General features: G+C 70.1%; 53 protein-coding genes, 2 pseudogenes and 1 riboswitch (2 of these 56 cut by a window edge). Of the genes and pseudogenes, 28 read left to right on the top strand and 27 right to left on the bottom strand.

Annotated features, from left to right (window positions below):
- The 3 genes in view from AWQ68_RS20170 to AWQ68_RS20180 are tightly spaced (at most 3 nt apart) and all read left to right on the top strand, a layout consistent with a single transcriptional unit that may run on beyond the window.
- On the top strand, positions 1-29 hold the final stretch of the coding sequence (locus AWQ68_RS20170) for a COG4280 domain-containing protein (protein ID WP_066942447.1). Its footprint begins 763 nt before the window's first position; 29 of the gene's 792 nt are visible here — the last part of the coding sequence; its start codon lies off the left edge, out of view; its stop codon occupies positions 27-29.
- Positions 26-232, top strand: a complete 207-nt coding sequence (locus AWQ68_RS20175) for a hypothetical protein (protein ID WP_066942449.1) — start codon at positions 26-28, stop codon at positions 230-232. The genes AWQ68_RS20170 and AWQ68_RS20175 overlap by 4 nt, the downstream gene beginning before the upstream one ends.
- 3 nt (positions 233-235) lie before the next feature.
- Positions 236-943, top strand: a complete 708-nt coding sequence (locus AWQ68_RS20180) for a VIT1/CCC1 transporter family protein (RefSeq protein ID WP_066942451.1) — start codon at positions 236-238, stop codon at positions 941-943.
- 213 nt (positions 944-1156) lie between these two features.
- Here the strand turns inward: AWQ68_RS20180 and AWQ68_RS20185 are convergent, their stop codons facing one another.
- On the bottom strand, positions 1157-1507 hold the full coding sequence (locus tag AWQ68_RS20185) for a DUF1801 domain-containing protein (RefSeq protein WP_084464209.1): 351 nt from the start codon (positions 1505-1507) through the stop codon (positions 1157-1159).
- A 133-nt stretch (positions 1508-1640) separates the two neighbouring features.
- A complete protein-coding gene (locus tag AWQ68_RS20190; protein ID WP_084464210.1) occupies positions 1641-2453 on the bottom strand; it encodes an ArsR/SmtB family transcription factor in 813 nt (270 codons plus the stop codon).
- Positions 2454-2648: 195 nt separating this feature from the next.
- Positions 2649-2852, top strand: a riboswitch (cobalamin riboswitch).
- A 169-nt stretch (positions 2853-3021) separates the two neighbouring features.
- Here AWQ68_RS20190 and AWQ68_RS20195 point away from each other — a divergent pair.
- The 5 genes from AWQ68_RS20195 to AWQ68_RS20215 are packed head-to-tail and all read left to right on the top strand — an operon-like array spanning position 3022 to position 8120.
- Positions 3022-4233, top strand: coding sequence for an ABC transporter substrate-binding protein (locus tag AWQ68_RS20195; RefSeq protein WP_066942453.1), 1212 nt, complete (start codon positions 3022-3024; stop codon positions 4231-4233).
- On the top strand, positions 4230-5306 hold the full coding sequence (locus tag AWQ68_RS20200; RefSeq protein ID WP_245656006.1) for a FecCD family ABC transporter permease: 1077 nt from the start codon (positions 4230-4232) through the stop codon (positions 5304-5306). Before AWQ68_RS20195 ends, AWQ68_RS20200 begins: the two co-directional genes overlap by 4 nt.
- A 2-nt stretch (positions 5307-5308) precedes the next feature.
- Positions 5309-7219: an ATP-binding cassette domain-containing protein gene (locus AWQ68_RS41065; protein WP_157545511.1), complete on the top strand. Its 1911-nt coding sequence runs from the start codon at positions 5309-5311 to the stop codon at positions 7217-7219.
- The gene (locus AWQ68_RS20210; RefSeq protein ID WP_066942454.1) at positions 7216-7764 is read left to right on the top strand and encodes a DUF7676 family protein; all 549 of its coding nucleotides are present in this window, start codon (positions 7216-7218) and stop codon (positions 7762-7764) included. Before AWQ68_RS41065 ends, AWQ68_RS20210 begins: the two co-directional genes overlap by 4 nt.
- Positions 7761-8120: a hypothetical protein gene (locus tag AWQ68_RS20215; protein ID WP_066942457.1), complete on the top strand. Its 360-nt coding sequence runs from the start codon at positions 7761-7763 to the stop codon at positions 8118-8120. The genes AWQ68_RS20210 and AWQ68_RS20215 overlap by 4 nt, the downstream gene beginning before the upstream one ends.
- Positions 8121-8328: 208 nt before the next feature.
- Here AWQ68_RS20215 and AWQ68_RS20220 read toward each other — a convergent pair whose 3' ends face one another.
- The gene (locus AWQ68_RS20220) at positions 8329-8934 is read right to left on the bottom strand and encodes a TetR/AcrR family transcriptional regulator (RefSeq protein WP_066942458.1); all 606 of its coding nucleotides are present in this window, start codon (positions 8932-8934) and stop codon (positions 8329-8331) included.
- A 97-nt stretch (positions 8935-9031) separates the two neighbouring features.
- Between AWQ68_RS20220 and AWQ68_RS20225 the strand changes: the two genes are divergently transcribed.
- Positions 9032-10234, top strand: a complete 1203-nt coding sequence (locus tag AWQ68_RS20225; protein ID WP_066942459.1) for an MFS transporter — start codon at positions 9032-9034, stop codon at positions 10232-10234.
- A gap of 268 nt (positions 10235-10502) precedes the next feature.
- On the opposite strand, the gene AWQ68_RS20230 is transcribed toward AWQ68_RS20225, so the two are convergent.
- On the bottom strand, positions 10503-11495 hold the full coding sequence (locus tag AWQ68_RS20230) for a helix-turn-helix transcriptional regulator (protein ID WP_066942461.1): 993 nt from the start codon (positions 11493-11495) through the stop codon (positions 10503-10505).
- Positions 11496-11592: 97 nt separating this feature from the next.
- On the opposite strand from AWQ68_RS20230, the gene AWQ68_RS20235 reads away from it, so the two are divergent.
- Positions 11593-12726: an epoxide hydrolase family protein gene (locus AWQ68_RS20235; RefSeq protein WP_066942463.1), complete on the top strand. Its 1134-nt coding sequence runs from the start codon at positions 11593-11595 to the stop codon at positions 12724-12726.
- A 522-nt stretch (positions 12727-13248) separates the two neighbouring features.
- The gene (rox, locus tag AWQ68_RS20240; protein ID WP_218006953.1) at positions 13249-14673 is read left to right on the top strand and encodes a rifampin monooxygenase; all 1425 of its coding nucleotides are present in this window, start codon (positions 13249-13251) and stop codon (positions 14671-14673) included.
- Between the two features lie 272 nt (positions 14674-14945).
- Here the strand turns inward: rox and AWQ68_RS20245 are convergent, their stop codons facing one another.
- Positions 14946-15782, bottom strand: coding sequence for an MBL fold metallo-hydrolase (locus AWQ68_RS20245; RefSeq protein ID WP_066942697.1), 837 nt, complete (start codon positions 15780-15782; stop codon positions 14946-14948).
- Complete coding sequence (locus AWQ68_RS20250; protein WP_245656016.1) at positions 15776-16351, bottom strand: dihydrofolate reductase family protein; 576 nt, start codon at positions 16349-16351, stop codon at positions 15776-15778. The genes AWQ68_RS20245 and AWQ68_RS20250 overlap by 7 nt, the downstream gene beginning before the upstream one ends.
- Positions 16352-16447: 96 nt before the next feature.
- Between AWQ68_RS20250 and AWQ68_RS20255 the strand changes: the two genes are divergently transcribed.
- Complete coding sequence (locus AWQ68_RS20255; protein WP_066942466.1) at positions 16448-16951, top strand: winged helix-turn-helix transcriptional regulator; 504 nt, start codon at positions 16448-16450, stop codon at positions 16949-16951.
- A 225-nt stretch (positions 16952-17176) separates the two neighbouring features.
- Here the strand turns inward: AWQ68_RS20255 and AWQ68_RS20265 are convergent, their stop codons facing one another.
- Entirely contained in the window at positions 17177-17854 is a 678-nt protein-coding gene (locus AWQ68_RS20265; protein ID WP_066942700.1) for a TetR/AcrR family transcriptional regulator, read from the bottom strand.
- Between the two features lie 161 nt (positions 17855-18015).
- Between AWQ68_RS20265 and AWQ68_RS20270 the strand changes: the two are divergent.
- Positions 18016-18927, top strand: a pseudogene (locus AWQ68_RS20270) (haloalkane dehalogenase); the annotation flags it as partial.
- A gap of 107 nt (positions 18928-19034) precedes the next feature.
- On the opposite strand, the gene AWQ68_RS20275 reads toward AWQ68_RS20270, so the two are convergent.
- The gene (locus AWQ68_RS20275; RefSeq protein ID WP_157545513.1) at positions 19035-19763 is read right to left on the bottom strand and encodes a phosphotransferase family protein; all 729 of its coding nucleotides are present in this window, start codon (positions 19761-19763) and stop codon (positions 19035-19037) included.
- Between the two features lie 186 nt (positions 19764-19949).
- Between AWQ68_RS20275 and AWQ68_RS20280 the strand changes: the two genes are divergently transcribed.
- Complete coding sequence (locus AWQ68_RS20280) at positions 19950-21524, top strand: TIGR03086 family metal-binding protein (RefSeq protein WP_066942470.1); 1575 nt, start codon at positions 19950-19952, stop codon at positions 21522-21524.
- A gap of 117 nt (positions 21525-21641) precedes the next feature.
- Here the strand turns inward: AWQ68_RS20280 and AWQ68_RS20285 are convergent, their stop codons facing one another.
- Positions 21642-22190 (bottom strand): YceI family protein, encoded by a 549-nt coding sequence (locus AWQ68_RS20285; protein ID WP_066942471.1) that lies wholly within the window; start codon positions 22188-22190, stop codon positions 21642-21644.
- A gap of 74 nt (positions 22191-22264) precedes the next feature.
- Positions 22265-22525: a winged helix-turn-helix domain-containing protein gene (locus AWQ68_RS20290; protein ID WP_066942473.1), complete on the bottom strand. Its 261-nt coding sequence runs from the start codon at positions 22523-22525 to the stop codon at positions 22265-22267.
- 871 nt (positions 22526-23396) lie between these two features.
- Between AWQ68_RS20290 and AWQ68_RS44275 the strand changes: the two genes are divergently transcribed.
- Positions 23397-25094: a phosphatase PAP2 family protein gene (locus AWQ68_RS44275; protein ID WP_066942475.1), complete on the top strand. Its 1698-nt coding sequence runs from the start codon at positions 23397-23399 to the stop codon at positions 25092-25094.
- 122 nt (positions 25095-25216) lie between these two features.
- Here the strand turns inward: AWQ68_RS44275 and AWQ68_RS20300 are convergent, their stop codons facing one another.
- The 4 genes and pseudogenes from AWQ68_RS20300 to AWQ68_RS46455 all read right to left on the bottom strand — a co-directional run.
- Positions 25217-25645, bottom strand: coding sequence for an ester cyclase (locus tag AWQ68_RS20300; protein WP_066942477.1), 429 nt, complete (start codon positions 25643-25645; stop codon positions 25217-25219).
- A gap of 85 nt (positions 25646-25730) precedes the next feature.
- Positions 25731-26498 carry a hemerythrin domain-containing protein gene (locus tag AWQ68_RS20305; protein WP_066942480.1) on the bottom strand — a complete coding sequence of 256 codons (768 nt, stop codon included), beginning with the start codon at positions 26496-26498 and terminating at the stop codon, positions 25731-25733.
- 273 nt (positions 26499-26771) lie between these two features.
- Positions 26772-27266: an alpha/beta fold hydrolase gene (locus AWQ68_RS46450; protein ID WP_066942481.1), complete on the bottom strand. Its 495-nt coding sequence runs from the start codon at positions 27264-27266 to the stop codon at positions 26772-26774.
- 52 nt (positions 27267-27318) lie between these two features.
- Positions 27319-27648: pseudogene (locus AWQ68_RS46455) on the bottom strand (alpha/beta fold hydrolase); the annotation flags it as partial.
- Here AWQ68_RS46455 and AWQ68_RS45065 point away from each other — a divergent pair.
- Positions 27565-27966, top strand: a complete 402-nt coding sequence (locus AWQ68_RS45065; RefSeq protein WP_245656007.1) for a hypothetical protein — start codon at positions 27565-27567, stop codon at positions 27964-27966. The pseudogene AWQ68_RS46455 and the gene AWQ68_RS45065 sit on opposite strands and share 84 nt — an antisense overlap.
- A gap of 99 nt (positions 27967-28065) precedes the next feature.
- Here AWQ68_RS45065 and AWQ68_RS20315 read toward each other — a convergent pair whose 3' ends face one another.
- The 6 genes from AWQ68_RS20315 to AWQ68_RS20340 all read right to left on the bottom strand — a co-directional run bounded on the left by AWQ68_RS20315 (position 28066) and on the right by AWQ68_RS20340 (position 35218).
- Entirely contained in the window at positions 28066-28743 is a 678-nt protein-coding gene (locus tag AWQ68_RS20315; RefSeq protein WP_245656008.1) for a response regulator transcription factor, read from the bottom strand.
- Entirely contained in the window at positions 28716-30860 is a 2145-nt protein-coding gene (locus tag AWQ68_RS20320) for a sensor histidine kinase (RefSeq protein ID WP_066942483.1), read from the bottom strand. Before AWQ68_RS20320 ends, AWQ68_RS20315 begins: the two co-directional genes overlap by 28 nt.
- Positions 30861-30914: 54 nt before the next feature.
- Positions 30915-32069: an RtcB family protein gene (locus AWQ68_RS20325; RefSeq protein ID WP_066942485.1), complete on the bottom strand. Its 1155-nt coding sequence runs from the start codon at positions 32067-32069 to the stop codon at positions 30915-30917.
- 125 nt (positions 32070-32194) lie between these two features.
- The gene (locus tag AWQ68_RS20330; protein WP_066942487.1) at positions 32195-32899 is read right to left on the bottom strand and encodes a GNAT family N-acetyltransferase; all 705 of its coding nucleotides are present in this window, start codon (positions 32897-32899) and stop codon (positions 32195-32197) included.
- 556 nt (positions 32900-33455) lie between these two features.
- Complete coding sequence (locus tag AWQ68_RS20335) at positions 33456-34124, bottom strand: response regulator (RefSeq protein ID WP_066942488.1); 669 nt, start codon at positions 34122-34124, stop codon at positions 33456-33458.
- A 2-nt stretch (positions 34125-34126) separates the two neighbouring features.
- Entirely contained in the window at positions 34127-35218 is a 1092-nt protein-coding gene (locus AWQ68_RS20340; RefSeq protein WP_066942491.1) for a sensor histidine kinase, read from the bottom strand.
- A 447-nt stretch (positions 35219-35665) separates the two neighbouring features.
- Here AWQ68_RS20340 and AWQ68_RS20345 point away from each other — a divergent pair, with 447 nt between their 5' ends.
- The 4 genes from AWQ68_RS20345 to AWQ68_RS20360 all read left to right on the top strand — a co-directional run bounded on the left by AWQ68_RS20345 (position 35666) and on the right by AWQ68_RS20360 (position 41199).
- Complete coding sequence (locus AWQ68_RS20345) at positions 35666-36382, top strand: hypothetical protein (protein ID WP_218006940.1); 717 nt, start codon at positions 35666-35668, stop codon at positions 36380-36382.
- A 309-nt stretch (positions 36383-36691) separates the two neighbouring features.
- On the top strand, positions 36692-37768 hold the full coding sequence (locus AWQ68_RS20350) for a ParB/Srx family N-terminal domain-containing protein (protein WP_066942496.1): 1077 nt from the start codon (positions 36692-36694) through the stop codon (positions 37766-37768).
- A 249-nt stretch (positions 37769-38017) separates the two neighbouring features.
- Complete coding sequence (locus AWQ68_RS20355; protein WP_066942498.1) at positions 38018-38620, top strand: Chromate resistance protein ChrB; 603 nt, start codon at positions 38018-38020, stop codon at positions 38618-38620.
- On the top strand, positions 38617-41199 hold the full coding sequence (locus AWQ68_RS20360) for a cation-translocating P-type ATPase (protein ID WP_084464216.1): 2583 nt from the start codon (positions 38617-38619) through the stop codon (positions 41197-41199). Before AWQ68_RS20355 ends, AWQ68_RS20360 begins: the two co-directional genes overlap by 4 nt.
- Positions 41200-41356: 157 nt before the next feature.
- Here the strand turns inward: AWQ68_RS20360 and AWQ68_RS20365 are convergent, their stop codons facing one another.
- Positions 41357-41737, bottom strand: coding sequence for an ArsR/SmtB family transcription factor (locus AWQ68_RS20365; RefSeq protein ID WP_066942500.1), 381 nt, complete (start codon positions 41735-41737; stop codon positions 41357-41359).
- Positions 41738-41844: 107 nt separating this feature from the next.
- Between AWQ68_RS20365 and AWQ68_RS20370 the strand changes: the two genes are divergently transcribed.
- The gene (locus tag AWQ68_RS20370; RefSeq protein ID WP_066942502.1) at positions 41845-43818 is read left to right on the top strand and encodes a heavy metal translocating P-type ATPase; all 1974 of its coding nucleotides are present in this window, start codon (positions 41845-41847) and stop codon (positions 43816-43818) included.
- Positions 43819-44115: 297 nt separating this feature from the next.
- On the opposite strand, the gene AWQ68_RS20375 is transcribed toward AWQ68_RS20370, so the two are convergent.
- Positions 44116-44463 (bottom strand): DUF8832 domain-containing protein, encoded by a 348-nt coding sequence (locus AWQ68_RS20375; RefSeq protein ID WP_505781486.1) that lies wholly within the window; start codon positions 44461-44463, stop codon positions 44116-44118.
- Between the two features lie 254 nt (positions 44464-44717).
- Here AWQ68_RS20375 and AWQ68_RS20380 point away from each other — a divergent pair, with 254 nt between their 5' ends.
- The 5 genes from AWQ68_RS20380 to AWQ68_RS20400 all read left to right on the top strand — a co-directional run bounded on the left by AWQ68_RS20380 (position 44718) and on the right by AWQ68_RS20400 (position 48280).
- A complete protein-coding gene (locus AWQ68_RS20380) occupies positions 44718-45704 on the top strand; it encodes a DUF1259 domain-containing protein (protein ID WP_066942504.1) in 987 nt (328 codons plus the stop codon).
- A 29-nt stretch (positions 45705-45733) separates the two neighbouring features.
- Positions 45734-45934: a hypothetical protein gene (locus tag AWQ68_RS20385; RefSeq protein WP_066942506.1), complete on the top strand. Its 201-nt coding sequence runs from the start codon at positions 45734-45736 to the stop codon at positions 45932-45934.
- A 230-nt stretch (positions 45935-46164) separates the two neighbouring features.
- Complete coding sequence (locus AWQ68_RS20390) at positions 46165-46665, top strand: Chromate resistance protein ChrB (RefSeq protein ID WP_066942707.1); 501 nt, start codon at positions 46165-46167, stop codon at positions 46663-46665.
- Complete coding sequence (locus tag AWQ68_RS20395; RefSeq protein ID WP_066942508.1) at positions 46662-47093, top strand: chromate resistance protein ChrB domain-containing protein; 432 nt, start codon at positions 46662-46664, stop codon at positions 47091-47093. The genes AWQ68_RS20390 and AWQ68_RS20395 overlap by 4 nt, the downstream gene beginning before the upstream one ends.
- Positions 47090-48280, top strand: coding sequence for an MFS transporter (locus AWQ68_RS20400; RefSeq protein WP_066942510.1), 1191 nt, complete (start codon positions 47090-47092; stop codon positions 48278-48280). The genes AWQ68_RS20395 and AWQ68_RS20400 overlap by 4 nt, the downstream gene beginning before the upstream one ends.
- Before the next feature lie 662 nt (positions 48281-48942).
- Here AWQ68_RS20400 and AWQ68_RS45980 read toward each other — a convergent pair.
- The 5 genes from AWQ68_RS45980 to AWQ68_RS20425 all read right to left on the bottom strand — a co-directional run bounded on the left by AWQ68_RS45980 (position 48943) and on the right by AWQ68_RS20425 (position 53883).
- Positions 48943-49584, bottom strand: a complete 642-nt coding sequence (locus tag AWQ68_RS45980) for a helix-turn-helix transcriptional regulator (RefSeq protein ID WP_084464217.1) — start codon at positions 49582-49584, stop codon at positions 48943-48945.
- A gap of 482 nt (positions 49585-50066) precedes the next feature.
- Positions 50067-51260 carry an MFS transporter gene (locus tag AWQ68_RS20410; RefSeq protein ID WP_066942514.1) on the bottom strand — a complete coding sequence of 398 codons (1194 nt, stop codon included), beginning with the start codon at positions 51258-51260 and terminating at the stop codon, positions 50067-50069.
- Positions 51261-51356: 96 nt separating this feature from the next.
- Positions 51357-51803, bottom strand: coding sequence for a hypothetical protein (locus AWQ68_RS46205; RefSeq protein ID WP_066942516.1), 447 nt, complete (start codon positions 51801-51803; stop codon positions 51357-51359).
- On the bottom strand, positions 51800-52180 hold the full coding sequence (locus AWQ68_RS44285) for a hypothetical protein (protein ID WP_066942518.1): 381 nt from the start codon (positions 52178-52180) through the stop codon (positions 51800-51802). The genes AWQ68_RS46205 and AWQ68_RS44285 overlap by 4 nt, the downstream gene beginning before the upstream one ends.
- Positions 52181-52482: 302 nt before the next feature.
- The gene (locus tag AWQ68_RS20425) at positions 52483-53883 is read right to left on the bottom strand and encodes a YibE/F family protein (RefSeq protein ID WP_066942520.1); all 1401 of its coding nucleotides are present in this window, start codon (positions 53881-53883) and stop codon (positions 52483-52485) included.
- A gap of 786 nt (positions 53884-54669) precedes the next feature.
- Here AWQ68_RS20425 and AWQ68_RS20430 point away from each other — a divergent pair.
- Positions 54670-55725, top strand: coding sequence for a sodium:calcium antiporter (locus AWQ68_RS20430; protein ID WP_066942709.1), 1056 nt, complete (start codon positions 54670-54672; stop codon positions 55723-55725).
- A gap of 197 nt (positions 55726-55922) precedes the next feature.
- A protein-coding gene (locus AWQ68_RS20435; RefSeq protein WP_066942522.1) for an LCP family protein crosses the window boundary here: on the top strand, positions 55923-56420 show its start. 909 nt of this gene lie beyond the right edge of the window; 498 of the gene's 1407 nt are visible here — the first part of the coding sequence; it begins with the start codon at positions 55923-55925; the stop codon falls past the right edge of the window.

Here is a 56420-nt window from a genome sequence, read left to right on the forward strand (position 1 = left end):
CCCACCTCAAGCCGGAGACCGTCCGATGAAGCTCATCAAGGGATTCGCCCACTTCTGGTACGACTTCATCATCGGTGACGACTGGAAGATCGCCGCCGCCGTCGTCGCCGCCCTCGCCCTCACCCTCGGCGTCGTGCTCGCGGGCGCGACCGCCGCCACGGCCGCGATCGCCGGCGGCGTCCTGCTCCTGCTGTTCTTCGTCGTCAGCGTCGTCATCGACGTCAGGAGCTGACCGATGACCGCCCAAACCGTGGAACTCCACACCCACCACCGCGACGTCACCGGCGGCTGGCTGCGCCCCGCCGTCTTCGGCGTCATGGACGGACTCGTCTCCAACGCCGCACTCCTCGCCGGAGTCATCGGCGGAGGGGCCACCGGCACCGGCGTCGCCATCACCGGGCTCGCCGGGCTCGCCGCCGGCGCCTTCTCCATGGCCACCGGCGAATACACCTCGGTCGCCTCGCAGCGGGAGCTCACCCAGGCTGAGATCGCCATCGAACGCCGCGAGCTCACCCGCAACCCGGAGGCGGAGGAACGGGAACTCGCCCTGCTCTACCAGTCCCGGGGTCTGACCCCCGAACTCGCCGCGGAGGTCGCCCGGCAACTCCACCACAACGAGGAAGTGGCCTGGCGCGTCCACGCCCGGGAAGAACTCGGCGTCGACCCCGACGACCTCCCCTCCCCCTGGGTCGCCGCGGGGTCCTCTTTCCTGGCCTTCGCCATCGGCGCGCTGATCCCCGTGCTGCCGTTCCTCGTCGGCCTGTCCTCGACCCTGGCCGTGATCCTGCTCACCGCCACCGCGCTGTTCGCCACCGGCGCGATGGTCGCCCGGCTCACCGCCCGCTCTCCCCTCTACGGCGGCGCCCGCCAGCTCGCCCTCGGCGCCCTCGCCACCGCCGTGACGTACGGCGTGGGCAGCCTGGTCGGTACCTTCATCACCTGACGGACAGGCCCGCCATCCCCACCGGAAACCCGGCGAACGGCGGGCACGGCCCCTCCGGAAGGACCACCGGGCTCGGCTCCGCCCGCATCCGTGCGCCCGCGAAACCACCGGCCCCTCAACAGTCCGACGCTGTTGAGGGGCCGAGGCGCGCGACCGCCACCGGACCTCCCGCCGCCGGCACGCGCGGGCCGGCGGCTGGAGGTCCGGCGGCTCTCACCCCCGGTCCAGCTCGACGGCCTGGGTGATGTAGTCGCGCAGGGCGTCGGGGTCGATGTCCTCGAGCTTCTTGATCTTGACGTGCCGGGTCTTCTTTCCCACGCCCTCGAGCAGGCCGTGCGCGTCGGCGAACTCCGCGCCACGGTCGAAGGCGAGGGTGATGTGGGTCGTGCTCGCGCTGATGATCGCCAGATTCCTGTCGCCCCGCCAGGCCGGGGATCCGTAGGCGATGACCTCACGGGCCTCGGGCGCGTGCTGCTTCATCAGGTCGCGCAGGGCGGCGACGGTGGGCCGGTGGGCGGGCGCGACCCGGGTTCTCACATACTCGTCGACGGCTTCGTCACTCATGGTCTCTCCGTTCGTCGGATACGGCTCGTTTCGGGCGGCCGGCCTCCGCGCGGACGGCGGACGAGGCCGGCCGCCGGGCCGGTCGCTGCCGCGCGTACCGGCCCGGGCCCGGGGGGAAGAGGGGGCGCCGGAATCAGCGGTACAGGGGCTCGCCGGTTTCCAGCAGGGTCTTGAGATCGCTGAGGATCTGGTTCCAACCGCCGCCGTTTTCGGGGATCCGGCCGGCGGTCTGGGCCGCCGTCTGGGGCGCGCCGGTGACGTCGTGGGTGACGGTCAGCTTGCAGACCCCGTTGCCGTCTTCCTCGATCTCGTACGTGAGCCGGGTGAACCCTTCGCCGACGAACAGCGCGCGCCAGGTCTGCACGAGCCGGCGGGGCGGCTCGGCCTCGATGACCTCGCCGTCGACCATGACGTCCGGCGCGCCGAACTCCTTCATGGCCTCGCTGGCCATCCCGCGGAACGCGCCGCCGGGGCGGAGGTCGTAGTCGACGGGCACCTGGTAACCGAACTTCACCGTCCACTCCGGCTTGGTGATGGCGTCCCAGATCGCCTGCGGGGTGGCCTTGATGTACACCTGGTAGACCTGGATGACCGTGCTGCCCTCAGTGGTGTCGGTCGTCGACATCATGGCTGATAGCTCCAGTTCTCTCTTAAGATCGGCGAGCGCCGCCGCGGAGCGCTCGGAGTACTTGTCGATCCACCGGTCGTGGATCAACCGGATCGGCACGGGGTTGAGGAAGTGCAGCTTCTCCCGGCCCGACCGGCGGCTGAGCACCAGTCCCGCGTCCTCCAGCACCCGCAGATGCTTGGCGACGCCGAACCGGGTCATCTCCACCTCCGCCTCCAACTCGCCCAGCGTCCGTCCGTCCCGGGCGAACAGCATGTCGAGCAGGAAGCGACGGGTCGGGTCGGCGAGCGCTCTGAACACAAGGTCGTCATCGCTCACGACACCAAAATAGGTGACCAAAAGGTCACATGTCAACGGAGCGTCGATGCCCGCTTCGCGAGCGGTTACCACGACGCCGCGGACGTGCCTTTATGGAGCGGGAACACCCCGGCGACGACAAGGGCCGGCGATCACCACGCCACCGGCCGTCCCCGGCAGCGCGAGAAGGCCCGCCGCCGAAACCGGCCACAACCGTGGCTTTTGTGTGAGCTATGCGTCGTATGCGACCATGACCGCAAAGGCGACGGCGGAACGAGGAAGCCGGTGTGAATCCGGCGCGGTCCCGCCACTGTGATCGGCGAGCGAACCCCGACGACGCCACTGCCCGTACGCGGGCGGGAAGGCCGGGGCGAGCATCGACCCGAGAGCCAGGAGACTCACGCGGTCGCCTCCTCGAAGGAATTGGGGCGGATCTCCCCAAGAGAGGACGGTGGGCGCATGCCGTACGACCGGCGTGGCGTGCTTCGCGTTGCCCGCACAGGCGGGCCTCTCCTGGGCGATCCGACCCTCGGCCGCCGCGTACGCCGTCGAGGAACGGCGGGCGCGGCTTATCGCCAGGAGACCATCGATGGGTATCCCCCGCCCGATCGGCGGCGCGCTGCTCGCCGTCCTGCCCGCGGTCCTGCTCACCGCGTGCGCCGGAACCGAACCGTCCGCGTCCCCCGCGACGGCCGCCTCTGCGGCTGAGGGGCGCTGCGTCACCTCCTACGACCCGAACACGGACTACTTCCCGGTCAAGCAGACCCTGACGCACGCCACCAACTTCACCCTCACGTACGCCAAGAACTACCAGGTCGTCACGGTCAAGCAGCCCTCCCCCGGCGCCAAGCCCGAGACGTACGTGCTGGTGCGCTGCGGCACGCCCGCCCCCGAGCCGACCGGCGAACTCGCGGGCGCGGTCACCGTCGAGACGCCCATCGAGTCGCTGTACTCCGCCTCGACCACGCACCTGTCACTCATCACCGAACTGGGCGTGCTGGACCGGCTCGAAGGCGTGGCCTCCGCCGGACAGATCAACTCCTCCGAGGTTCTGGAGCGGGTGAAGTCCGGCACGGTCACCGAGTACGCCTCCGGAAAGGAGGTGGACACCGAGAAGGTCATCGGCGCCAAGCCCGACGTGCTGATGACCCAGGGCACCGAGGACAAGTCGTACGGTCCGCTGCGCCAGGCCGGGATCAAGGTGGTCGCCAACGCCGAGTGGCTGGAGTCCACCGCCCTCGGCCGGGCCGAGTGGATCAAGCTGATGGCCGCGCTCACCGGCACCGAGGCCAAGGCGAACGAGGTGTTCGGCAAGATCGAGTCCGACTACACGACACTGGCGGCCAAGGCGAAGGCGGCCACGCCGGTCACCGTCCTGCCCGGCCAGATGTACCAGGGCCAGTGGTACATGCCCAACGGCGGCAGCTACGTCGCCGGGCTGATCAAGGACGCGGGCGGGACCTACCCCTGGGCGGGCACCTCCGGCTCCGGCAGCTCCACGCTGGACCTGGAGGCGGTGCTGGCGAAGGCCAAGGACTCGAAGGTGTGGTTGGCCCAGGTCAACGAGTGGAAGACCCTCGGCGACGTGAGGAAGTCCGACGCCCGCTACGCCAAGTTCGCCGCGTACGAGACCGGTGAGGTGTGGTCGGCCAACAAGGTCATCGGCCCGGGCGGCGGCAACGACTACTGGGAGCGCGGTGTCGGCCGTCCGGACCTGATCCTCGGCGATCTGGTGGCGACCCTGCACCCCGACCTCGCCCCCGGTCACGAGTTCGCCTTCTACCAGAAGATGACCAAGTGACCGCAGTGGCGCTGACGACCGTTCCGGCGGCGGCCCGTCGCCGGACGGTGGCTCTCTCGATCACGGCGGTCGCGGTGCCGGTCGCGTTCGCGCTGGCGGTCACGCTCGGCTCGACCTCGATCCCCCTGTCCCGGGCGCTGCCCGCGCTGCTGGGCGACGGCTCGGCCGACCCCGCCGTCCGCGAGATCATCTGGACGGTACGGCTACCGCGCGCGATCACCGCCGCGCTGGCCGGAGCGGCCCTCGGCACGGCGGGCGTGCAGATGCAGACGCTGTTCCGCAACCCGCTGGCCGAGCCGTACATCCTCGGGGTGAGCTCCGGGGCGAGCCTGGGCGTGTCGCTGATCATCATCGGCTGGGGCGGGGCGGCGGGCGCGTTCACCGCGGGCGTGGCCGGGCTCGGCCGGGCCGGAGTCGTCGTCGCGGCCTCAGCGGGGGCGGCGGCGGTGCTCGCCCTCGTGCTCGCGCTGTCGCGGCGGGTGCGGTCCGTGATCACGCTGCTGATCGTCGGGGTGATGGTCGGCTCGGCCGCCACATCGATCATCACGGTGCTGCTGACGTACACCGACCCGCAGCGCGCCCAGCAGTTCATCAGCTGGGGCCTGGGCAGCTTCTCCGGCACCACGTGGGCAGATATCGCCCTGTTTGGCCCGGTCTGCCTGGTCGCGCTGGCGGCGGCGCTGGCCGGGGTCAAGCCGCTCAACGCTTTGCTCCTCGGCGAGAACTACGCCCGCACCATGGGGGTGCGGGTGCGGTTGACGCGCACGCTCACCCTGCTGGTGTCCTCGGTGCTCGCCGGAGCGGTGACCGCCTACTGCGGGCCGGTCGCCTTCCTCGGCCTGGCCGTCCCGCACGTGGCCCGGCTGGCGCTGGGCACCGCCGACCATCGTGTGCTCATGCCCGGCGTGGCGCTGCTCGGCGCCGCGGTCGCGCTGCTGTGCTGCGTGGCCGCCCAGGTGCCGGGTGGCGGGGTCGTGCTTCCGCTGAACGCGGTGACCACCATCCTCGGCGCGCCCGTGGTGATCGCCGTACTGCTGCGCAGCCGCGCGGCCAGAACCGGACTGGCGGTGTGACCGTGGACGAACGAGGTCTGCGCCTGGAGGGCGTGTGCGCCGGATACACGGCGCGACGCGGCCACCCTGAGCGCCGGGTGCTGGACGGCCTGGACGCGACCGCCCCGTCCGGCGCGCTCACCGCGTTGATCGGCCCGAACGGCGCCGGGAAGTCCACCCTGCTGCGGACGATGGCCGGCCTGCAGCCCGTCCTGGCCGGACGGGTCCGCATCGACGGCGTCGCCGTCGAGTCGGTGCCGGTGGCCGAGCTGGCCCGGCGACTCGCCGTCGTGCTGACCGAGCGGGACCTGCCCGCCCTGCTGACCGCCCGCGAGCTGGCCGGGCTGGGACGGCACCCGCACACCGGGTTCACCGGACGGCTGTCGGCCGCCGACGGGGAGATCGTCACCTGGGCGCTGGAGGCGGTCCACGCCGGTCACCTGGCCGACCGTCCGGTGACCGAGCTGTCCGACGGCGAGCGCCAGCGGGCGCTGGTCGCCCGCGCCCTGGTGCAGGAGCCCTCCGCGATCCTGCTGGACGAGCCGACCGCGTTCCTGGACGTCACCTCCCGGGTGGCGCTGATGGGCCTGCTGCGCCGCCTCGCCCGCGATCGGGATCTCACCGTCGTGGTCTCCACGCACGATCTGGAGCTGGCGCTGCGGGTCGCCGACCGGATCTGGCTGCTCGCCCCCGGCGGCGTCCTGCACGCCGGGACGCCGGAGGAGCTGACCGCCCAGGGCATGATCGGCGCCACGTTCGACGGGGACGAGCTGTCCTTCGACCCCGCCTCCGGAGTGTTCGTGCTGCAGGCGGGCAGCGGAGGAAGCGTGCGTGTGACCGCCGACGACGTTCACCGCCCGCTGCTGGAACGCGCGCTGGCCAGAGAGGGCTGGCGTCCGTCCCCGGTCCGCGGTGCCGACGCGGGCGAGCCGTCCGCTCCTGTGGAGGCGGTGGGCGAGCCGTCCGTACGGTCCGGTCCTGTGGAGGCCGCGGGCGACGGAGACTCCCCTCCGCCCGCCGGTCCCGAGCTGGCGGTGCGGCAGGCGGGCGACGGATACCTCGCCGCCTTCGACGGCGACGTCATGAGGTTCGCCGCGATCTCCGAACTGGCCGCGTGGAGCCGCCGGGCGGCGGACGCCCTGAGGGAGGCGCCTCCGGCACTGCTGCCCGCCACTCCCCTGGCCGTGTCCGGCGCGGTCGCCGACGTCTCCACCGTCAGCGGCTACTTCGCGCTCGACATCGGCCCGATCGTGGCCGGGTGGCGGCCGCTCGCCGACCTGTTCACCGATCCCGGGGTCCTGGAGACCAGGATCGGCGAGACAGCCGCGCGGCTGAAGACCACCGAGACGCGGGTGGCCGCCTCGATCCTCTTCCAGGGGATCGCCGCCCGGTTTTGGTCGCCTTTGCTCGGCGCGGCGATCGCCCACGGCCTGCTCGTCGACCTGGATCCCGGACGGGTTCACTGGCAAGCCGTGACCGGCGGCCCGCTGCCGCTGCGCGCCACCGACCTGGACGGATGGCGGGTCCGCGACCCGGCGCGGATCGCCGAACGGCTGCACCGCACTGTGGTGTCCGGCCTGCTGGAACCGCTCGCCGCCGCGTTCCAGAGGGTCGTGAAGATCGCGCCCGGCCTGCTGTGGGGCAATGCGGCCTCCGCGCTGGGCGGAAGCGTCCGCACCCTCGCCCGCGTACGCCCCGAACTCACCGAAGCGGCCGTCGCGCTGGGCCGCGAGCTGCTGGCCCTCGGCCCGCTGCGCGACACCGGAGAGCTGGCGGAGCCGGAGCCCGGCCATCCCTTCTTCGTCCGCCGCAGTTGCTGCCTGTACTACCGCCTGCCCGGCGGCGGCAAGTGCGGCGACTGCGCCCTGACCGACCCCGACACCCGCCACGCGCAGTGGGCGCGTGCCGTACGAGAAACTCAAGGAGCCCGATGAGCCACACCGTCGTCGAGGAACAGGGCAACGGCACCCTGCACGTGTGGGCGCTGCCCACCGACGAGCAGACCCTGCTGTCCCTGGTGAAGGACATCTTCGAGAAGTACTGGGACCACATCTGGTTCGGCGTGCTCGTCCAGGGCGCCGCCTGGGAGGTGGCCGCGCCCAACGCGCCCGAGCGGATCAGCATGTACGACGGTTACGTCACCGTCGACTTCGGCCGCTGGCACTTCCACCTGTGCATCGGCGAGCACACCGCGAGCGGCCCCGAACTCGGCCGGATCCGCCGCTGCTCCCGCGCCGAGATGTACCGCCGTATCGGTGCCGACGGCAGTCCGACCTCCTGGGGGGTGCGCCTGTTCAACGGCAGAGACGAGCAGATGATGACCGTGATGCTGCCCAACCCGTTCCTCACCGACCGCCAGCAGGTCCTCGATTCACCGGACTTCGGCCGACTGGCCGCGTGGGACGAGTTGCGCGCCACCTACCTCGGGCTGGAGCCGGACCCGCTGGACCGCACCGGCAAGGGGTTCGCCCACGGATGACCGGGATCGTCGTCTGCCGCGGCTGCTGCTGCGGCAGCAGCCGCAAGGTCCCGCGGCTCGACCACGACGAGCAGGTGCGCAGGCTGGCGCAGGTCGCCGACGTCCGCGTCACCGACTGCCTGGACGTGTGCGAGCAGGCCAACGTCGTCGTGGTGCGGCCCTCGCCCGCCGGGCGGGCGGCGGGTGGCCGCCCGGTCTGGCTCGCCCTGGTCAACCAGCCGGAGGCGGCCGACGACATCGCGGAGTGGATCCGCGCGGGCGGCCCGGGACTGGCCGAGCTGCCCGCGGTTCTCGGCCTTTACGTGTTCGAGGGGCCCCGGTCGGCACGCCGCCCGGGTCGTCCCCGTCAGCAGTAGGGAAGTGCTCGCCCTTCCCCGCTGAGCAGCGGCCGGGGGATGCGCCGCGTATCCGGGCGTGCATCCCCCGGCCAGCGAGCCGTAGCTGCCCGGCAGTCAGTTCGCGGCACCTTCATGCTTCCTTGATCGCACGGCCGCACTGGACGCTCCACCCGTTTCTGACCAGTTGAAGTGTTCCGATTGGGTGCGGGGCCCTTGGTGTCGGTGGTCAGGAAGGCTGCGTGGAGGTGAACCCCAGGGCCTGGATCACGGCGTCGATCGCGGTGGCCAGTCGTGCGAGGTCATGGCCCGCGCGTTCCCGTACCCGCAGCCCGAGCACCGTGGTGAACAGCAGTTCCACGGCGGCGTCGATGTCGAGGTCGATGGGCAGTTCGCCACTGTGGCGGCCCTCGTGCAACAACGATCGCAGTGCCTGCCGGGTGACCTCGAAGGCGGCCTCGGTCCGCTGGGAGACCTGGGCGTCGGTGGTGCCGAGTTCGGTGGCGGTGTTGACCACGAAGCAGCCCCGAGCGGACTCGCCGTCGGACGGGCAGGAGACCAACCACAGCATCCAGTCCCGCAGTACTTGGCGGACCGGACGGCCGGCGGCGTCCAACCGCTGCTCGGCCTCAGCGGACTCGGTGGCCCGGTAGTGGTCGAGCGCACGCAGGAACAGCGTGTGCTTGTCAGTGAACGTTCGGTACAGACTGCTGGAAGTGAGTTTGAGTTCGGCACCCAAATCCCGCACCGAAGTGGCGTTGTAACCGCGGCGCCAGAACAGATCGGTCGCCCTGGTGACCGCGTTCTGCTCGTCGAACTGTCGAGGCCGTGCCATGCCCCTCACTCTACCGAACTTGTGGAGCGATCGTTCCCATACTACGGTTCGCCAATGTATGGGAGCGATCGCTCCCGAATAAGTGGAGGAGGTATCGGTGACGACCACAGAACAGACCACCGCCCAGGCGACCGACCAACAGGCCCCACAGAGGAGTCGCTGGCCGGCGGTCACCGCAGTGGCCTTGGGAACATTCCTGCTGGTCACCGCCGAGCAACTGCCGATCGGGCTGCTGACCGCCGTGGGATCGGCGCTGTCGGTCTCCGAAGGGACGGCCGGGCTGATGGTGACGGTGCCCAGCCTGGTCGCCGCGGTCGCGGCACCGCTGGTTCCGGTGCTCGTCGGCGGATTGGACCGGCGGCTGCTGCTGCTCGGCTTGATGGGGGTGATGACGCTCGCCAACGTGGCCTCGGCCCTGGCACCGAGTTTCGCCGTTCTGGTGTCCTCCCGGGTGCTGGTCGGGGTGGCGATCGGAGGCTTCTGGGCCGTCGCCAGCGGCCTGGCCGTGCGACTCGTGCCCACCGCGAACGTGCCACGGGCCACCGCGATCATCTTCGGTGGCGTCGGAGCCGCGAACGTGTTCGGTGTCCCGCTCGGCACGCTGCTCGGCGAGTTCTCCGGCTGGCGCATCGCGTTCGCCACGCTGAGCGCCCTGGCGCTCGTCGCGCTGCTCGCTCTTCTGGCCGTACTGCCGCCGTTGGCCGCCTCCCAGCCCGTCCGTCCGCGGCTGCTGGCCGAACAGTTCCGCAACCCGGGTGTACGCGTCGGCATCCTTGCGACATTCCTCATCGTGACCGGCCACTTCTCGGCCTACACCTTCGTGAGCCCGGCGCTGCAGAAGCTGTCGGGGATCGACGAACGACTGGTCGGCCCGTTGCTGTTCGGATTCGGCTTGGCGGGCGTGGTCGGCAACTTCGTCGCCGGCGCCGCGCTGGCGCGCCATGCACACCGGACCGTGCTGGTCATCACCGTGACCCTGGCGGCCGTGATGCCGCTCTACGTGGTGCTGGGCCGAGGACCGATCAGCGGGGCCGCGCTGTTGATCGCCTGGGGTCTGGCCTTCGGCGGCGTGTCGGTCAGCCTGCAGACATGGATGATCAAGGCCGCGCCACAGACCGTGGAAGCGGTCTCCTCCCTGTGGGTGGCGGTTTTCAACCTGTCGATCGGCCTCGGCGCACTGGCCGGCGGCGTCATCGTGGACTTGCTCACCCTCCAGGCCGTTCTGTGGCTCGGCGGCGTCTGCGCCCTGGCAGCCGCACTCGCGGTCTGGAGTGCACGCGCCAACAAGAACCTGCGATGACCAAGATCCCCGTCCCACCCCCGAGGCTCGACTTCAACGTGACCTGACCACACAGAAGCTCGGGCGGCGCACCGTCGAACTCCGGGTGACCAAGCGGCTCGGACCGGCCCGTATCGCGGCCGGCCTCGGCATCCGCCGTGCTGGGCAAGGAGCTTGACTACACCCGCCACATTGCCGGTCGGCGTCGCCCTCGTCCTGCGCCGGCCGGTCCTGGCCGTTCGACCACGGTGAGCCCGCCTGCCGGTTCCGATCTCCCGGTCCGAACGGATCAGCCGACCGCCGCCGCGCCTCCCTTTTCGGGCGCGGCGGCGGTCGCGCGGAGGGCGCGGGCGGCGATCGTGCGCAGGTGAGCCCGCAGTTCGGGCGGCTCGTGCACCTGGAACTCGCAGCCCAGCAGGAGCAGCCGGGACGCCAGCCACTCCAGGGTGTCGGCGCGTCCCCGCAGGCGGCAGCTCTCCTCGTCGATCGGCTGGACCTCGCCCGGGGCGGCGCCGAGCCGCTCCGCCGCCTCTGCGGCGGGAAGGCGCACCGTGGCGAGAACCTCGTAGGTGGGAGCGAGCGAGTACATCCTGCCGGTGACGAAGGCGGCCGCGTCTCCACCGGGCGGCTCCCGCGGCGGGACCCGTACGCCGATCGGCCGGACGTCGGTCATCCGGTCGACGCGGAAGATCCTCCAGTCCTCCCGCTCGTTGTCGTACGCCAGCAGGTACCAGCGGCGCCCGGCCAGCACCAGACGGTGCGGCTCGACCAGCCGACGGGTCTCGCCGCCGTCCCTCGTCCGGTAGGCGAACCGCAGGCGTTCGGAGGCGGCGGCGGCTCCGGCGGTCACGGCGAGGACGCTCGGGTCGGCGCGGGGGCCGTTCCCGGTCAGCATCGCCACCGTGGCGGCCCGGAAGGCGCCGACCCGGTGCCGCAGCCGGGACGGCAGCACCTGCTCCAGTTTGGCCAAGGCGCTCAGGGACGCCTCCTCGATGCCGTTCACCGGGTTGCCGGCCACCGTGCTGAGGCCGACGGCGATGGCCACCGCCTCCTCGTCGTCCAGCAGGAGCGGCGGCATCGCCGTGCCGGCGGCGAGCCGATAGCCCCCCGCGGCCCCCATGGTCGCCTCCACCGGGTACCCCAGCTCGCGCAGGCGGTCGACGTCGCGGCGGACGGTGCGGGGACTGACCCCCAGCCGCTCCGCGAGCTCGCTGCCGGGCCATTCCCGAGGGGTCTGCAGGAGCGACAGCAGGGTGAGCAGCCGGGCCGAGGGATCGTTCATGGCGTCCATCATGCCCCGCTATATAGGCCGCGATCTGACCTACATGGCCCCTACGGTCGGTGACGTACGCATGAGCTCCCGAGGAGAACAAGCAGCCATGACCGATGACATCCGCTCTTTCCGCATCGACGTCCCCCAGAGCGACCTGGACGACCTGCGTGACCGCCTGGCCCGTACCCGGTGGACCCGGCAGCTTCCCGGCGAGGGGCGGAGCCGCGGCGTGCCCGTCGCCCGCTTGAAGGAGCTGGCCGACTACTGGCGCGACGGCTACGACTGGCGCCGCCACGAGGCGCGCCTGAACGAGTTTCCCCAGTTCATGGTCGAGATCGAGGGGCAGGACATCCACTTCCTGCATGTGCGGTCGCCGGAGCCCGACGCCCTGCCGCTCATCCTCACGCATGGGTGGCCGAACTCCTTCGTCGAGTTCGCCCACCTCGTGGACCGCCTCACCGACCCCCGTTCGCACGGCGGCCACCCGTCCCAGGCGTTCCACGTCGTGGTCCCTTCGCTGCCCGGTTTCGGGTTCTCCGCGCCGCCGCGGGAAACCGGCTGGAACGCCGCTCGCGTGGCGCGGATCTGGGCCGAGTTGATGCGCCGCCTCGGCTACGACCGCTACGGCGCCGAAGGAGGAGACTTCGGCGCGTACGTCGCCCCCGAGCTGGCCAAGGCGGCCCCCCAGCACATGGTCGGCGTCTACGTCATCAGCGGGCTCGGGTTCCCCACCGAGGACGACGTCCCCGGTATGACGCCGGAGGAACTCGCCCAGTACGAAGCGATCCAGCAGTGGGCGGGCGGCAGCAACGTCGACCATCACGCGTTGCTCCGCACGGCGCCCCAGACGTTCGCGTACGGGTGGCACGACTCCCCGGTCGCCGCACTGGCCTGGATGATGCAGAAGTTCGAGGACTTCAACACGGCCGAGCAGCCGGCGGACGAGCTGATCGACCGCGACCTGATCCTCTCCAACGCGAGCCTGTACTGGTTCACCGGGACGTTCGGTTCGTCGTCGTGGCCCTACTACGACAGCACCGGCTTCGGTTGGCCGGAGGGCCAGAAGGCCGTACCGACCGGTGTGTACAGCGGACCGCCCGGATTGCGGCGGCTCGCCGAACGGCACAACACCGTCCTCCACTGGCCGCTGGACAACCCGGGCCGCCACCATTTCGTGGCCATGGAGAGGCCCGACGCGGTCGCCGCCGACATCCGCGCGTTCTTCGACAGGGTCCGCTGACCACGGGCACCCGACGCGCCGCCTGGCCGGAGGGCCTCGACCCGGCGGCGCGCCCCTCCCCGACCAAGTGTCGCGTGAAATTCCGGGCCGATCGCGACGGCTTCGGGGGCAGCCAGGATCAGACCGTCGACCGTGACCGGGACCAGCCGGGCCGCCACGCCGGATTCGCCCCGCAGCCGCACGGGCCCGTTCGGAGTCGTGATCGCGTGGCCGGGAAAGGATTGGACGGGATGATGCTCGGGCTTGTAGCTTGCAGTTGATCGTGACACCGCCCGAGGAGGTGAGACCCATGAACGCTGTATCGATGTGGGTGCTCCCCCTTCCCGTCACGGTCGGGCGATTGACGTAGGTGTCGCCGGGAGCGCCTCGCTGACAAGGCACTCCCGAAAGGCAACACCTATGCACTCTCAGCAGGTCACCGCCGAGCCGCCGTCGAACGACAGGGGAGAGCGTGACTCCACGGCGGGCGACGTCCCCGGAGTTCTCCGGTCGCCGGCCTCCGGCGCCGATCGCGCGCCCCTCATCTTCGATGTGATCATTGCCGGGTGCGGGCCGACCGGTGCGATGCTGGCCGCCGAACTGCGGCTGCACGACGTGCGGGTACTCGTTCTGGAGAAGGAAACCGAGCCCAAGTCGTTCGTCCGCATAGTCGGTCTGCATATTCGCAGTCTCGAGCTGATGGCGATGCGCGGACTGCTGGATCGCATCCTCCAGCATGGAAGACAGCGTCCGGCCGGCGGTTTCTTCGCCGCCATCCCCAAACCCGCGCCCAAGGGCCTGGATTCCGCGTACGCCTATCTGCTGGGCATCCCCCAGCCGGTCATCGAGCATCTGCTCGAAGAGCATGCGATCGAACTGGGTGCGCAGGTCCGGCGCGGTTGCGCGGTCGCCGGTTTCGAGCAGGACGACGAGGGTGTGACCGTCGAGCTGGCCGACGGGGAACGGCTGCGTTCGCGCTACCTCGTCGGCTGTGACGGCGGGCGCAGTACGGTGCGCAAACTGCTCGGCGTCGGCTTCCCGGGCGAGCCCTCGCGGACCGAGACGCTGATGGGCGAGATGGAAGTGGGCGTGCCGCAGGAGGAGATCGCCGCCAAGGTGGCCGAAGTCCGCGAGGCCCATCAGCGATTCTGGCTCCGGCCCTTCGGCCAAGGGGTCTACAGCGTCGTAGTTCCCGCCGCGGGAGTCAGCGACCGCGCGGAACCGCCCACCCTCGAGGATTTCAAACAACAGTTGCGCACCATCGCCGGAACCGATTTCGGTGTGCACTCCCCGCGCTGGATGTCCCGCTTCGGGGATGCCACCCGGCTAGCCGAACGTTATCGGGTCGGGCGGGTGCTGCTGGCCGGCGATGCGGCACACATCCATCCACCCATCGGCGGGCAGGGCCTGAACCTGGGCGTTCAGGACGCATTCAACCTCGGCTGGAAACTGGCCGCACAGATCCGCGGCTGGGCGCCGGAAACACTGCTGGACACCTACCAGGCCGAACGTCATCCGGTCGCCGAGGACGTGCTGGACAACACCCGCGCCCAGATGGAACTGCAGTCCACCGAACCGGGCCCGCAGGCCGTGCGCAGGCTGCTCACCGAACTGATGGACTTCGACGAGGTGAACCGCCATCTGATCGAGAAGATCACCGCGATCGGCATCCGCTACGACTTCGGCGAAGGCCCCGACCTGCTCGGCCGCCGCCTGCGCGACATCGACGCGAAACAGGGCCACCTCTACGGTCTGCTGCATCGCGGCCGCGGCCTACTGCTGGACCGCACCGAACGCCTGACCGTCGGCGGCTGGTCAGACCGGGTCGATTACCTCGCGGATCCCACTGCGGAACTGGATGTCCCGTGCGTCCTGCTACGCCCCGACGGCCACGTCGCCTGGATCGGCGACGATCAGCAGGACCTGGACGACCACCTCTCCCGCTGGTTCGGCAAGCCCGCCAACTGATCTCGCCTGAGCCAACCGAAAAGGCCCGCGAGAAGGATGGGAACGGCCAGTAGCGACTGACCATCGGAAGGCTGGAAGCAGCATCTGCCGTGGTGCTCTGACGCCAGGGTCGGCCTGGGAGGAGGGTCAGCCTCCGAGTGACGACCGGAAGACGGCGGAAGAGCACCGCGGGGTGGATCGGCGCGCGTTTCCGGGCTTGAGCAGCGACCGAACGGCGCTGCCCCCGATCCCGACGGCGACCCGCGCGTACTGGCTGTGTCGCACACCGATCGCTAGCGGGGCGCCCCGTCGCGCTCGTTTCTTTGGGCGAGGCGCTGGAGTTGCCCTTCGTGCACGCCGGCCACCCACTCCCAGCCGTCCTTGGCCGATGGGCCGACCCGCGGGTCGCTGAGAGCACGGCCGTCACGCAAGGAGTGCAGGTACGCCCGATCCTGGTCGATCCGTGCCTGTACCTGGTCGGATCCGCCGACCGACCCGTGGCCCGGGACGAAGACATTGACGTCGCCCGCCACGCCCTCGAGCAGCCGCAGAGCGGCGAGGTAGTCCTCGATCGGGTCCGCGATGTCGTTCAAGTCGAGCATCGGAATCAGGACATCAGAAAGCATGTCGCCGGCGACGAGAACCCCGCGTTCCTCGATCAACAGCGCCGCGTGGCCCGGGGCATGCGCTTGATGCTCGATGATCCGGACTTGAGGGCCATCCCAAGGAATCTGCACAGTTTCGGCGGGCAGGCCGGTAATGAGGCCGAGTAGGTCCAGCGGTACCTGCCCGGCGATTTCCGTCTCGAGCAGGTGAGCGGCGATGCGGGCCTTCGCACCTGCGTCCGACAGCTGATCTCGGACAGTGGCCGCGCAGCGCGCCGTGCCGTAACGGGGCGCCTCGCCGAGCCGGGCGTGCCAGAGCAGGTGATCCCAATCCGGATGCGTAGAAAACCCTGCCACAACGGGCTGACCCAACTCGCGAAGGTCGTTCGCGAGGCAGTCGATCTCGGAGCCGGTCACCCCGGGGTCGATGAGCAACACACCGGCCCGGCCCTGCACCACAACGGCGTTGCTCTGCACGAACTCGCTCTCGTGGACCAGCACACCCTCCGCGACCTGCCTCAGCACGAGCTCGCCTCCCATGCATCCCGGATGGCGTAGCGATGCATCGTGACGCCCTGCTCGAACGATCGCTGCTCCAGCAGGTCGAGGTCGATCGGCAGGTCGTAATCGTCGAACAGCGGCCTGCCGAAGCCGAGTATGGCGGGATGGGTGAAGAGCAGCAGCTCGTCAAGCAGCCCAGCCCGGAGAAGCTGCGTCGCGATTGCCGCGCCGCCGACACCGATGGTGCCGTCGGTCTCGGCCCGGAGCGCGGCGAGCTGCTCGATCGTATCGTCTCCGCCGATGATCCGGGTGTTGTGATCGGCACTGCGGCGGGTACGAGAGACAAGCACCTTGGGCTTTGCGGTCCAGATCTCGCCGTACTCACGCATGACATCTGGCAGCGACGCGTCCTCGCGCGCCCGCGGCCAGTACTCCTCCATCGTCTCGTACATGACCCGGCCCTGGACCATCAGGGCGAGCGCCTGCGCCCGGGCATTGAACTCGCGGTGCAGTTCCTCGCCGATGCGCAGCCACTCGCCCGCGCCGTTGTCCCCCGGAACCTGCTCGATCCGCAGGTCGAGGGACACGTTCATCCAATATACGAAGTGGCCCATCATCTCCTCTTCCACTATAGTGATTGCATTCTGCAACTACTATATTGAGGACGAAATACCTGTCAAGGAGGAATCGTGGAACCACGGTCCGGGTGTCCGATCAACGCCGCCGTCGAGGTGCTCGGAGATCGCTGGTCGTTGCTCGTGCTTCGCGACGTCATCTTCGGCGACCGCCGCTACTTTCGGGCGCTGCTCACCGGGTCGATCGAGGGCATCGCTTCGAACATCCTCGCCGACCGCCTCGTGCGGCTCGTCGAGGCAGGGATCCTCACCCGCGGCACCGCCGCGCGGGGGCAGCGCGCTCGCTACAGTCTCACCGAAACCGGTATCCAGACTCTTCCGATCATCTACGCCCTCGGCAACTGGGGCCTCGACTGGCGCCCGGGCAGCGACGAGCTCCGGAGCCGGCAGCAGCTCATGCGCGATGAGGGGCCGGCGTTCATCGAGGAGCTCATGGACGAGCTTCGCGTCCGCCACCTCGGCGCCCCACCGAAGCCGCACGACGGTCCAGGCCCGTTCGAGCGCCTCGACGCCGCCTACGCCGCGGCCGGCGAGCAAGAACACGCCGATCAACGGTGACGGAACGACAGCCGCCCTGAGGTGCGGGTCGGCGACGCGGTGGTGATGATGTTCGACACGGCTTCCCGCTTGCCGCCCACCCCGGCTTTCCTTCGCCTGCACGTCCCCGACGCCGACGTCGCCACCGCCGCGCCGTCGAGGCGGGCGGGACGTCGGTGACCGAGGTCACGCACCTGTTCTGGGGCGACCGGGTGAGGCGGGTACGCGACCCATTCGGCAATCGGATCAGCCCGATGTCGCCGGGGCCGCGGGTGACGTGGACAGGTCAAGGCTCGCGGGCACGGCTTCGAAGGCGCCGTGCAGGCGTTGGACGAGGAGCTGCCGGCCTCCGCGTCCGTCGTGGCGGACCCAGTCGCGGGCGGCCACGCTCCAGGCGATGGTGGTGAGTTCCGCCAGCACCTGTAGGCGTAGATCATCGTCAGCCAGGCCGAGCTTGCCGGCCAGGCAGGCGACCACTTGCTTCTCGACTCCGGTGCGGTAGTAGTCCACGTAGGCCAGCAGGGCGGGAGCGGTCAGGATCAGGCGACGAGTCGCGACATACCGCTGATCCCAGTCGGGATCGAGTGCGGCGACCGCCCGCGCGAGGGTGTCACGCAGTTCGGCCAGGACGATCCCGGACAGCTCACGCTCTTCCAGCCCGGCCACATACGCCGTCCACAGTTGGGTTTCGGCCTCGATCGCGACGGCTTCTTTGGCGGGGAAGGCGCGGAAGAAGGTGCTCTTGGAGACCTCCGCCTCCTCGACCAGCTCCTCCAGCGTGGTGGCCTCGAACCCCTTCTCGGTGAACATCCGCAGTGCGGTCTCGGCCAAGGTCCGGCGGGTGCGCAGTCTCTTGCGCTCGCGCAGCGGCAGGGCTCGATCGCCGGCGGCAGCGGTGCCGGTGGTCTCAGGGGTGGTGACCATGCCCCGCATCGTAGCCGAGATGACGGCTCTCAAGAACGAAACATACACAGTCTCGTTTAAGACTTGTACTCGAACGAGACTGAGTGTCATTATTTTGGCTCGCTCGTCCGTGACGCGTCCGAGCAGACCCCGAACGCGCATCACCGCGAAAGGACACATCGACCATGCCTACCGTCGACGTCATCGACTCCCACATCGCCTATGTCGACACCGACCCGGAGAGGGAGGGCGAGGTGCCCGTGGTGTTCCTGCACGGCAACCCGACCTCCTCGTACCTGTGGCGTAACGTCATCCCGCACGTCGCCGACCACGCCAGATGCCTGGCCCCCGACCTGATCGGGATGGGCGCCTCCGGCAAGCCCGACATCGACTACGGCTTCGCCGACCAGGCTCGCTATCTCGACGCCTTCCTCGATGCGCTGAAGGTGCGTGAGGTGATCCTGGTCGGTCACGACTGGGGCGGCGCGCTCGCCTTCGACTGGGCGGCGCGACATCCCGAGCGCACCCGTGGCGTGGCATTCATGGAGACGATGCTGCGGCCGATGTCCTCCGACGAACTCCCCGCCCCCGCGCGATCCCGGTTCAAGGAGTTCCGTACACCCGGGGTCGGCGAAACGCTGGTGCTCGACCAGAACATCTTCATCGAGACGGCTTTCAAGGGAGGCGTCGTGACCCCGCTGAGTGAGGAGGAGATGCGGCCCTACCGCGCGCCGTACCCGACGCGTGACAGTCGGCGCCCGCTGCTCGCGTGGCCGCGCATGATGCCGCTCGACGGTGAACCGGCCGACGTCGTCGCCCGCATGATGGACTACGACGTCTGGCTCGCCGGCAGCGCTGACGTCCCCAAGCTGCTCATGACCTTCGACTCCTCACCCACGCTGCTGATCGGCGCCGAAATGATCGCCTGGTGCGCGGACAACGTCGCCGCGCTGGAGATCGAGCACTGCGGGCCGGCCGGGCACCACGCCCCCGAGGATCAGCCCGACGCGATCGGCGAGACGATCGCCCGATGGCTGCGGGCGCACGAACTGGTCCTCAAGGAAGGAGGAAAGTCAGCGACAGCCCGCGGATGACCACGTCCCACTACGCGGCGATCGCCCTCCACCAGATCTCCGAAGAAGAGCCGTTCCAGCTCTGCCCGCGATGGCACCCCACGGAACGCGCCCAAGATGACGGCATTTCAGCGGAGCGCTTCGGCGAGGGTGGAGCGGTGCCGGGTCACCCAGGCGGCGGCGTCCCGCACCGTCCTGACCGCGCCGGTGTCACGCAGATAGATCATCGAACGATCGCCGGAGGCGGCGGCCGCTTCGATGCCGCGGCGGCACCGCTCCTGCCACCAGATGATCGTGTCGATCAGGAGGCTCCGGTCGGTCAGCCCGTACGCGTCGCAGACGAGCCGGACCTTCCGTGCCACGACCCGGGCGTCGGCGATCTGCGGGCCGAGGCCGAGATACTGCCAGCAGACGTGGGCGACGTCGTGGATCCGGGCGCCCGGGGCAGCGAGGTCCCAGTCGATGAACGCGAACGGGACGCCCGCGCGGTAGACGGTGTTCCTGGGTGACAGGTCGTTGTGGCAGACGGTCTCGCTCCCGGCGGCGAGCGACGTGCCGGCGGTCAGGTCGTGGAACTCGCGCACCAACCGGGCCACCCGGAACAGCCCCTCGTCGGCCGCGACGTCCACCCGCGACCCGCTCCCCCACGGGACGACGCCGTCCAGGTGGCTCAGGACCTGCCTGCCCTGCTCGTCGATCCCGAGGAACCGCGGCGCGCCCGACCATCCGGCGCGTTCGAGGTACGCCAGCAACCGCCGGGCGAAGTCGGCGCGCACCGGGACGGCCCGCCGCACCGTGTCGCCGACCCGGACCACCTTGTTCACGAAGCCGCCGGGCAGGATCTCCTCTCCGGTCACCGCTCGGATCCTCTCCTGCGTGAGTAGGGCCCGCCGTCCGGGAGCCGGCCGTCCGGTCTCCGGATGACCGCCTCACCCGTGGACGTACGGCCGAGCCGTATCCGCCGGACGGCCATACTCCGGAGGCTATCGCCGTCTCGCGAGGAACTTGACTCTCCCATCGTGGGAGACCCGAAGGTAGGGCATGTGAGTGATGACCTGCTCAGCATCGGCGAGCTGTCCGAGCGGACCGGCCTGTCCGTGAAACTGATCCGGCACTGGTCCGACATCGGCGTCGTGCCTCCGGCGGCGCGGACCGCGGCCGGCTACCGGCGCTACGGGCCCGAGGCGGTGGCCCGGCTGGAGCTGGCCCGGACGCTGCGCGAGCTCGGGCTCGCCATGCCGGTGATCCGCGAGGTCGTCACCCGGGAGCGCGACCTCGCCGAGGTGGCCGCCCTGCACGCGGACGCGCTGGAGGCGCGGATCCGTACGCTGCGGAGGCGGCAGGCGGTGTTGCGCTCGTTCTCCCGCCAAGGATCGACAAGCGAGGATCTCACCGACATGACCGACCTGGCACATCTGTCCGCCGCCGAACGCAACGCGATCGTGCACGACTTCGTGACAGACGCGCTCGGCGACCTCGACCCGTCCGCGTACCGGGACGGGCTGCTGCTGGCCATGCCCGACCTGCCGCCCGACCCCACCGCCGGGCAGGTCGAGGCGTGGATCGAGCTGGCCGCACTCATCCGCGACCCGGAGCTGCGCACCTCGGTCCGCCGGATGGGCGAGTACGCCGCCGAGCAGGGCGTTCGCGAGCACCGCGAGGAGGATGTGCGGGAGGCGCAGGAGATCACGGATCTATGGGTCGCCCGCGTCGAGGCCGCTGTCACGGCCGGGATCGCCGCCGACTCGCCGGCGGCCGAGCCGGTCGTGGCGGGCATCGTCGCGGCCTGGCTGCCCGGCCAGATCCGCGCCGGCTTCTCCCCGGACGGCCCCGGCGACGGTGACGGCCCGGCGGCCCGCCGCCGGCTTCTCGAACAGCTCGAGACCGCTGCCGACACCCGGCTGGAGCGGTACTGGCAGCTGATGTGCCTGATCAACGGCCTGCCGGTGCGTCCCAGCATCGCCGCGGCGGGCACGTGGCTCGCGACCGCGCTGCGCGCCAACCCCGAGCCCGGCGCACGGGCCGACCGCATCGGCGAGATCCTCGACCAGGGGTCGGACGTCGATCCCGAGGCGAAGCTGGAGGCGTGCGCCCGGGTGCTCGCCGAGGTGGAGGAGCTCGTCGCCGCCGTCCGGCCGGAGCGGTTCGGCGACCCGACCCCCTGCGGCGACTGGGACGTGCGCGCCCTGCTCGACCACCTCGTCTGGGAGAACCTCCTCTGGACCGGGCTCGCCGAGGGGACGCCCCGCTCCGACTTCGCCGCCGACCATCTCGGCGCCGACCATGTCGCGGCGTTCCGCACGGCGGCTCGCGCCACGCTCGCCGGCTTCCGCCGTCCGGGCATGCTCCGGCGGCAGTACGGCCCGGCCCCCGGCTGGCGCTTGGTCGAGCAGGTCACCATCGAGATGCTGGTCCACGGCTGGGACCTGGCCCGGGCGATCGGCAGGCCCACGGACCTCGCTCCCGACGTGGCAGAGGCGATCATGCCCGTCGTGCGGGAGATCTACGGCGACCTGCCACGCACTCCGGGCGGTTCCTTCGGCCCGGCGCGTCCCGCGCCCGGCGACGCGACGGCCGCCGACCGGCTCGCGGCCTACCTGGGCCGCCCCGTCGGCTGAGCCGTACGCGACGCGCGGGGACCCGGTCGCCCTGGGCGGCGGCCGGCTGATCCCCCAGGACGTGGTGCCTCCCGGGACGCGGAGCCGGGCCGTGGGCGCCGTCCGCGAACGCGCCGGTCAGGCGCGGGAGGTGAGGGCGAGGTCGAACTCCACGCCCACCTCGTCGTTCAGTTTCAGCGCGCCGAAGAACGCCGAGTAGGGACGGATCCCCCACCGGCTCTGCACCACCGTCGTCGATCCGCGCACCCGGTCGCCGACGGACCGCCCCTCCAGCGTGACGGTGCGGGTGGCCCCGGAGATGGTGAGATCGCCCTCGACGTGAAACGCCTCTGTGGTGCCGTCCACACGGGAGGACCGGAACGTGATCGTCGGATACTCTCGCGCGTTCAGGACCTTTTCTCGCACATTGCGTACGATGTCCGCCCGGTCGGAGTCGCTGAGCGGCTTGATGCCGCCGGTGCCCTCCTTGACCTCGATCGACGCGACGTCGACCTCCACGGTGAGCGAGGAACCGGCGGGGTCCGCCACGACGGCCTCTCCGCGCCAGCGCGCGGGTTCGAGGGTGAGATCGTGGCCGGCCTTCGCGCCCAGACCGGCGCGGGTCGTCCTGATGAGGAGCCGCCCCGACTCCGGGCCGATGGTGTAGGTGCCAGGCTCGATTCCCATGCCTCCAGCCTAGGCGGGCCCGCGTCGCCCCCCGTTGGGCCGAGAGCGAACGAGGCGGCGGACCGTTGCGGGCGTCAGCCGCCGCCGGTCTCCTCGGCCCGGGAGGACACGTACGCCCCCTCACCAGGGAGGACGTAGACGAGGCCCTCGTCGCTGAGCTCCTGGATCGCCCCGCGAACGTCCTCGGGCCGCACGCCGTACCGCTCGCACAGGCTCACCTCGGAGGGGAGCGGGCGGTCCGGCTCGATCCGGCCGCTCAGGATCTCGTCGCGGAGGATGTCCGCGAGCTGCCGATACACGGGTACGGGGCCCTCGTGCTCGATCCTCGTGGCCACAACCGGTAGATGTCCCCACTCTCGCCCCTTTTCTCCCCTTTCACCGCAAATATCCGGCAATATCCGGCGGGCCGAGGGCTCGATCGCCTCCACCATGCCACGCTTTCTGATCACTCGGCGCATCTGCCGGTCTCGCCCGATGCCGCGGGCGACAGGACGTCACCGACAATGGCTCACCACTGATCATGATCGGAGCCGACAGCGGAACAGCGTCTGCACAGATAAGAATCATCTACATCATATGACGCAGCGTTACCGCGAATTTTGCGCCTGAGCCATTTTCTTGACACTTCCCATCCGGGTTGGGCTTACCAGCGCTTCGGAATGGATGGTCCAGCTTACATAGGGCTTTGCCTCGACAATGTTCACGAGCACTTACTGTCGGATATGGTGATGAATATGTGCCGGCCACCGAGAGTGTTGTGAGGGCCCTGTTGCGGCGGCCCGAACAGCGAATTCTCGCAGCCGGTCACCCGACCGGGAAGTGTCTTTGTTCAGGAGAGAGCCTCCGGCGTTCAATATTCGAACCAGCGAATAAACCTGACGAAGAGAAACTCTTCTCGATGAAGAGAACAACGAGGTCACAACTCTTGGTTGGCTGTCGCAGCGCTTTCCGCCATGAATGGAGCGGCTTTCGCAACCGAACCAGCCATGTGCCGAGCAAGTCCTGACAACGCAAGCCCTGGGAGCCGGGCCGCCGAACCCCGACCGGGTCGAGGGCGGCGGTCCCTGACACGGTGGGCGCTGGTTGGCGTGAAGACGCTGGAGCGGCCTCTCTCCTCAACCTCCGCTACCGGACAGGAGGACGATCGTGAGGATCGCGTTTTCAGAACCGCGGAGAACCCGGCGGCAGCCTGCGCTCGCGCTCGCGGTGACCTTCTTGACACTCGGCGCCCAACACGCCGCAGCGCCGGCCGCCCATGCCACCCCGTTCGCGATCGCGAACGTCGTCGCACGGCCGGCCGGGGGCAACGTGGTGATCGAGTGGAACCGGACGCTGCTCGACATCGTGCGCAGTCCGCACGCAGAGTCGACCATCCACCCCACCCGTAACTTCGCCATCATGAGCGCAGCCGTCTATGACGCGGTCAACGCGATCAGCCGCGCTCATCCCCTCTACGGCTCCGGCCTCGCCGCACCGCGGGACGCCTCCCGCCCCGCCGCGGCCGCGGCGGCCGCGCACGACACCCTCACCGCCCTGTACCCGGCACACAAGGCCGGCCTGGACCGCCAGTTGGCCTCCGATCTCGCCGGCATTCCCGACGGCCGCGCCAAACAGGAGGGCATCAAGGTCGGTGCCCAAGCGGCCCGCGCCATCATCGCCCTGCGCGCGCACGACGGGGCCGACGCCACCCCGCCGCGCTACTCCACCACCGGCAAACCCGGCGACTACCGGTCGACCCCGCCCGCCTTCAAGGCACCGGAGTTCACCCACTGGGGCAAGGTCACCCCGTTCCTCCTCCGTACCGGCCACCAGTTCCGTCCCGTCGCGCCCCCGACGCTGAGCAGCCGCCCATACGCGGCCGCCATCAACGAGGTCAAGACCATCGGCGCCGCCCGCAGCCTCACGCGTACGGCGGAACAGACCACGCTCGCCAAGCTCTGGGGCGGCCCCGCCCAGAACTACTGGTACGACGTCGCCCAACAGATCGCCCTCGCGCGCCACAGCGACCTCGACCAATCGGCGGACCTGTTCGCCCTGCTCAACCTCACCGTCGCCGATGCCACCATCGCCATCTACGACGCCAAGTACACGTACCGGTTCTGGCGGCCGATCACCGCCATCCGCCTCGCCGCCGGCAACCCGCAGGTCAAACGAGACCCGACATGGACCCCGCTTGTCGCCACTCCTCCCGACCCGTCCTACCCGGGCATGCACAGCGACATCAGCACGGCCGCCGCCACGGTACTCGCCGCCTTCTACGGCGACCGCAACACCTTCACCCTCACTTCACCGGCCACCGCCGGCGGCCCCCGGCCCTACACCAAGCCCTATTCCAGCTTGAGCGCCACCGCGACCGAAGCCGGGCTCAGCCGCATCTGGGGCGGCGTGCACACCCGGCTCGACCACAAGTCCGGCAACGAACTCGGCGCCGCCATCGCTCACTACACGCTCGGCCAGTCGAAGCTCGCCCCAGCCGTCCCGAGTTCGCCGACCGGAAAGACCCCGGCCGGCAGCGCCAGCCCCGCCGGCGCCACCGTCGCGAACGCCACCGTCGCGGTCCGAGACTCCAAGCTCGGCAAGATCCTCGTCGACGGCCGAGGACGCACGCTGTATCTGTTCGTGGCGGACAAGGGCACCACCTCGACCTGCTACGGCGGGTGCGCGACCGCCTGGCCGCCCCTGACCACCACGGGCAAGCCGCAGGCCGGCAGCGGCGCATCACCCGCCTTGCTCGGCACCACCGCCAGGACCGACCACACCACCCAGGTCACCTACAACGGCCACCCGCTGTACTACTTCGTCACCGACGTCAAGCCCGGCGACACCACCGGGCAGGATGTCGACTCCTTCGGTGCCAAGTGGTACGTGCTCGATCCGAAGGGCAACAAGATCGGAAAAGGCTGAGTGCCCGGCCACGGTAGCCGCCATACGCACAACGTCGAGCAGCCGTTGCGACGACGTCTGCGCTGTGGATCTACCAACGGTTGCCCGGGGCCGGTGCCGCCCCGGGTCCGGGCGGCCCGCAGTCAGGCGGGCGGTTCCAGGGAGACGCCGAGCTGGGCGAGCAGTTCCACCTGGTCGAAATAGAGGCGCAGGCTGACGATGAGCCGGTTCTCGACAGTGGCGAAGTAGCAGCAGCGCAACCGCAGGGGGCGTCCGGACGGGGGGATCACATGTCCACCCGGGGTCATGTAGGGCCCGTCGTGGGTGCCCACCATCACCAGCTCGTCGACCGCGAGATCATCCTGCTCGGCCGCGGTCTCCACCACGATGCGGACGTCCGGGAACGCCTCCCAGAACTGCCAGACGAAGGAAGCGAGTTCCCCGTGCCCCTCGCACACTCCCTCGGGGCTGACCGCCACGCCGACCGGGCTGAAGGTGGCCAGAAGCGCGTCCATGTCATGGGCGTTGAACGCGGCCGTGTACCGGTCTCGCACGTCCCTGATCTCGGACATCCCGTCGCCCCCTTCGGACGCGCTCGCGGTGGAAGAACGCGCTCGCCGGACGAGCCGCCCTCGCCCCCGGAGGCGGTCGCGGCCCTCACACCCGAGGCGTGAACTGGGAAAGGTCGTAGATCCCGAGGGACTTCTCGATGTCGGCGACCTGGCTCACCACTCCGGTGAACCCGCTCGGGCCGAACCGGCGGTGCTCCTCGTCCTCGAAGATCTCGCCGAGCTCCTTGAATCGCGCGGGCGGCACCACGTCCCGGAACTCGGGGAAGACGACGGTGTCCTCGCGCGCCTCGTGCGGCTCGTACATCCGGATGAAGGCGGCCATGGAGGCGCCGAGGTCGCGGGGGCTCCGCGTCCCCGGGGTGCCTGCGGCGCCGGGTGTCGGCGAGGGGGACGACCCGCCGGTGGCGTCGATGATGCGGCCGGTGAGCACCCGCCCGCGCCGGTGCTGCAGGCGCAGGACGGAGACGGTGTCGGTGAGCTTGCCCGCCTTGACCAGGGGAGGGAAGACGTACTTCTCCTCCAGCTCCTCGTGGTACTGCTCGATGAAGCTCCGGATGAGCCGCGCGCCCGCGTTCAACTCGTGCGCCGGAACGGGCTGGCCGGCGTCGACGCGCCGGATGCCCTCCCGGTAGATGAGCAGGATCCGCTTGAGGACTCCGTGCTCGCGCATCAGGTCCTCCGGCGGCGTCACCGGCACCTGCGCCTCCGACGGCGAGGCGCCGGGAGAACCGGGCGGCGAGGGCGAGCCGGTCGCGCGGCCCTCGACCAGGTTCAGGTTTCCGGGCCCGCAGGCCGTCAGCGCGAGGCCGCCCGCCAGGGCCGCGGGCACCCGCAGCAAATCACGCCGGTGCATCTCCGGCGTACGAGCGTCCCCCGCACCATCCGCACTCACCCTGCCTCGCCTCCCCGACCGTCCGGCAGTCCGCGCAGGTCAGGTCCTTCCCCGGACATCTGATCAGTTCGCCGACGGCCGGGTAATCCTTCGGCCACCCCTCGGTGCGTCCCTTGCCGATCGGTCCCGGGACGGCCGCGGTCAGAGGCGGATCTCGTCGATCGTCCGCACCGGGTTGGCCAGCTCGCCGATCTCGTCGATCTCGATCCGCACCTCGTCGCCCGGAAGCTTTCCTCACCCGGTTCGGCGAAGGGGCGCGCTGACGCCGCCGCCGGGCGGCCTCGAGCCGGTGTACTCCGGCAGCGGCAGGGGCCGGTCGAGGAGATAGCCGCGCAGCGTCGCGAGGTACGTCTCCGGCCGGTCCATGGCGATGGCGTGCCCGGCCCCCGGCACGTACACGAGAGAGGACTCCGGCAGCGTGCGCCGGTAGTCGTAGGTGACCTCCCACGTCTTGTAGTCGCACTCGCCCCGCATGATGAGCGTCGGCACCCGCACACCGCGCAGCCGGGGGCGCGGGTCGGGCAGGGTGGCCGCGTCCTGGATGGTGAACAGGTTGACGTAGAAGCCTGGCCGGTTCGCGGGCATCCGCAGGGCGGGCCGTCCGGGGCAGGTCGTGGCGGGCAGCGACGCGGAGAGCATGTCGCGGAAGCGCGCGTCCGCCTCCCGGTCGCCGACCAGCGCGTGCGCGGCGTCCGGGTTGATCCCGGCGAGCAGGTCGAGCGCGATCATGCGCGGCCATGTAGTGCGCGGCCAGCGCGCCGCCCCACGACTGCCCGACCAGGATGATCTTCTCCGTGCCGATCTCGCGCCGGATCGCGTCCAGGTCCGCCACCTGCCGCGCCACCGTGTACCCCGTGACGTCGGAGAGCCTGCTGGAGCGGCCCGCGCCGAGCTGGTCGTACGCGTACACGTCGAACCCGTCGGCGGCCAGCGCCTTGCCGGCCGGGGAGACGCCGTCATTGGCTGTGCCGGGGCCTCCGTGCAGGAACACCACAGGGGTCGGGCGCGCCGCGCCCGAGGCCGGCACGTGGCTGTACGCGATGCGCGAGCCCGTGGGCAGGTTCCAGTACCGGACGTCGGAACCGGCGGCCGGGCCGTCCCGGCCCGGCATCGGGCGGAACACCGTCACCCCGGTGAGGACGGCGAGCACCACGGTGACGGCCGCCGCCGTGATCAGCGCCGTACGGCGGGCCCGCCGCGCGGCGGCCAGCGCGAACGCCGCCCAGGCGAGCAGGAAGACGGTACCGGCGAACGCGGCGAGCATGGCGGCGGCGAGCGCGGGGACCGCGCCGGTGACGAGGGCCGCGCCGAAGAACCCGGCCACCGCCGCCGCCAGGCCCGCGACCAGGGAGATCACGAGAACGACAGCGCCACCGAGGCGGCGCAGAAGAGCAACAGGAGTCATGAAGGCCACGCTAGGAACGCGTGACGGGACGTTCCTCCTGCGTGACGACGGTTCGCCGGGCCGCGCGTCCCCCTCACGCGGCGGGGGCGCACCCCCGCCGGAGGGGGGTCCGGCGCCGGTCGGTCAGCGGACGCCGGGACGCACCAGGCCGGTCTCGTACGCGGCGATGGTCGCCTGCACCCGGTCGCGCGCGCCCAGCTTGGCGAGCACCACCGCGACGTGGTCCTTCACGGTGGAGGGGCTGATGCCGAGCGCGGCGGCGATCTCGGCGTTGGTGCCGCCGCGCGCCACCTGGACCAGCACCTCGGTCTCGCGCGGGGTCAGCGCGGTCAGCCGCCCGCCGTCGAGCGCGGCGGGCGTGGACGCGTAGTGATCGATCAGCCTCCGGGTGACTCCCGGGTCGAGCAGACCGTCACCGGCGGCGACCACCCGGACGGCCTCGATGACCCGGTCCGGCTCGGCGTCCTTGAGCAGGAAGCCGGAGGCGCCCGCGCGCAGCGCGGTGAAGACGTACTCGTCCAGTCCGAAGGTGGTGAGCACCAGCACCCGGGTGCCGGGCACGGCGGCGGTGATGCGAGCCGTGGCGGTGATGCCGTCGAGGCCGGGCATCCGGACGTCGAGCACCGCGACGTCCGGACGCAGCTCCCGTGCCTGCCGTACGGCGGTGTCACCGTCGCCGCACTGACCGACCACGGCGAGGTCGGGTTCCGCGTCGAGGATGGCCGCGATGCCCGCGCGGACGACGGCCTGGTCGTCGGCGACCGTCAGGCGGATCACGTCCGCACCGTCCCGGGAAGCCACACCCGAACCGTACCGCCGTCGGCGACCGTGACCGTTCCGTCGGCCGCGTCCACCATCGCGCGCAGCCCGCGCGGCGGCGCGACCTCGTGCGCGCCGGTGACCGTGATCTCAAGGGCGTCCGAGGCGAAGTGGATCCCGATGCGCGCCTCGTCGGTGATGAGCGCCTCCACCGCGCGGTAGGCGGCGACCTCGACCGCCGGAGGGAACGGCCGGACCTCGCCGGTCAGCCGGGTGGCGGCGCGGTGCCGCGCGGCCAGCCCGGCGACGCCCGCGAGGGTGGGCGGCGGGTCGTCGTCGGAGCCGGGGTCGGCACGCAGCTCGGCGAGCAGCTCGCGCAGCACCGCCATCGCCGCGCGCCCCTCGGCCAGGACCGCGGGCAGCTCGCCCCGGTCGGCCGCGGCGACCACGGCCGCGACCCGCGCCCGGGCGGTGTCGCGCAGCCCGCGGATCAGTCGGAGCCGTTCGGCGCGCGCAGCGTCCGCCGCGTGCCGTTCGACCGAGTCCCGGCGGGACTCCTCCGCTGCGACCACGGCGCGCCGCCGGGAGCCCGCCCGCAGCCCCAGCGCCCACATCGCCAGCGCCGGTACGGCGCACCCGGCGGTGAACACCGCCCAGGCCAGGAGCGGCTCCGTCACGCCGTCGCCGGCCAGGGCCAGCCCCGCGACGGCCGCGACCACGACCGGCACCGGCCACGTACGGCGGGCTCGGAGGCCGCTCGGGGCGTTCGACGCGGCCGATCCGACGAGCACCAGGTCGCCCCACCAGCACCACAGCAGCACGTCGGTGCTGTGCGGCGCGGTCCAGCCGAGCCGCTCGCAGGCCAGCCAGGCGAGCAGCGCGGCGCTCGCCGTGAGCGGGGCCGCGAGCGGCATCGCCCGGCGGAAGGCCAGCGGAGCGGCGTGCGCGGCGAGCAGGACGGCGAGCAGTCCCCGGGCGGCGCCGGACGCCGCGAACACGTCGGGCCCTCCGGCGGGGATCAGCCCCGCGCCCAGCGGCAGGGCGAACGCCAGCAACGCGAGCGCGGCACCCAGGGCGAGCGTGCCCCGAGGCCCGAGCGCGGGACGCGCCGGACCGTCGCCGATCGGCGGTTCTCCAACCGATGTCGGGGCCGGTGCGGCGTCGGGCAGCCGGGCGAGGACCCTCCAGCCGGCGCCGTCGGGCCCTGCGTCCAGGCGGCCGCCCGCCGCGGCCACCGCCCGCCGCAGCGCGTCCAGGCCGGAGCCGCTGCCCAGCCCCTTCCCCGTGGGCGCGCCACCGCCGTCCTGGACGTCGACCACGAGATCGCGCCCGTCGGCGTCCACCGTCACGCGTACGGGCGCCCCGGCGGCGTATCTCCCGGCGTTGGTGAGCGCCTCGCGGAGTACGCGGAAGGCCAGAGCCGAGGACGTCTCCGTGGCGGCGGCCACGGAGCGCGTGTACCGGACGCTCGGGCGATCGGCGACGAGCACGTCGAGGTCGCGGAGGGAGCGCGGCGGGTCCAGGGCGTCGGCGAGCGCGTCGAGTTCGGCCAGCGCCGCCCGTCCGGCCTCGCCCGCGTGCCGGAGCGCCTCGGCCCGCAGCTCCGGGTCGTCCAGCCTGCACGCCGCCCCGGCCGAGACGACGACGCCGGTGAGGCGGTGCGCCACGACGTCGTGCAGTTCGGCGGCGAAGCGGGTGCGCTCCTCCCGGGCGGCGTGCCGCGACACGGCCGGGGCCTGGAGGAAGTAGTGCGCGCTGCCCTCCCGGACCGCGGCGCGCCGACGGCGCGATCTGCCCAGCGCCCACAGCGCCGCCCCCATGCCGAACGCCAGCGCCGCGCAGGCCGCGACGATCCGGGGCGACGCGCCGACGCCCGCGACCACGCCGGCCGTGGCCGCCGCCACGGCGATCACGGCCGGCGCCGAGGCCCCCGCCGTACGGCGTCGGGCCAGCGCGTACAGCGCGACGGCGCAGGCCAGGACCGTGACCGGAACCCCGACGCCCGCCACCGTCACGCCCGGAACGACGACGCTCGGAACCGCCGCCGGCTCACCGACGACACCTCGTGCCGAGACAGCCGGGCCGGAAGCAGCGGGACCGCCGACGGCCGGCCCGGCGATCATCAGGGCGGTGCTGTCCGCGTCGGCGCCAGGAGTCACCCGTCCATGATGCGGCCGGGGAAACCCGAAGCGGGAATCCCCGATGCGGCCGCCCTATCCCTTGTAGTTGAAGACCTGCCGCAGGGTGTGCTCGACCTCGACGAGGTCCCGCTGGTCCTCCATCACCTGGTCGATCGGCTTGTACGCCTCGGGGTGCTCGTCCACCAGGGCCGTCGCCCGGTCGGCGTTCCAGGTGCGGCCTGCCATCGCCTCGGCGAGCGACTCCGCCGACAGCCTGCGCCGTGCCTCGGCCCGCGACATGCGGCGGCCCGCGCCGTGGGAGCAGGAGTTGTACGACGACGGGTTGCCGAGACCGCGCACGAGGTACGAGCGCGTGCCCATCGAACCGGGGATCACGCCGTGGTCGCCCACGTCCGCCTTGATGGCGCCCTTCCGGGTGATCCACATGTCCTTGCCGTGGTGGCGCTCCTGCTCCGTGAAATTGTGATGGCAGTTGGTCGTTCGTACCCGCTCGCCCTTGCCGACGACGGAGAACAGCGCGTCGGAGAGCACCGCGTCCATCCGGGCGCGCGAGGCCATGGCGTACCGCTGGGCCCAGAGCATGTCGCGGATGTAGGCGGTGAACTCGGGGGTGCCCTGGACGAGGTAGGCCAGGTCCGGGTCCTCAAGCGTGATGAAGTAGCGCGCCATCAGCTTCTTGGCCTCGGCGATGTGCCGCGTCGCGAGCTGGTTGCCGATGCCGCGCGAGCCGGAGTGCAGCACCGTCCAGACCCGGTCGCGCTCGTCCAGGCAGACCTCCACGAAGTGGTTGCCCGAGCCGAGGGTGCCGAACTGGCAGGCCGTGGTGTTCCGCTGCTTGGCCGAGAGCTCGGTGTGCGGGTGGCCGATCGCGTCGAGCGCCTCGTCGATCGCCGGATCGTCGTGGCCCTTGCCCACGCCGGCCGGGATGCGCCGCTCGACGAGCGGCATCAGCGCGTCCAGGCTGTCGGGCAGGTCTGCGGCGGTCAGCGTCGTTTCGGTCGCGACCATGCCGCAGCCGATGTCGACGCCGACGGCGGAGGGGATGATCGCCCCCTGGGTTGGGATGACGGAGCCGACCGTGGCGCCGAGGCCGACGTGCGCGTCCGGCATCAGCGCGACGTGGCCGGGGACGAACGGGAGCCGGGCGGCGCGAGCCGCCTGCTCGATGGTGCCCTGTTCGATGTCGGTTGCCCACGAGAGCAGGTTCGGGGCGACCCGGTTCGGCATGGTTGCTCTCCTTTACGTCGCCGCCAAGTCTGCCCGGGCCGAGACGAAGTATCGACTTATTTGATCTGCAGTTCGCCAGGTCGCGCCCGGGTCGGCTCTGCCCGGGCGCCGCTCGGTCCGGCCGTTTACGGCGTCTGGAACCCGCGAAACGTCACGCGCCTCCGGATCACGAAGCCGAGCCGCTCGTAGAGTGCGAGCGCGTGGACGTTGGCTTCGGCCACGTGGAGGAACGGTCGCTCGTTCCGAGACGTGATACGTGTGACCAGGGCGCGCACCAGACGGGCGGCATGACCTCGCCCGCGCGCTTCCGGGGCGGTGCATACGGCACTGATCTCGGTCCATCCAGGCGGACGGAGCCGTTCGCCCGCCATGGCGACCAGGGCGCCGTTCTCGCGGACACCCAGATAGGTGCCGAGTTCGTGAGTCCGAGGCCAGAACGGTCCCGGTCGGGTCCGCGCAGTGAGCTCGAGCATCTCCGACACGTCGTCCACGCCCAGTTCGACGATCCCCGAGTCGGGCTCGGCATCGGCGTGACCGGGGTGGCCGTCCGCGGGCCAGATCATCTGGAAGCCGCCGAGAGCGAAGACCGGCTCCCAGTCCGCGGGCGGGGTCGCCGGGCAACTGAACAGGTCGGCGAGTTCGCCGCGACCGAGCAATCGCGCGAGGTCGGCCCACTCTGCCGGGTCCGGGTCGGCGGACACCGTGGAGAAGGTCGCGACTTCCGGTAGGTAGCCGGCCGCCCGGCCGAGCCGACGGCCCAGGTGCACGTGGGAGCCGCGGAGCGACTCACCGACCGGATCGTCGAGTGTGGCGGTGTCGCGGTTGAGCATTGTGGTTGTGCCTTTCCTGTCGTGCGCGCGTGAGAGTCGCAGCCGCCGGGGCCGTGCCACTCGAGCCCGCGACGTTCCAGGGACGACCGACACCGACGCAGCCGGTGACCGTCCGTGGACAGGGTCGTGACCGGGGGTTCTCGCAAAGCGTCGCGCCCAAAGAGAGTTCCCATGCGCGAGGGCGTTCGCGGATCCACGTGGGCACGATCGGTGGCGCTGTCCAGTGGAGTGTCGTCTCCTATGGCTCACCTTCGCGCTGGGCTGCGACTTGCTTGCAGCCGCAGTGTAGTCAGGCGGGTTCCTGTCCTGGTGGGAAGGGGGTCCGCCCCGAGGCGGCAGGCCCAGGTCGCCGTGGGTGCGCGATCCGGGCCAGGCCCCGCCGTCGCTCTCTCCCGCCCCGCCCGGGACGCCGGGTGAGGGCAGACCGAGGCTGGTGACCTCCGCGACCGCCTCTGGCAGGGCTTCGAAGCACCGCCGGAACGCCGGTACCGACAGGCACTCACTTACGCGTTCCGCCGTATGCGCGAGCACCCGCATACGGAGCAGAACGTAGGCGTCAACCGGCGCGCCCGGGGCGGACCAAGCCGGACTCGTAGGCAAAGACGACCAACTGCGCGCGGTCGCGCGCGGTGAGCTTCACCATGGCCCGGGAGACATGCGTGCGGGCGGTCGCCGGACTGATCACCAGTCGCTCGGCGATCTCATCGTTGGACAGGCCCCGGCCGACCAACGCGACGATCTCCCGTTCTCGGCCGGTGAGCAGGCCCAAGGCTCGCACGGCAGGCCCCCTCGGCGAGGGGCCGGACGCGAACGCCGCGACCAACCTGCGCGCGGCTTGCGGAGCGAGAAGGCTGTCACCGGCCGCGGCCACCCGGATGCCGCGCAGCAGTTCGGCCGGTTCCGCGTCCTTGAGCAGGAATCCAGCCGCGCCCGCCTTGATCGCCTCGAAGACCAACTCATCCTCGTCGTATGTGGTGAGCACAAGCACCCGCACACCGGACATGTTCGGATCCGCCGCGATCGCTCGAGTGGCCTCCAGCCCGTCCATCACCGGCATCTGGATGTCCATCACGATCACGTCAGGACGCTGGGCGCGAGCGGCGGCAACCGCCTGCCACCCGTCCCCGGCCTCGGCGACCACCTCCAGATCCTGCTCGGCAGCCACCAACGCGCGAAGCCCGGCGCGGACCATCACCTGGTCGTCGGCGAGCACGACCCGCAGCACGCTCACCCCCTCCCCCTCAGCGGCAGACGGGCATGGAGGGCGAACCCGGTACCAGGCGCCGCTCCCGCACGCGTCTCACCGCCGACCGCGCTGACACGCTCGGCCATTCCCCGCAACCCATGACCAGGTGGGCCGACCGGCCCCGCGGCACTCACGCCGTCGTCCGTCACATCGATCTCCAGCCAGCCGTCGACACACCTGAGACGAGCCCGAGCGTGAACACCGTCCCCCGCATGGCGCATCACATTGGTCAGCGCCTCCTGCACCACTCGATAGGCGGTGGAGCCGATCACCTCGGGAACCGCACGTTCATCGAGATCCATGACCGCTTCAACGCTCAAACCGCTCGCTCGCACCGTCGCGATCAACTCCTCCAGGTCGGCCAGACCCGGTGCCGCCTCCTCGCCCGGCTGCCGGACCACGGCCAGCGCGGCCCGGGCCTGTGCCAGAGCGTCGGTGCTGATCTGCCGGATCCCTCGCAACGCTTCACGCGCCTGCTCCGGCTGCCGGTCCACCAGATGCAGCCCGACGCCGGCCTGCAGGCTGATCGAGGCCAGGCTGTGGGACAGCACGTCATGCAATTCCCGGGCGATCCGCAGCCGTTCCTGCACGACCCGAGCTGCGGCCTCCCGCTCCATAAGTCGTCGGCGGGTGTGTGCGAACCGTGCGGCGACCACCGCCACAACCGCCCACACCACCGCCACAGTGAGCATCCTGACCGGGTCCCAGCCCTCCGGCGGCCCTGTGGCGACCGCTGTCGCCGCGCCACCGACCACGGCGAGCGGAACCCACAACCTCGCCCTGCCGACCTCCGAGACCAGTACCAGCAGACCGGCGAACGCGCCCAGGTACACCGGCCAGCCGGCGAACCGCATCCCCAGGTAGGTCGCCGCGGCGCCCACCGCGAGCGTGAAGGACAGCACCGGCGCCACCCGCCGTACGGCAAGCGCGGCCCCGGAGAGCACCAGCAGCGCCGCCCCGAGAGCGGTTACCGACCGGGCCTCGGGCTGGACCACACGCGCCACGGCCGACACCGCGACCATGAATGCGGACAGCATCACCGCCGCAGCCACATCCCAGGCGGGCACACGCATAGCAGAAGAATAGATCTTCCGCTCGGCCGGGCGACGCCCTCGCCGTCGTCTGAACAGTTCGGGCGAATACGCACGCCCAGCAGGACGTGCCTTGGGCTGTCAGCCCGCAACCTCCTGTACCAACGTCTCCCCGGCCATGGTCGGAGTCGTCGCCCGCGATCGCGCGCAACTGGTCGTCTTCGCCTATGAACCCGGCCTGCTCCACCCCGGCCGCACCGGCTGACCTGCGCGGTTTCCTCCTGGATACGTTCAGCGACGTACGCCGGGATCCCCGGATACCTGGGCGCACGTAGATGAAGTGCCGCCGGGGAGCCGACGACGCGGCCCATGGCCGGGCGGGAACCTACTGGCAGCAGCGCGATCGCGAGCTCTCCCATCGCGACGTCGGCGGTTTCCCAGGAGGTACCGGAAATGATTCCTTCCGCGTTCAGGCGCTCATCCCGGCCGGTGACCCTGAATGAGCACGAATTGGATTCGTCCACCCCGGACGAGAGTTCTTCCGAGAAAATGCCGGGATATGAGCGGCTATGGCGGCTTGTCCTGGCGGTGGCGATCGTCGGCGGACCGCTCGGATACTACGTCGGTAGCGCACTCAACTCGACCGTCCACGAGAACGGATCGACGAGCATCGCGGCGAACGCGGCCGCGAATCCGATCTTCAATGCGGTGCACTTGGTCGCGTACGTTCTCGCTTCGTTTCTGCTCCCTCTCGGAGCGGTCGGCCTCGCGTATCTCACTTATGCCCGGGCACCGTGGCCGGCCACGATCGGTGGGCTGCTCGCGGTGGTGGGGTGGCTGCCGTTCTCGGCCCTGACCGCCCTGGACGACCTCATGAGGGCCATGGCGCAGCTCCCCGACAGCGGTTCGTACGCCACGCTGTTGGACCGGTTCGCGAACGACGCGGTGATGGGCGGCTACCTGCTCGTCTACATCGTCGGGCATCTGGTGGCCTACGTGTTGCTCGCTATCGCGCTGCGCCGAGCCGGAGTCATCCCGAGTTGGGCGGCCTGGTCCATGCTGGCCAGCAGCCCCCTGACCGTCGCCGTCTTCGTGTTGCCGGGCCGTCCCCTTGTCCTCGGTGACGTCGCGCTGACCCTGCTCGTGATCGGCAGCATCCCCGCAGCCCGAGCCATGGCCACTCGCAGCCGACTCTCCACCCCGTAACAGGGATGTGCGAGACATCCGCGCACAGCGCGCGATGGGTCGCCGGCGGCACAGCGCAGCACGGGGCACAGGATGCCTCGCCTCTCCCTTGACGCGCCCCCACGATGTAGCAGCCGTGCGGGGTCGCCGCGCCAGTGGGCACCGAGTGCGAGCGGATCGGTTCGGAAGTCCTGCCGCCCCCTTCGTTCCCCGGAGAAGAACGATGTTCGCCTCTGGTTCTCCTGGATGTCAGGGTCATGATCTCGTGCGTTGGTTGATTACCGGCACCCTCGCCGTCGACATACGCATTGCCGACGAGGAGCACGTGATATGCGCTTCAGTTCTCCGTACCGCCTGGCCTCGGCGCTTGGGGCGGCCCTCGCCGTCGCCGTTGGCGCCGGTGCCGCCCTGGCGCCGGCCGCGCTCGCCGCGCCCGGTGCGCCGGGTACCCGGCCGTCGTTCTGCCGGCACGACAACCGCAGCACGCCGTTCGCGCAGTACCTGTGTGCCAAGCCCGGTGACCTGCTCGATGTCCGCATCGGCGACGTGCACCCGACCCAGCCGTCGCTGGGTTATGACGAGGTGTACTACAAGCTCGGCCGCTACACCCTCGGCAAGGACGCGATCAACAAGAAATTCGATGACTGGTGCGAGGCCGATGGCCGGCTGGCGGCGGCGTCGGTGTCGCCCGGCGCGCGCCTGAACGACCCGTCCTCGTTCACGTGCCAACTCCCGGTCGGCGCGGAGACAGCGGACAGCATCGCCGCCATGAAGACCGTCGTCATCGGTCCCGGTGGCGAGCCGTTCCTCACCGATGGGCACCACACGCTCACCTCCTTCTTCGAGACCCCCGACGGCGGCGCCGGCCTGCACGTGCGACTGCGGGTGCAGGCCAACCTGAGCGCCCTCACCCGTCAGGACTTCTGGAACGAGATGCGGGCGCACAAGTGGGTGTGGCTGCGCGGCCCCAACGGCAACCCGGTCACCGTGAACAAACTGCCGACCAGCGTGGGGCTGGCCAACTTCACCGACGACAAGTACCGCAGCCTGCTCTACTTCGGTCGCGACATCGGCTACGCACAGAACGGGCTGCCGTTCCAGGAGTTCTACTGGGGTAGCTGGGTCCGCGACGCCAAGCCGATCAACCTGGCCGACTGGAACCAGAACGACCACGGCAGCTACCTGGCCACCGTCAGGGCACTGACCGAGGCGATGACCGCGTTGCCCAAGAACACCGTCGTCGACAACGGCTTCACCGCCGCCCAACTGGGCGCGCTGGGCCAGTGGAACGACGGCAAGGCCGCCAATAAGGGGGAGTTCGACAAGCTGAGCAAGCCGTACTCCGACGCCAAGCCCGGCAAGCTGGCGTACACGCTGGAGTACAAGCGGGTGCACGGCCTGGGCTGAGGCCCCCGGGGCGGTACGGATGGGCCGTCGAGATCATGCTCGACGGCCCGGCCGGTGCAGGTGGTGCAACCGGACGAGGGCCGCCTGCCGGCAGCCGCCGGCTCGCAAAGTAGCCGAACCTGAAGTTGGCCCGGCTTGGTGGACACCACCGGGCCCACCCGTTGGCTTATGGATCGTCAAGAGCCATTGCGACCGGATCCTATCGGTTACGCGTGGACAGGCTGATTGTTACATCCGTAACCTGTAAACGTGACGAGCGAAACCGATGGCTGGTTGTTGATCAGCGTGAGCACTGCGGGCGCGGCGGCGACGCTGCGGGTGCAGGTGTGGCGCAAGTTGCGGTCACTGGGCGCGCTGTATCTACAGCAGTCGGTATGTCTGCTTCCCCTGCGGCCGGAGGTGGTCCGCGAGGTTCGCCGGCTGACTGACCGGATGCGGCAGCACGGCGGAAGCAGCCGGGTGCTGCGTATCGCCTTCACCGATCCGGCCGAGCGGGAGCAGGTGATCGCCGAGCTCAACGCGGCCCGCGACGCCGAGTACGCCGAGGTACTGGAGCGGCTGCCCTCCTTCATGGAGGAGCTGGCGATGGAACGGGCGCGGGGGCGGGCGACCTACGCCGAGGTGGAGGAGTCGGAGGCCGATCTGGAGCGGTTCAGCTCCTGGATGGCCAAGATCGCCGCCCGCGACTACTTCGATGCCCCCGGCGGCCAGGTGGCGCGCGACGCAGTGGCACGGGCGGCCGAGGCGCTGGCGGAGTTCGAGCAGGCCGCGCTCAGCGCCGAAGCCCCGCCGGATCCCGCGGCTTTGCGTCCCAGCCCGTCCCGGCGGCTGAGAGCAGTGGAGGAGTCATGACTCTCCCCGGCGAGGCGGCCGGAGACCCGGCTGTGGCCGCGCCCGCCGTCGGCATCTCCCTCCAGCGGGAGCCGGCACCGCTCTGGCACGCCCTGGATACGGCCGAGACATTGCGGCGCCTGGAAACCGGCCCCGCCGGGCTGACCGAGGCCGAGCGTGCCCGGCGGCTGGCCCGCTACGGGCCGAACACGGTAGCCGGCCGCAAGCGGGAGCCGTGGTGGAAGGAACTGGCCGAGTCACTCGCCGAGCCGCTGCAACTGCTCCTGATCGCGGTCGCGGTCCTGTCGGCCGTCTTCGGCGAACTGTCGGATGCCCTGGCGATCGCCGTAGTGATCGTGGTGGTCGCGGTGCTGGAGACGGCCACGGAAATGCGGGCGGCGCGGGCGATCGCCGCGCTCAAGGCGATGACCGCGCCGACCGCGCGGCTGCTGCGCGACGGCAGGGCATCGGAGGTCCCCGCCGCCGACTTGGTTCCGGGCGACGTCCTGGTCATCGAGGCCGGGGACGTGGTGCCGGCCGACGCCCGCGTGCTGACCGCCCGCGGGTTGCGGGTGGATGAGTCCACGTTGACCGGCGAGTCCGTCCCGGTCGGTAAGGGCGAGCACACTGTGCCGGCCTCGGCGGAGCTCGCCGCGCGGTCGAGCATGCTGCACGCTGGCACTGCCGTACTGGCCGGCGAGGGTCACGCGGTGGTGGTGGCCACCGGCGCCGCCAGCGAACTGGGCCACCTGGGGAGCTTGGTGGCCGGCATCAAGGAGCCCCCGACCCCGTTGCAGATCGCGTTGTCCCAGCTGGCGCGCGCCGTGCTGGTCCTGGCGATCGCCGCCAGCGTGCTGGTGCCCATCGTGGGCCTGGTCGCGGGGCAGCCCTGGCGGGACATGCTGCTGGCGGGGCTGACCGTCGCGTTCGCCACCGTGCCGGAGGAACTACCGATCCTGGTCACCGTCCTGCTGGCGGTCGGAGGGCGGCAGCTGGCCCGCCGCGGGGCGTTGCTGCGCCGCCTGCGTGCCGGGGAGACCCTGAGCGCGGTGACCACTGTGGTCACCGACAAGACCGGCACCATGACCGACAACCAGCTGCGCCTGGTCGAGATCGTCGGCGACCGCCACGAGGTGCTCGCCGTCGCGCTGGCCTGCCAGCCCAGCGACGCCACACGCCGTGAGCCGCTGGAGGCCGAACTTGCCGAGGCCGCCGCCGGGGCCGGCATCATCCGCGACGGCCGCGAGGTCGCGGTGTTCCCCTTCGAGCCGGCACACAAGCTGCTGTCCCGCGCGCTGGTCGAAGACGACGGCACAGATGACGGCATCATGGTGGCGGTGTCCGGAGCGCCGGAAGCGGTGCTGGAGCGCTGCGACCTCACCAGCGCCGCCCGCGCGGACATCGAGGACGCCCTGATGCGGTTGTCGCGGCGCGGCCTGCGCGTCATCGCCTTCGCTCGCCGCCGCCTGCCCGCCGCCCCCGCCGACCGGGACGAGGCCGAGCGGGGCTTGACCTACACCGGGCTGGCCGCGTTCGACGATCCGCTCCGCGCGGGCGTGCCCGAGGCGGTGACCGCACTCACGCAGGCCGGAGTGGACACGATCGTGGTCACCGGCGACCACCCTGCGACCACGACGGCCATCGCCCAACGCGCCGGTCTGCCCGCCGGACGCATCTTGAGCGGGCAGGAGGTGGACGCGATGTGTGAGGCCGACCTTGACGCCCACCTGCGCCACGGCACTGTGATCGCCCGCGCCACCCCGGCCACCAAGCACCGCGTCGTCCAGGTGCTGCAACGCCGCCGAGAAGTCGTCGCAGTCACCGGCGACGGCGCCAACGACGCCCCCGCCCTGGCCGCGGCCGACGTCGGCATCGCCTTCGGCAAGCGCGGTGCCGACCTCGCCCGTGCCGCCGCCGACCTGGTGCTCACCGACGACGCCTACCCCACCGTGGTGACCGCGATCGGCAAGGGCCGCAACATCACCGCACAGTTGCGCCGCGCCGTGGCCTTCTACCTCGGCGCGAAGCTCGCCCTCGTCATCGTGCTGCTGGTCGCGCTCGCGGCGGGGCTGCCGAACCCGTTCCGTCCGGTGCACATCGTGCTGCTGGAGGTCTTCATGGATCTTGGGGCGTCGGTCGCGTTCGTCGCCGAGCCTGCCGCACCCGCGGCGATGCGCCGCCCGCCCCGCCCCGCTGGCGCACGTTTCCTCGACTCCAGCGTGCTGACCGCCATCGCCACCACCGCGGTCAGTCTCACTCTGGCCGTGCTGCCCGCCTACCTGCTGCTCAGCGCGATCGACGCGAGCATCGAGCAGGCCCGCGCGGGCGCGGTGCTCGCCTGGCTGGCCGCGCACGTCCTGATCGCCTGGACCCTGCGCACCCAGCCCCGGCTGTCGTGGAGGACCAACCCCGCCTTCCCCGCCTGGGCCGCCGCCGCGGTGCTCATCGGATTCCTCGTGGCGCTCACCCCTGTCGGAGGGGTGGTGCACCTCGGGGTGCTGCCCGGCCTCTGGCCGGCGATCGTTGTCGCGCTGGCCTTGGGCGCCACCATCCTCGCGGGGATCCTCACCCGCACACCGCACATGTCCAGGCGGCTGTAGAAGACCGGCCAAGACCCTGCGGCAGTGCCCACCCCGACAGCACACCGCTCGTCGCTACCTACGGCCCGCCCCGAGCCGCCTTCATCGCCACTGATCCGGCCATAGCCGTCGGCAACGGCGTGGGCGATGAGACGGCCGCCGCAGGCTGGCAGGTCAGTCAGCCTCTGGCGTCTGCCTCCGCGCCCGCGGCGTCGCTGATCCCGAGCCGCAGATGCTCGACGTGATACAGGGCTTGGTCCAGCAGTTCGGCGACGTGGTTGTCATACAGGGCGTAGACCACCGAGCGGCCGTTGCGCGTGCCGGTCACCAGGCCGAGGTTGCGCAGCAGGCGGAGCTGGTGGGAGCAGGCGGACTGCTCCATCCCGACCTCTGCGGCCAGCTCGGTGGCGGCCAGGGGTCCTTCGCGGAGCCGGGCGAGGATCAACAGTCGGGAGGGGGTGGCCAGGGCCTGCAACGTGGTGGCCACCGTGGCGGCGTTGGCCGCGTCCAGGCGAGTGCGCGGCACACTGCCGACGGCTGGTGCTGCTCCATGACCCATGCCCCCATCCTACGTAGCCATGAATACATGAATTCTTGTTCATCTATTCCTGTTAATGTGGAGGGGTTGCCCCATTCGAGCCCAGCAGACCGAGGATCACCGCTGCGATGTCGTCTACTCTCACCCGCTCGGCCCCGCCTGCCGGGACCACGCGCGAGGTGGTAGCGCCCTGGCGCCGTACCCGTGTTCTTGCCCTGCCCGAAGTCCGCTGGGCGGCGGCCGCCCTGGTGCTGTTCCTGCTGGCGCTGCCATTGCACCTGCTCGGGGCGCCCGCCTGGATGTGGGGATCCCTGTACGCGCTCACCTACGCCGCCGGCGGCTGGGAACCGGGCTGGGCGGGTCTGAAAGCACTACGCGACAAGACGCTGGATGTAGACCTGCTGATGGTCCTCGCCGCCCTCGGGGCGGCCGCGATCGGTCAGGCCCTGGACGGCGCGCTGCTGATCGTCATCTTCGCCACATCCGGCGCCTTGGAGGCGATCGCCACCGCCCGCACCGCGGACTCCGTGCGCGGTCTGCTCGATCTGGCTCCTGCCACCGCCACTCGGATCAGCGACGACGGCACCGAGGAAACGGTGCACACCGACCGTCTGGCGGTCGGCGACGTGATCCTCATACGCCCCGGAGAGCGGGTCGGCGCCGACGGCCGGGTGCTGAGCGGGGCCAGCGAGGTCGATCAGGCCACCATCACCGGAGAACCCCTGCCGGTCGCCAAGGAGGCCGGCGACGAGGTGTTCGCCGGCACCTTGAACGGCACTGGCGCGCTGACCGTGAAGGTCGAGCGCGACGCCTCCGACTCGGTGATCGCTCGGATCGTCGCGATGGTGGAGGAAGCCTCCCAGACCAAAGCCCCGACCCAGCTGTTCATCGAGAAGGTCGAACAGCGATACTCCGTCGGCATGGTCGCCGCCACCATGGCCCTGTTCGCTCTGCCCCTGATCTTCGGCGCGGACCTGCAATCCACGCTGCTGCGGGCGATGACCTTCATGATCGTCGCCTCCCCGTGCGCGGTGGTACTGGCCACCATGCCCCCGCTGCTGTCGGCCATCGCCAACGCCGGACGCCACGGGGTTCTGGTCAAGTCCGCGGTGGTCATGGAACGCCTCGGGCAGGTCGACGCTGTGGCATTGGACAAGACCGGCACTCTCACCGAGGGCACCCCCCGGGTGACGGACATCCGCCCGCTGGCAGCCTCCAGCCTGGATGAGGACGGTCTGCTGACGTTGGCGGCGGCGGCCGAGCACCCCAGTGAGCACCCGCTGGCCCGCGCCATCCTGGACGCTGCTCGCACCCGTGGCCTGTATATCCCCGTGGTGACGGACTTTTCCTCCGCTCCCGGAACCGGCGTGACCGCTACCGTCGACGGCTGCACCGTTGCGGCGGGCAGCCCCGCCCGGCTGCTGAGCGAGGGTGACGGCCATCCGGCCGCCGTGGTGGCGGCCCAGTTGGAGAACGACGGCCGCACCGCTGTCGTGGTGATCCGCGACCGCACCCCGGTGGGCGTGCTCGGCATCGCCGACCGGCTGCGTGATGAGGCCGCCACCACCGTCACCGCGCTGTCCACGCTGACCGGCGCCACCCCGATTCTGGTCACCGGGGACAACCCACGCTCGGCCGTGCGTCTGGCCGCCGAGGTCGGCATCACCGACGTCCGCGCTGGTCTGCTGCCGCAGGACAAGGTCACCACCGTGCGGGAACTACAGCAGGCCGGGCGAAAGGTGCTCGTGGTCGGCGACGGCGTCAACGACGCACCGGCTCTGGCCGCCGCCCACGCTGGCATCGCCATGGGCCGGGCCGGCTCCGACCTGGCCTTGGAGACGGCCGACGCTGTCATCGTCCGTGACGAGTTGGCCACCATCCCCACGGTCGTCGCCCTCTCTCGCCGTGCCCGCCGCCTGGTCATCCAGAACCTGGTGATCGCGGCCGTGTTCATCACGGGCCTGGTCGTCTGGGATCTGATCGGCACCCTGCCACTGCCGCTCGGTGTCGCCGGTCATGAGGGATCCACCGTCATCGTCGGTCTCAACGGGCTGCGCCTGTTGCGTGATGCCGCCTGGCGCCGCGCCCGGGATGCCAGGTGAGAGCAGACCGAGGCTGGTGACCTCCGCGATCGCCTCCGGCGGGGCTGCGAAGCACCGCCGCAGGTTTCCGGCTACTTGTGCCCGGACTTGGCCATCACCGTCGGAAGGATCCGTCCTGGCGTTCCTGAGATAAGTCAATGAGTGAGTGCCGGAACTCGTGCAGTTCTCGGGGGCGGGACCGGCCGCCTTCGCCCGCCCCTCGGGGCGCCGCCGGCCCCCTGGCTGTACCCCCTTGATGTCTACCGCTCATCCGTCTTCTCTCAGGCGCGACCGCGATTCGTTGCGCCGTGTGCTGGCTCAGGTGACGTGTACGGTGATCTCGCCCGTGTGGAGCCTGCCCTCGGTCTGGAACTGCAGGAACAGGCGCCAGTTGCCCGACCTCGGCAAATTGGCATGGAACAGCAGGGTCGGCCCACCGTGGTCGGCATGGACCTTGGTCTCCGGGTGGAGGTGCGCAAACGCCTGATCGCCCTGATGGAAAGCGGTGAGGTGGGCGTAGGTGTCGAGGTAGGGCTGCAGGTCAGTGACAGGCTTGCCGGCCTTGGCGAAGGTCATGGTCAGCGCGCTGTCCATACCAGCCTTGAGATCGCCGCTCACGTTCACGACATAGCCGTCGACCGTCGTGGAGCTTGAGGCCTCGGGCAATGCGATGCCGTGCTCTATTCGGTGTGCGGAGCACCTAGATGACGTGCATGAGTCACGTGGCAGGAGGCTCCGCTCCCTGAACCGTTCCCACGCTGGCCACCACCATGACGGCGATTACCAGTTATCTGGCCCGCAGGTAGGTCGTGGAATTGCCAGCAATCGGCATGGAAGACGGTGGAATGTCTTCCATCCAGGGCGGGCTGATGTAACCGTGGTTGCATAGGTGTTTCGTCGGGTGCTGAGGGGAGCACGCGATGCACACTGTTTCGTTCCCACGCGTCGGCCGGATCCGCACAACAGGGCTTGTGGCGATAGCCGCGCTGGTGACAGCATCGGGCGGCTCGGGCATGGCGACCGCATACGCAGCTGACGGGGACGGACCGCATCAGGACCGCCTCCTGCGGCCGGTGGCCACCAGCGAGGCCGACTGGAAGGCGACCGCGCAGGCGCTGGGAAGATCCGGCAAGCTGTCAACCGATCACACCGTGTATCGGGTGGGATTCCCCCGAGCGGATTTGAAGGTCACATCCAAAGGGGTTCCCGTCAAGGCGGGGTTCGCGCTGGGCTCGTACGCGGCCTTCGCCCGCTATGGAGACGGCCAGAGCATGATGATGGGCGATCTCGTGGTCACCGAAGATGAAGTGGGCAAGGTGACCGACGCCCTACAAGCGGCCGGGATCTCCCAGACCGCGCTGCACAAACACCTGCCGGCCCACGAACCGCCAGTCTGGTGGACCCACATTCACGCCATGGGAGACCCGGCGACGATCGCCCGCGGAATCCGAGCCGCTCTGGATCAGACAGCCACCCCACCGGCATCCGCGCCGTCCTCACCACCGCCGATCGACCTGGACACGGCCGGGATCGACGCCGCCCTGGGGACCAAAGGCACGAACGACGGCGGCGTCTACAAGTTCACCTTCGCCCGCCTCGAGGACGTCTCCTCCGGCAACCGGGTCACCCCAGCGGGGATGGGCGTGTCCACCGGCCTGAACTTCCAGCCGACCGGCGGCGGCAAGGCGGCCATCAACGGCGACTTCGTCATGACCGCCCCAGAGGTCCAAAACGTCATCCGCGCCCTCCGGCGGGGCGGCATCGACATCGTCGAGCTGCACAACCACACCCTCGACGATCAGCCCCGCATGTTCTACATGCACTTCTGGGCGGTCGACGATGCCGTCAAGCTCGCCCGCACGCTGCATCAGGCGGTAGCAGCGAGCGACATCAAACCGGCCGCCTGAAGCTACGGCCACCAGTAACAGGGGGCGCGATGAACGGGACGGCCGGACACCACAGCCAGGCCGGCATGTGGAAGTCGCTGCGCCGGATCCTGCTCCCGGACCGCGAGGCGGGACGGGCGGCGCTTCGCTGCGGGGCTGAATGGCGGCGCTTGGGCGTCCGGCTCGGAGCCCGACGCGATCCGGTCGCCCAGAAGGTGCGCGCGATCATTCAGGCGAATCGGGACAGGTGAGCCCGAAAGGGGGAAGCGGCCACACGACCAGCGGGATGGGCAGGCGTTCGAGCTGCCGACCAGGGCGTCCGCCCGGAGACACCCGTCACCAGCCCTCCCGTACCAGATCAGGTACAGGAACCGCGCCGATATGGCGCGCATGAGATCGCATACGCGCTGATCGGCGCCACCGCGCTATGGGGGTGCCTGCCACCCGGGCGGGCCCCTGGCAGAGGTGATGGGCCGTGAACATGAGGCAAGGCGGGACAGGCGAATGGGTGCTGCTGTCCTACCGGCTGCCCCGCGAGCCGTCCACCCCGCGTATCGGCATCTGGCGCAAGCTCAGACGCCTCGGCGTGGCACAGCTGTCCGACGGGCTGGTCGCGCTGCCGGCCGACGCGCGCACCCGCGAGCAACTGGAGTGGATCGCCGATGAGGTGATCGAGGCCGGCGGGACAGCCGGGATCTGGCTGGCCCACCCGTCCACTTCGGCACAGGAACAGCGACTGGCGGCGTCGATGGCCGCCGCCAGGGCCGCCGAATACGCCGCCGTCACCGAGCAGGCGGCACTCGCATCCGGCCAGGACGAGGCCACCCGGCACTCTACTGCCCGACGGCTGCGGGCCGAGTTGCGCCGCATCGGCCGCCGCGACTACTTTCCCCCGCCCCAGCGTCGCACCGCCCATCTCGCGGTCGATGCCCTCATCGCCCCAGGTGTCGCAGGCAAGGAAACGAAGGAGCGGCAGAGATGAAGTGGGGTACCCGCGCGGGGGTTCACATCGACAGGGCCGCGTGCGCATGGCTGATCCGTCGCCACATCGACCCCGACGCGGAGTTCGTGTTCGTCGGCGACCCGGCCGAACTGCCGAACGATGCCACCGGCTTCGACCTGCGCGGTGTCGCGCTGTCCCATCACGGCGGCGACTGCAGCTTCGAGACGATCCTGCGTACCTATGAGTTGACCGACCCGGTGCTGCAGCGCATCGCGCAGATCGTGCATGAGGCCGACCTGGACGACGAACGCTACGAGGCACCCGAAGCGCCTGGCCTGGACGTGATCCTTCGAGGCCTGTCAATGATCTGCGACGACCACCGGACTCTCCAGATCACCGGCCCCATCTTCGACGGGCTCTATGAGTTCTACCGACGTGAACTGCTGCTTGGGCGGGAACCGGCATGACCAGGGCCGTGCGCGTCGTCCTGGCCTCCCAGGCGCTGCGCGCCGTGGGGTATGGGGTGACCGCCGTACAGCTCGGGGCGATCCTGCGCGCCGGTGGCCTGGCCCCGGTGGAAGTCGGGCTTGTGCTGGCGGCCATCGTGGCCGGCAGCGTCACCGCCAGCCTCACCCTGGCGCGGTGGGGTGATCGCATCGGCCGCCGCCGCGCCTACGCCACGCTGTACGCGGCGCTGGCTTGCTGCGGCGTGGTCATCGCCTCCGGCGCACCGCTGTGGCTGCTCGCGCTGGTGGCGATGACTGGCGCGCTGTCCACCGAAGTGATCGAGTCCGGGCCGTTCACCACCCTGGAACAGGTCATGCTCGCCGGCACCGGGACGCACCATAAGGGAATCGTGCGCAGGTTCGGCCTCTACAACGCGGTCGCGACCGTGGCCGGAGCCGCCGGCGCCCTGCTCGGCACCCTCCCTCCCGATCGGCTGGTGCTCGGGGGTGTCCTGGTCGTGATCGGAACCGTCGGTGCGTTGCTGGCCTTTGAACTGCCCGCCACCGTGGAGGTCTCCGCACCACCGCCCGGCTCGGCCCAAGGGCGGACGCCGGCCGGATCGCGTCCTGTGGTCACGCGCCTCGCGGCCTTGTTCGCGGTGGACAGCCTGGCCGGTGGATTCGTCGTCCAGGCCTACGTCGCTTACTGGCTCGGCCTGCGCTTCGGCGCCACCACCCAGATCATCGGCATCACCTTCGCCGCCGTCGGAGTCCTGCAGACGCTGTCCTTCCTGGCGGCACCCATCGTGGCGGGCCGGATCGGGCTGCTACCCACCATGGTGTTCACCCACATACCGTCCAACCTGCTCCTGGCCGCCGTTCCGCTCGTCCCCACCCTGCCCGCGGCCATGGGACTTCTGCTGGCGCGGGCCTGCCTGTCGCAGATGGACATCCCGACCCGGCAGGCATATGTGATGGCGCTGGTCCCACCAGGTGAGCGGACCGCCGCGGCTGCGGTCACCAACACCGCCCGCTACGTCACCCGGCCCGCCGGCCCCGCGCTGGCCGGGCTGCTGCAATCGTTCGGCCTGGCGCTGCCGTTCCTGATCGCCGGGGCAACCAAAACCGGCTACGACCTGGCACTGTGGCAGACGTTCCGGCAGGTCCGCCTTCCCGCAGACCGGGAACCCTTGGCCGAGCGGAAATAGGCCCTCATGCGCTAACGCCACTTCCTGCACTCCGCCTCTCAATGGCCTATCTGATCCAGAACTAACCGCGTCTCGGAGGAGACGGCCACACCAAGGGCGGCGAGGCGGGCCTTGGTGTGGCGGACGCGTAGGCGGGCTTCGTCGGTGCGACCGAGTTCGACCAGGAGCCGGATGGCTCTGGGTTAGGTGGAACAGGGTGGTGTCTCTCAGCTTCTCGGCCAGTGTCCCGGACGCCTCCGTCACCTGGTGGCCCTCGCCGACTTCACAGGTCGTTCCGGACGCTGACCGCCCAACCAGCAGTGCTCCGATGCCGAAGCCGGACGCGAGGCCCAGAAACGTGTCCAGATACGAGTGCCCTTCCAGTGAGCAGGCGGTCAGGAGCAGCGCGGGCAACGGCTCGTCGGGTTCGGTGTCACGTAGCTCGGGGATGTCTTCGGCTTCCGAGTCTCGAAGGACGCGGCGTCGGGTGACGAACTGTCCTTCGAGGTGGTCGATGGCATCGTTCAGCTCAGGTGCCAGTCGGAGGCCGGGCAGGTAGTCGGTCATCGTCAGGATGGATGCGCCGAACCACCGTTCGGCGTCCGGCTGCGGCATGACGACGCGCGAGAGGAATAGCCCCTTCCACCACGGCCTGAGGCATATCTCCCGATGACGTGGTGTGCTCAGGAGCCCGGCACCGACGAAGAGCGGGTGACGGCCGCCAGCTGCGATCGGGCCGTGATGCCCAGCTTGGGGAACGCCTTGTAGAGGTGATAGCCGACGGTTCGCGGGCTGAGGAAGAGCTGCGCGGCGATATCGCGGTTGGAGGCGCCGTCGGCCGCCAGCCGTACGATCTCGCGTTCTCTGGGGGTGAGCACGCTGAGCGGGTCGTCGGCCCTGCGCGGCGCCGCCGGCACGTCTCCGGTCGCACGCAACTCCGCCCGGGCGCGCTCGGCCCACAGCTCCGCTCCGAGCCGGTCGAAGATCTCCAGCGCGGCGCGCAACTGCACCCGGGCATCGGCTCGCCGCCGTGCCCGTCGTAGCCACTCGCCGTAGGCGAGCCGCGTCCTCGCCCGCTCGTACGGCTGTTCGTCTTCCTCGTGGCGGCGTACGGCATCCCTGAAGTGCGTCTCGTCCCCCTCCACGAGGGCACGGCAGCGCAGGGCGATCGCGTCCGGCGACGGCTGACCGACGTGCCGCGCCGCCGCCCTGGCCTCGCCGTACCGGCAGAGCCATCCCCGCGCGAGACCGTGATCCTGGAACGCGACGGCCAGCCAGCCGATCACAGACCGCACTCCTGTCATCGCCGAGGCGTCCGCGCGCATGATGCTGGACCTGCTCGGTTGGAGAGGGCAGATCCTGCGCAGCAGCGATCTGCCCTCTCGATCCGGGCGTTCCCGACGACTTGCCGACCTCTCCGCGGCGACCGACCGCCGCTATCACGATGCGAGGTGTCCGGAATCCGCACAGTCGTCTGCCGAACCACGCGATGCGTCAGTCAAGGGAGTAACTGCCCCGAGCCCCGGAAAGGCGAAGTGGTATGTACTGGAGCGGAGGCCTCAGTCCTCGTCGTGCTCGCTTTCGTCTCGATCGCTTCGCCCGTGGGACTTGCTGTGGCTGTCGTGGTCGTCATCCAGTTTGCTGGCAATGGAGTTCGAATCGGAATCCGGCAAGGTCCACATCGTGATCAGCTGCCGAGGAAGCGTTCCCGAATTGCGGACCACTGGAGACGATGGCGACAGCGACTGACCATTGATGGCTGAGAGTTCCTGACAAATTGGTCTTGAGCGCAACCTGTGGAAGTGGATCAAATCGAACGATCGTCCGCGCCCAGCGTGATCGCCGCGGCAGTGGTGATGGCGGCTGAGGTGATCGCCGTTGTCGCAGGCCAGCCGAACCGCTCGACGGCCGTAGCGCCGAATGCCGTCCCGAGGCTTCCGCCGACAAAGTAGACGAGCATGTAGGCGCTGTTGAACCGCGCGGGTGCTGCGGGTTCGATCGCGAGGATGGTGCTTTGATTCGCGACTTGTGCAGCGAACAGTCCTGCGTCGAATAGCGCTAGACAGGCAAAGGCCGCGGCAGCACTCGGGAGGGCGAACCCGACGATTGCCGCCGCGGCTCCGGCGATCACCAGACCTACGAGGATCACGCGGCGCGCACCCACGCGATCGGTACACATGCCCGAAACCCGGGTGGCGAGAATGCCGAGGAGTCCAGCAAGTGCGTACATACCGATACGCTCTGCCGAGTACGAGTAGGGGGGCTCCGAGAGTGCTACCGCCAACCCCGCCCACAGCGCACAGAACGCAAAGAACCACAGGGCGCCACGGGTAGCGGCCACCCGCAACGCCGTGTACCGGACGAACAGGCCCGGAATCGACCTCAGCGTGGCGAGATAACCACGCTCGGTTCCTCCTCGGGTGCCCGGGACCACCAGCAGCAAGCCCACCGCGACGGCCGCACAGGCCGCGGCGAACACCATGAGCATGCCACGCCAGCCGATCACCTCGGCAAGCCAGCCGCCGACGATCCGGCCGACGAGGATCCCCGCCGATATTCCGGCCGTCACGATCCCCAGCGTCGCCGCTCGCCGATGTGGGGACGCGAGCCGGCCGACCACCGAACTGAGGCCCGCGCCAACTGCCGAGCAGGCCCCGATCACGCCGATCGCCGCCCCCAACGCCCATACATTGCCGACGACAGCACTCAAGAGCAGGGCAGCCGCCAGGCCGCCGACCTGCGCCGACAGCACCCGCCCCGGAGGAAATCGGTCGACCAGAGGGACAAGCAGACCGAGTCCAACCATGTACCCCATCGGCCCGCACGCAAGCGCTACCCCGACCGCAGTGAGCGAGGCGTCCAACGAGTTCGCCACATCGGCGATCGCCGGCTGCAACGGGTAGATCGTCGCTGTCCCGAGCGCAGCCGCAAGCGACATGAACCAGACGACAGGACTAGGCAATTGGCGGTGCTGATCGACACCGGCGAATTCAGTCTTCACGCGCCAACCGTAGGAAGCATCGGTGCAACGATGCTGGCAGAAAACAGACATTAATGGCACCGCGGATGAGGCGGCAGTTCCGGTCAGGGTTCATGATCAGCGGACAAGGTCCCGCCAGCAGATGGTGGCTGGGGCCAAGGTCATGAACGCCTTGTGGATGTCATCGCGGGTCTCCCAGCGGATACGCAGGCGACGGAACCAGTGCAGCAGGCCGATTGTGCCTTCGACGACGTAACGATGGACGCCCAGCCCGGAGCCATGGGCAGTGGAAGCCGGGGCCTGCAGTTCGGTCAGCAGCGGGGTTCGCGAGCGGCCGAGGACGGAGGTGAGGACGCAGGCTCCGATGACAGATCGTGTCTCCCACAGCGTGCCGACGCCACGTGCTGGATAAGCGAGCTGCGGCGGTTCCGGAAGTCTCACCCTGGTGCGCAGGCCGGGCCCGGTGAACGTTGAAGGGATCAGCAGCAGTCCCGCGCCTGCGGACTCCCGGGGCAGGTTTCGTTTCCGACGGACCAGCCTCAGCGCGTTGTCGTGCCAACTCATGAGGTGTGCAGGTCGTTGAACAGGCGGCCGGCACTGTGCTCGGCGACCGTGCGGGCCCGGTAGAAGATGCCGGCATCCAGTACTGCCCGGATCCGTGCCCAGTAGTGCCAGCTCCCAGTACGTTTCGATCTCTTGTGTGACCTTGGCCAGGCGGGAGGGCGGGTCGGCGTGCAGGGCCGCAGGCGGGGGCCGAGATGCCCCTGATGGCGGGCGAGATGGTCGAGATCCTGGCGTACCCAGTCGGCGGGCGAGGCCAGGATCGCGTCCCACTCTGCCGCCGGTGCGGGGGCAGGTCCGGCGGGGGTCGGGTTGAGGAAGTCGGGGACGTAGCCGGTGGGCGGGATCAGCTCGGAGAGCCATCCCCGGTCCAAGCCCATCCGCCAAGGCGGCACACCTCTGGACCCTTCTTCTCACCGGCAAGGCTCTCTAACAGCCAGGCCAGCTACGTGCAGATGCCAAAAGCGCTGCCTTATGTCATCAAGCCCGACCCGCACCCCGTCCGCCGGCGGTCTGCCGATGCTCGACCGGTTCGTGCCGTCTGAATCGGCATCGCCATGGCCGCTGGCCTGTTCCTCGGACAGCTCGTCCCCAGCCTGAACCATCGGGAGGTGGCAAGCGAACCCCGAAGGGGCGCTGCGAGGGAGGCGTTTCGGAAGTGGGATTCGGTCACGTGCGGAGTTCACCGGTGACCATGTGGCCAGGGCTTGGAACCCAAGGGCGCCGACTCGCTGCCGAACGCCCCCGATGCTCGCAACGGAGACCTCTGGCTTTGCGAACTCGGCACAGGGGCGTTGGCATCGCGCGAGCTGTCTGACCAGACGTCCGAGGGAGGTGAGTCGCCACGCCGACGATGGCGCGCCGAAGAGAACGGCTGCTCCTCCGATGAGGTGCCTCGCGAGGCGGTCAGAGCAGAAAGAGCAGTAGTGATAGGAACCGCCGCGATGAGCCCGAGCGTCCCGACGATGCTACGGATGATCTCCTGAGCGAGGACCGGGTTGCGCAGGACGTCTCCCAGCGGCTGTTCCCCGATGCTGAAGAGCAGGAGCAGGGGAAGCGCCGCGCCGGCGTAGGCGAGGACGATCGTATTGATCACTGAGGCGATATGCGCGCGCCCCACGCGGGCCGCGGCCCGGTAAAGCCGGCCGAAGGAGTAGCCGGGGTTGGCGATGGCAAGCTCGCCCACCGTGACGGCCTGGGTGACCGTGACGTCGTCGAGGACACCCAGGGCACCGATGATGATGCTTGCGAGGAGCAGGCCTTGTGCGTTGATGCGGTAGCCGGTGTCCAGCATGAACGAGCTGTCGTCGGTGATCCCGGTGAGGGGGGCGACGTCGATGGCCACCGCGGAGAGAAGGCCGGTGATGGTGAGGCTGGCCAGCGTGCCGAGCACGGCCATCGAGGTCGGGATCGTGAATCCGTGGGTGAGGTAGAGGACAGTGAGCATGATCGCCGCGGAGCCCACGATGGCGACCAGTGTCGGCGACTCTCCGGCGAGGATTGCCGGGATGATGAAGGCGAGCAGCAGGACGAAGGTGACGGCCAGGCCGACCAGCGCGGTCAGTCCGCGCCAGCGGCCGAAGGCGACCACGGCCAGGGCGAAGGCGGCGACGAACATCCACAGCGGTGCGGATCGGTCGTGGTCGGACAGCAGGTACTGCGGCGCACCGCGCGTGTTCTGTGGCATGTGGACCAGCACGACGTCGTCGCCCGCTGCGAACCGCTGCGAGCCGGGGCCACTGGGCAGCTCCGTCATGATGGTCTGATTGGCTTTGGCCCCGCTGGTGAGCCGGACCCGGACGTCGGCACAAGTATCGGGAGCCGCTGACGCGGTCTCGGAGGCCGCAAGCTCCTCCGGCAAAGCGGGGCACGGCTTGGCGTAGATGCCGATGATCATCCCCGTTTCCTGCTGCAGTCCGGGCGATGACGGGCGTGCGGGCTTCTGGTCGCTGGGCCACAACCAGATCAAGGCGGCCAGGGTCATCAGGGCGATGGGCACGAGCACGGCTAGCGTCGCCCACACCGTCTTATGGGTGGCGGGTGGGGGCGAAACGGAGGTGCCGTGGCTGTGGTTGGCGCCCATGATGGACGTTTGTCTCCTCGGGTGCGGTTCCTCGATACGGGGAGGTGGCGCGGTCCGTCCCAGCGCGCTCCCCCGTCGTTCCGTGCGGCTCAGCGTGGGCGCTGTCGGAAGCCAGGTTGAGGCGGGTCCGCGTCAGGGTAGGTGGGGTCAGACCGATCGTGAGATGAGTGCGACAGCGCACGACTGGTCCTGGCCTTGGCGGGAGATTCGCGCAGGAGACCAGGACGACGAGGCTGTGGAGCCCGAGCTGCTGAAGCCGACCTGAGCCGTGGTCATGCCGAACCGCGCCATGCTGTGATCATATGGCGGGTATGGCAGGCGTTCGTCCCCATGTGAGGTGGTCGGCCCATGCTCCGCGAGCCGTACCCGCGAGGCGCCGGCCTTCTCCTGGCAAAAGTCAGTGTCCTGACCGGGAACTCGTGCCTATCCACTGGAAGTGAAGGCCTTTGTCGGCTCGGTCTTCGAACGCCGTGACCACCATGTGAGCACCAGGGGTACGTCCGGTGTGTCCGGAGAAGGGGTTCCATACCCGCTTCCGCCGGCCGCTTTCGAAGACTGCGAATGAGCAGCTATGCTGAGCCGCTGCGAAGGGGAGTAGCCCCGCGAACCGGTCATCGACACGCTGGAGCTCCGGCTCCCGGTGGCCGGGCCTGCGATCTCATGCGGGCGGGCGAGACCTTCGGCCCAATGTCGATGACGTCTGTGCATCGCGGGGCCGAAGCCTGCCGCCGCTCTCCACGCCGGTCGACCTCGAACCCTGCGGATGCGGGAAGGTTGGACGAGGTCGTGATACATGTCCTGTTGCTCATCGCCTGTGCGGTGGCGATCTATTTCTCCTGTGAGTGGTTCGTCAACGCGGTCGAGTGGCTCGGTGAGCGGCTGAACGTCGGGAAGATGGCGGTGGGCACCATCCTGGCCGCCTTCGGAACCGCACTGCCCGAATCCGTGGTGACGTTGGTCGCGGTGACCACGGGCGGAACGGAAGAGGCCAAGAACATCGGGGTGGGCGCGGCCATGGGTGGCCCGCTGGCCCTGGCCACCGTCGCGTACGGCGTGAGCGGTGTGGTCCTGCTCCTCCACCGGCGCAAGCGGCGCGCGGCTGTCACGGTGACAGCCTCCGGCACGGTTGAGGTGGATCCTCCGGGTGACTCCGCGCAGGCCCTGGGGACCGCGCGGGATATGGCCCGCCTGGCCAAGGACCAGAAGTGGTTCCTGCCCATCTTCATCGTCAAGGTCGGGCTCGGCCTGGTCGCATTCGCGTTCAAGCCCGTGCTGGGTCTGCTGTTCTTCGCCGCCTACGCCGTGTACTTCTGGCGTGAGATCCGCGGTGGGCACGACGAGGACGACGAACTGGAGTTGGAGCCGCTGAAGTTCCAGCCCAAGGCCGCCTCACCGGCCACCTGGGCGGTGATCGCCCAGACCCTTGCCACTCTTGTGGTGATCTTCTTCGCGTCACGTCTGTTCGTGACCCAGCTTGAGATCATCGGCCCGCTGATCGGGTTGTCCGCCTCCGTCACGGCGCTGCTGCTGTCGCCCATCGCCACGGAGCTTCCCGAGACCATGAATGCGATCATCTGGATTCGGCAGGGGAAGACCAAACTGGCTCTGGCCAACATCTCTGGTGCCATGATGATCCAGGCCACCGTGCCGAGCGGGCTCGGGCTGCTGTTCACTTCCTGGAAGTTCGACGGCGCCCTCCTGTGGTCGGGGCTGGTCACCATGGCGGCGATCGTCTACCTGCTGGCGACCATGCGCGCCCACAAGCTGACCCCGCTACGACTTGGCGTGGCCGCCGGCTTCTACCTGGTCTTCGCGCTCGGGCTCATCCCGATCCTCACCTGAAGCTCCAGCTGACGCGGGAGATCGCCGCAGTGCAGAGAGGGCAGTGGAACATGGACAAGGACAACGCAACGCTGGAGAAAGGTCCCGACAGGCCATCGCGGACCGGACAAGCCGGCCGGGTGGACCGTGGCGACCGGCCGGGCGGCGCCCATACCAGCGCGGGGCGAGGCCGGGTCCCCGGGCCTACCGTCCGGCGCGTGTCCGCGCGGCGGGTACTGCGCTGGTCGGCCACCATCGCCGCCGCGGTGCTGCTGCCGACCGTAGGTGTGGTCTGTCTGGGCTACACCCAGTTGTCCGGCAACATCAGCCACGAGAAGGTCAAAGACCGCCTCGGTACAGCGCGGCCCCCCAAGTACAACAAGGCCCTCAATATCCTGCTGATCGGCTCCGACACCCGCGCCGGGGAGAACGCACGGTTCGGGCACACGGCCGGTGCCCGCTCCGACACCATCATCCTCCTGCACATTTCTCCCCACCGCGATGGCGCCACCGCGATCAGCTTTCCCCGTGACCTCATGGTGAATGCCCCGGCGTGCACCACGGCCACCGGCGCGGCCGTCCCGCCCGCTCTAGAAATGATCAACGCGACGTTCAGTGCGGGCGGCGCGGCTTGCACCTGGAAGACGATCGAGTCCGTCACCGGCATCCACATCGATCACTTCATGCAGATCGACTTCACGGGATTCAAGAGAATG

It is taken from the genome of Microtetraspora fusca (genome assembly GCF_001570365.1).
Taxonomy (GTDB): Bacteria; Actinomycetota; Actinomycetes; order Streptosporangiales; family Streptosporangiaceae; genus Microtetraspora; species Microtetraspora fusca.

What these genes read in the sequence shown, in the direction of transcription:
- AWQ68_RS20175 (WP_066942449.1), top strand. Translation starts at nt 26, where the DNA reads ATGAAGCTCATCAAGGGATTCGCCCACTTCTGGTACGACTTCATCATC.
- AWQ68_RS20180 (WP_066942451.1), top strand. Translation starts at nt 236, where the DNA reads ATGACCGCCCAAACCGTGGAACTCCACACCCACCACCGCGACGTCACC.
- AWQ68_RS20185 (WP_084464209.1), bottom strand. Translation starts at nt 1,507, where the DNA reads ATGAGTGACGAAGCCGTCGACGAGTATGTGAGAACCCGGGTCGCGCCC.
- AWQ68_RS20195 (WP_066942453.1), top strand. Translation starts at nt 3,022, where the DNA reads ATGGGTATCCCCCGCCCGATCGGCGGCGCGCTGCTCGCCGTCCTGCCC.
- AWQ68_RS20210 (WP_066942454.1), top strand. Translation starts at nt 7,216, where the DNA reads ATGAGCCACACCGTCGTCGAGGAACAGGGCAACGGCACCCTGCACGTG.
- AWQ68_RS20215 (WP_066942457.1), top strand. Translation starts at nt 7,761, where the DNA reads ATGACCGGGATCGTCGTCTGCCGCGGCTGCTGCTGCGGCAGCAGCCGC.
- AWQ68_RS20220 (WP_066942458.1), bottom strand. Translation starts at nt 8,934, where the DNA reads ATGGCACGGCCTCGACAGTTCGACGAGCAGAACGCGGTCACCAGGGCG.
- AWQ68_RS20230 (WP_066942461.1), bottom strand. Translation starts at nt 11,495, where the DNA reads ATGAACGATCCCTCGGCCCGGCTGCTCACCCTGCTGTCGCTCCTGCAG.
- AWQ68_RS20235 (WP_066942463.1), top strand. Translation starts at nt 11,593, where the DNA reads ATGACCGATGACATCCGCTCTTTCCGCATCGACGTCCCCCAGAGCGAC.
- AWQ68_RS20250 (WP_245656016.1), bottom strand. Translation starts at nt 16,351, where the DNA reads ATGAACGTGTCCCTCGACCTGCGGATCGAGCAGGTTCCGGGGGACAAC.
- AWQ68_RS20265 (WP_066942700.1), bottom strand. Translation starts at nt 17,854, where the DNA reads ATGGTCACCACCCCTGAGACCACCGGCACCGCTGCCGCCGGCGATCGA.
- AWQ68_RS20285 (WP_066942471.1), bottom strand. Translation starts at nt 22,190, where the DNA reads ATGGGAATCGAGCCTGGCACCTACACCATCGGCCCGGAGTCGGGGCGG.
- AWQ68_RS20300 (WP_066942477.1), bottom strand. Translation starts at nt 25,645, where the DNA reads ATGTCCGAGATCAGGGACGTGCGAGACCGGTACACGGCCGCGTTCAAC.
- AWQ68_RS20305 (WP_066942480.1), bottom strand. Translation starts at nt 26,498, where the DNA reads ATGCACCGGCGTGATTTGCTGCGGGTGCCCGCGGCCCTGGCGGGCGGC.
- AWQ68_RS46450 (WP_066942481.1), bottom strand. Translation starts at nt 27,266, where the DNA reads ATGATCGCGCTCGACCTGCTCGCCGGGATCAACCCGGACGCCGCGCAC.
- AWQ68_RS20325 (WP_066942485.1), bottom strand. Translation starts at nt 32,069, where the DNA reads ATGCCGAACCGGGTCGCCCCGAACCTGCTCTCGTGGGCAACCGACATC.
- AWQ68_RS20330 (WP_066942487.1), bottom strand. Translation starts at nt 32,899, where the DNA reads ATGCTCAACCGCGACACCGCCACACTCGACGATCCGGTCGGTGAGTCG.
- AWQ68_RS20340 (WP_066942491.1), bottom strand. Translation starts at nt 35,218, where the DNA reads ATGCGTGTGCCCGCCTGGGATGTGGCTGCGGCGGTGATGCTGTCCGCA.
- AWQ68_RS20350 (WP_066942496.1), top strand. Translation starts at nt 36,692, where the DNA reads ATGCGCTTCAGTTCTCCGTACCGCCTGGCCTCGGCGCTTGGGGCGGCC.
- AWQ68_RS20360 (WP_084464216.1), top strand. Translation starts at nt 38,617, where the DNA reads ATGACTCTCCCCGGCGAGGCGGCCGGAGACCCGGCTGTGGCCGCGCCC.
- AWQ68_RS20365 (WP_066942500.1), bottom strand. Translation starts at nt 41,737, where the DNA reads ATGGGTCATGGAGCAGCACCAGCCGTCGGCAGTGTGCCGCGCACTCGC.
- AWQ68_RS20370 (WP_066942502.1), top strand. Translation starts at nt 41,845, where the DNA reads ATGTCGTCTACTCTCACCCGCTCGGCCCCGCCTGCCGGGACCACGCGC.
- AWQ68_RS20380 (WP_066942504.1), top strand. Translation starts at nt 44,718, where the DNA reads ATGCACACTGTTTCGTTCCCACGCGTCGGCCGGATCCGCACAACAGGG.
- AWQ68_RS20385 (WP_066942506.1), top strand. Translation starts at nt 45,734, where the DNA reads ATGAACGGGACGGCCGGACACCACAGCCAGGCCGGCATGTGGAAGTCG.
- AWQ68_RS20390 (WP_066942707.1), top strand. Translation starts at nt 46,165, where the DNA reads ATGAGGCAAGGCGGGACAGGCGAATGGGTGCTGCTGTCCTACCGGCTG.
- AWQ68_RS20395 (WP_066942508.1), top strand. Translation starts at nt 46,662, where the DNA reads ATGAAGTGGGGTACCCGCGCGGGGGTTCACATCGACAGGGCCGCGTGC.
- AWQ68_RS20400 (WP_066942510.1), top strand. Translation starts at nt 47,090, where the DNA reads ATGACCAGGGCCGTGCGCGTCGTCCTGGCCTCCCAGGCGCTGCGCGCC.
- AWQ68_RS45980 (WP_084464217.1), bottom strand. Translation starts at nt 49,584, where the DNA reads ATGCGCGCGGACGCCTCGGCGATGACAGGAGTGCGGTCTGTGATCGGC.
- AWQ68_RS46205 (WP_066942516.1), bottom strand. Translation starts at nt 51,803, where the DNA reads ATGAGTTGGCACGACAACGCGCTGAGGCTGGTCCGTCGGAAACGAAAC.
- AWQ68_RS44285 (WP_066942518.1), bottom strand. Translation starts at nt 52,180, where the DNA reads ATGGGCTTGGACCGGGGATGGCTCTCCGAGCTGATCCCGCCCACCGGC.
- AWQ68_RS20425 (WP_066942520.1), bottom strand. Translation starts at nt 53,883, where the DNA reads ATGGGCGCCAACCACAGCCACGGCACCTCCGTTTCGCCCCCACCCGCC.